Annotated in this window: 54 protein-coding genes, 1 pseudogene and 1 riboswitch (1 of these 56 cut by a window edge); of the genes and pseudogenes, 29 read left to right on the top strand and 26 right to left on the bottom strand. The window is 59.7% G+C overall.

Annotation, left to right across the window (positions count from 1 at the left end):
• Positions 1 to 271: the start of an alpha/beta hydrolase gene (locus ACIOYV_RS31170; RefSeq protein ID WP_163912026.1), read on the bottom strand. The gene continues 359 nt to the left of window position 1, outside the view; the window shows 271 of its 630 coding nt (coding positions 1-271); its start codon is at positions 269 to 271; its stop codon lies off the left edge, out of view.
• A gap of 144 nt (positions 272 to 415) precedes the next feature.
• Here ACIOYV_RS31170 and ACIOYV_RS31165 point away from each other — a divergent pair, with 144 nt between their 5' ends.
• Positions 416 to 850, top strand: a complete 435-nt coding sequence (locus ACIOYV_RS31165; RefSeq protein WP_163912023.1) for a YhcB family protein — start codon at positions 416 to 418, stop codon at positions 848 to 850.
• A 229-nt stretch (positions 851 to 1,079) separates the two neighbouring features.
• Here the strand turns inward: ACIOYV_RS31165 and ACIOYV_RS31160 are convergent, their stop codons facing one another.
• Positions 1,080 to 1,805, bottom strand: coding sequence for an OmpA family protein (locus tag ACIOYV_RS31160; protein ID WP_054613551.1), 726 nt, complete (start codon positions 1,803 to 1,805; stop codon positions 1,080 to 1,082).
• 102 nt (positions 1,806 to 1,907) lie between these two features.
• Positions 1,908 to 2,552, bottom strand: a complete 645-nt coding sequence (locus tag ACIOYV_RS31155) for an MBL fold metallo-hydrolase (protein ID WP_401330007.1) — start codon at positions 2,550 to 2,552, stop codon at positions 1,908 to 1,910.
• Positions 2,553 to 2,763: 211 nt separating this feature from the next.
• Here ACIOYV_RS31155 and ACIOYV_RS31150 point away from each other — a divergent pair, with 211 nt between their 5' ends.
• Positions 2,764 to 6,171: a M10 family metallopeptidase C-terminal domain-containing protein gene (locus ACIOYV_RS31150; protein ID WP_401330004.1), complete on the top strand. Its 3,408-nt coding sequence runs from the start codon at positions 2,764 to 2,766 to the stop codon at positions 6,169 to 6,171.
• 98 nt (positions 6,172 to 6,269) lie between these two features.
• On the opposite strand, the gene ACIOYV_RS31145 is transcribed toward ACIOYV_RS31150, so the two are convergent.
• From ACIOYV_RS31145 to ACIOYV_RS31125, 5 genes are all read right to left on the bottom strand, one after another.
• Entirely contained in the window at positions 6,270 to 9,008 is a 2,739-nt protein-coding gene (locus tag ACIOYV_RS31145; RefSeq protein WP_401330001.1) for a LuxR C-terminal-related transcriptional regulator, read from the bottom strand.
• A gap of 371 nt (positions 9,009 to 9,379) precedes the next feature.
• A complete protein-coding gene (locus ACIOYV_RS31140) occupies positions 9,380 to 10,744 on the bottom strand; it encodes a DUF1329 domain-containing protein (protein WP_163912015.1) in 1,365 nt (454 codons plus the stop codon).
• Between the two features lie 28 nt (positions 10,745 to 10,772).
• Positions 10,773 to 12,662: a DUF1302 domain-containing protein gene (locus ACIOYV_RS31135; RefSeq protein WP_163912012.1), complete on the bottom strand. Its 1,890-nt coding sequence runs from the start codon at positions 12,660 to 12,662 to the stop codon at positions 10,773 to 10,775.
• Between the two features lie 345 nt (positions 12,663 to 13,007).
• Positions 13,008 to 14,690, bottom strand: coding sequence for a fatty acid--CoA ligase (locus tag ACIOYV_RS31130; protein ID WP_054045610.1), 1,683 nt, complete (start codon positions 14,688 to 14,690; stop codon positions 13,008 to 13,010).
• Positions 14,691 to 14,837: 147 nt separating this feature from the next.
• Positions 14,838 to 16,022, bottom strand: a complete 1,185-nt coding sequence (locus ACIOYV_RS31125) for an MFS transporter (protein ID WP_401329997.1) — start codon at positions 16,020 to 16,022, stop codon at positions 14,838 to 14,840.
• An 85-nt stretch (positions 16,023 to 16,107) separates the two neighbouring features.
• Between ACIOYV_RS31125 and ACIOYV_RS31120 the strand changes: the two genes are divergently transcribed.
• On the top strand, positions 16,108 to 16,881 hold the full coding sequence (locus ACIOYV_RS31120; protein WP_401329994.1) for an AraC family transcriptional regulator: 774 nt from the start codon (positions 16,108 to 16,110) through the stop codon (positions 16,879 to 16,881).
• Positions 16,882 to 16,947: 66 nt separating this feature from the next.
• On the opposite strand, the gene ACIOYV_RS31115 is transcribed toward ACIOYV_RS31120, so the two are convergent.
• Positions 16,948 to 17,577 carry a LysE family translocator gene (locus tag ACIOYV_RS31115; protein WP_054045614.1) on the bottom strand — a complete coding sequence of 210 codons (630 nt, stop codon included), beginning with the start codon at positions 17,575 to 17,577 and terminating at the stop codon, positions 16,948 to 16,950.
• Between the two features lie 242 nt (positions 17,578 to 17,819).
• On the opposite strand from ACIOYV_RS31115, the gene ACIOYV_RS31110 reads away from it, so the two are divergent.
• The 3 genes from ACIOYV_RS31110 to ACIOYV_RS31100 all read left to right on the top strand — a co-directional run bounded on the left by ACIOYV_RS31110 (position 17,820) and on the right by ACIOYV_RS31100 (position 20,665).
• Positions 17,820 to 18,785, top strand: a complete 966-nt coding sequence (locus ACIOYV_RS31110) for a 2-hydroxyacid dehydrogenase (RefSeq protein ID WP_401329989.1) — start codon at positions 17,820 to 17,822, stop codon at positions 18,783 to 18,785.
• A gap of 33 nt (positions 18,786 to 18,818) precedes the next feature.
• A complete protein-coding gene (locus ACIOYV_RS31105; RefSeq protein ID WP_401329986.1) occupies positions 18,819 to 19,817 on the top strand; it encodes a methyltransferase in 999 nt (332 codons plus the stop codon).
• Between the two features lie 51 nt (positions 19,818 to 19,868).
• A riboswitch (yybP-ykoY riboswitch) is annotated at positions 19,869 to 19,991 on the top strand.
• An 89-nt stretch (positions 19,992 to 20,080) separates the two neighbouring features.
• Positions 20,081 to 20,665 (top strand): TMEM165/GDT1 family protein, encoded by a 585-nt coding sequence (locus tag ACIOYV_RS31100; protein ID WP_109502507.1) that lies wholly within the window; start codon positions 20,081 to 20,083, stop codon positions 20,663 to 20,665.
• Between the two features lie 125 nt (positions 20,666 to 20,790).
• Here the strand turns inward: ACIOYV_RS31100 and ACIOYV_RS31095 are convergent, their stop codons facing one another.
• A complete protein-coding gene (locus ACIOYV_RS31095; RefSeq protein ID WP_054045622.1) occupies positions 20,791 to 21,609 on the bottom strand; it encodes a M48 family metallopeptidase in 819 nt (272 codons plus the stop codon).
• 134 nt (positions 21,610 to 21,743) lie between these two features.
• On the opposite strand from ACIOYV_RS31095, the pseudogene ACIOYV_RS31090 reads away from it, so the two are divergent.
• Positions 21,744 to 23,153 (top strand): annotated as a pseudogene (locus ACIOYV_RS31090) (HAMP domain-containing protein); the annotation flags it as partial.
• A gap of 15 nt (positions 23,154 to 23,168) precedes the next feature.
• Complete coding sequence (locus tag ACIOYV_RS31085; RefSeq protein ID WP_401330019.1) at positions 23,169 to 24,011, top strand: methyl-accepting chemotaxis protein; 843 nt, start codon at positions 23,169 to 23,171, stop codon at positions 24,009 to 24,011.
• A gap of 98 nt (positions 24,012 to 24,109) precedes the next feature.
• On the opposite strand, the gene ACIOYV_RS31080 is transcribed toward ACIOYV_RS31085, so the two are convergent.
• Genes ACIOYV_RS31080 through ACIOYV_RS31070 form a run of 3 tightly spaced genes read right to left on the bottom strand, consistent with a single transcriptional unit; the run spans position 24,110 to position 25,221 of the window.
• Positions 24,110 to 24,733, bottom strand: a complete 624-nt coding sequence (locus ACIOYV_RS31080) for an SOS response-associated peptidase (RefSeq protein WP_054045626.1) — start codon at positions 24,731 to 24,733, stop codon at positions 24,110 to 24,112.
• A 35-nt stretch (positions 24,734 to 24,768) separates the two neighbouring features.
• Positions 24,769 to 25,029, bottom strand: coding sequence for a putative signal transducing protein (locus ACIOYV_RS31075; RefSeq protein WP_054045627.1), 261 nt, complete (start codon positions 25,027 to 25,029; stop codon positions 24,769 to 24,771).
• A 9-nt stretch (positions 25,030 to 25,038) separates the two neighbouring features.
• The gene (locus tag ACIOYV_RS31070) at positions 25,039 to 25,221 is read right to left on the bottom strand and encodes a CPXCG motif-containing cysteine-rich protein (protein ID WP_054045628.1); all 183 of its coding nucleotides are present in this window, start codon (positions 25,219 to 25,221) and stop codon (positions 25,039 to 25,041) included.
• Positions 25,222 to 25,363: 142 nt separating this feature from the next.
• On the opposite strand from ACIOYV_RS31070, the gene ACIOYV_RS31065 reads away from it, so the two are divergent.
• On the top strand, positions 25,364 to 26,527 hold the full coding sequence (locus tag ACIOYV_RS31065) for a 1-acyl-sn-glycerol-3-phosphate acyltransferase (protein WP_265040896.1): 1,164 nt from the start codon (positions 25,364 to 25,366) through the stop codon (positions 26,525 to 26,527).
• A 149-nt stretch (positions 26,528 to 26,676) separates the two neighbouring features.
• Here the strand turns inward: ACIOYV_RS31065 and ACIOYV_RS31060 are convergent, their stop codons facing one another.
• On the bottom strand, positions 26,677 to 26,961 hold the full coding sequence (locus ACIOYV_RS31060; RefSeq protein WP_163911990.1) for a hypothetical protein: 285 nt from the start codon (positions 26,959 to 26,961) through the stop codon (positions 26,677 to 26,679).
• 193 nt (positions 26,962 to 27,154) lie between these two features.
• Between ACIOYV_RS31060 and ACIOYV_RS31055 the strand changes: the two genes are divergently transcribed.
• A complete protein-coding gene (locus ACIOYV_RS31055) occupies positions 27,155 to 27,361 on the top strand; it encodes a hypothetical protein (RefSeq protein WP_054045634.1) in 207 nt (68 codons plus the stop codon).
• A gap of 181 nt (positions 27,362 to 27,542) precedes the next feature.
• Here the strand turns inward: ACIOYV_RS31055 and ACIOYV_RS31050 are convergent, their stop codons facing one another.
• Positions 27,543 to 28,127, bottom strand: a complete 585-nt coding sequence (locus ACIOYV_RS31050; protein WP_054045636.1) for a YajG family lipoprotein — start codon at positions 28,125 to 28,127, stop codon at positions 27,543 to 27,545.
• 205 nt (positions 28,128 to 28,332) lie between these two features.
• Between ACIOYV_RS31050 and ACIOYV_RS31045 the strand changes: the two genes are divergently transcribed.
• Positions 28,333 to 28,566 (top strand): hypothetical protein, encoded by a 234-nt coding sequence (locus tag ACIOYV_RS31045; protein WP_054045638.1) that lies wholly within the window; start codon positions 28,333 to 28,335, stop codon positions 28,564 to 28,566.
• A 737-nt stretch (positions 28,567 to 29,303) separates the two neighbouring features.
• Positions 29,304 to 30,812, top strand: coding sequence for a malate dehydrogenase (quinone) (gene mqo / locus ACIOYV_RS31040; RefSeq protein ID WP_054045639.1), 1,509 nt, complete (start codon positions 29,304 to 29,306; stop codon positions 30,810 to 30,812).
• Between the two features lie 128 nt (positions 30,813 to 30,940).
• On the opposite strand, the gene ACIOYV_RS31035 is transcribed toward mqo, so the two are convergent.
• The 3 genes from ACIOYV_RS31035 to ACIOYV_RS31025 form a co-directional block, all read right to left on the bottom strand.
• Positions 30,941 to 31,228 carry a PA4642 family protein gene (locus ACIOYV_RS31035; RefSeq protein ID WP_054045641.1) on the bottom strand — a complete coding sequence of 96 codons (288 nt, stop codon included), beginning with the start codon at positions 31,226 to 31,228 and terminating at the stop codon, positions 30,941 to 30,943.
• 63 nt (positions 31,229 to 31,291) lie between these two features.
• Positions 31,292 to 31,777: a hypothetical protein gene (locus ACIOYV_RS31030; protein ID WP_054045642.1), complete on the bottom strand. Its 486-nt coding sequence runs from the start codon at positions 31,775 to 31,777 to the stop codon at positions 31,292 to 31,294.
• A 181-nt stretch (positions 31,778 to 31,958) separates the two neighbouring features.
• On the bottom strand, positions 31,959 to 32,516 hold the full coding sequence (locus ACIOYV_RS31025; protein WP_054045644.1) for a hypoxanthine-guanine phosphoribosyltransferase: 558 nt from the start codon (positions 32,514 to 32,516) through the stop codon (positions 31,959 to 31,961).
• 164 nt (positions 32,517 to 32,680) lie between these two features.
• Between ACIOYV_RS31025 and upp the strand changes: the two genes are divergently transcribed.
• Positions 32,681 to 33,319, top strand: coding sequence for a uracil phosphoribosyltransferase (upp, locus tag ACIOYV_RS31020; protein ID WP_054045646.1), 639 nt, complete (start codon positions 32,681 to 32,683; stop codon positions 33,317 to 33,319).
• A gap of 2 nt (positions 33,320 to 33,321) precedes the next feature.
• Positions 33,322 to 34,596 carry a uracil-xanthine permease family protein gene (locus tag ACIOYV_RS31015; protein ID WP_054613540.1) on the top strand — a complete coding sequence of 425 codons (1,275 nt, stop codon included), beginning with the start codon at positions 33,322 to 33,324 and terminating at the stop codon, positions 34,594 to 34,596.
• Positions 34,597 to 34,716: 120 nt separating this feature from the next.
• Here ACIOYV_RS31015 and hemH read toward each other — a convergent pair whose 3' ends face one another.
• Both hemH and ACIOYV_RS31005 read right to left on the bottom strand, forming a co-directional pair.
• Positions 34,717 to 35,742, bottom strand: coding sequence for a ferrochelatase (hemH, locus tag ACIOYV_RS31010; protein ID WP_401329974.1), 1,026 nt, complete (start codon positions 35,740 to 35,742; stop codon positions 34,717 to 34,719).
• A 13-nt stretch (positions 35,743 to 35,755) separates the two neighbouring features.
• The gene (locus tag ACIOYV_RS31005) at positions 35,756 to 36,658 is read right to left on the bottom strand and encodes a TIGR01777 family oxidoreductase (RefSeq protein WP_401329971.1); all 903 of its coding nucleotides are present in this window, start codon (positions 36,656 to 36,658) and stop codon (positions 35,756 to 35,758) included.
• Positions 36,659 to 36,854: 196 nt separating this feature from the next.
• Here ACIOYV_RS31005 and ACIOYV_RS31000 point away from each other — a divergent pair, with 196 nt between their 5' ends.
• From ACIOYV_RS31000 to ACIOYV_RS30945, 12 genes are all read left to right on the top strand, one after another.
• The gene (locus ACIOYV_RS31000) at positions 36,855 to 37,841 is read left to right on the top strand and encodes an NAD(P)/FAD-dependent oxidoreductase (protein WP_401329969.1); all 987 of its coding nucleotides are present in this window, start codon (positions 36,855 to 36,857) and stop codon (positions 37,839 to 37,841) included.
• Positions 37,838 to 38,053 (top strand): TIGR02450 family Trp-rich protein, encoded by a 216-nt coding sequence (locus tag ACIOYV_RS30995; RefSeq protein WP_401329966.1) that lies wholly within the window; start codon positions 37,838 to 37,840, stop codon positions 38,051 to 38,053. The genes ACIOYV_RS31000 and ACIOYV_RS30995 overlap by 4 nt, the downstream gene beginning before the upstream one ends.
• Before the next feature lie 217 nt (positions 38,054 to 38,270).
• Positions 38,271 to 39,230 carry a 2-thiouracil desulfurase family protein gene (locus tag ACIOYV_RS30990; RefSeq protein ID WP_054045657.1) on the top strand — a complete coding sequence of 320 codons (960 nt, stop codon included), beginning with the start codon at positions 38,271 to 38,273 and terminating at the stop codon, positions 39,228 to 39,230.
• On the top strand, positions 39,231 to 40,172 hold the full coding sequence (locus ACIOYV_RS30985) for a MerR family transcriptional regulator (RefSeq protein WP_054045658.1): 942 nt from the start codon (positions 39,231 to 39,233) through the stop codon (positions 40,170 to 40,172).
• A gap of 20 nt (positions 40,173 to 40,192) precedes the next feature.
• Positions 40,193 to 41,638, top strand: a complete 1,446-nt coding sequence (phrB, locus tag ACIOYV_RS30980; RefSeq protein WP_401329962.1) for a deoxyribodipyrimidine photo-lyase — start codon at positions 40,193 to 40,195, stop codon at positions 41,636 to 41,638.
• Positions 41,631 to 42,053, top strand: coding sequence for a nuclear transport factor 2 family protein (locus tag ACIOYV_RS30975; RefSeq protein WP_401329959.1), 423 nt, complete (start codon positions 41,631 to 41,633; stop codon positions 42,051 to 42,053). Before phrB ends, ACIOYV_RS30975 begins: the two co-directional genes overlap by 8 nt.
• Entirely contained in the window at positions 42,050 to 42,832 is a 783-nt protein-coding gene (locus ACIOYV_RS30970) for an SDR family oxidoreductase (protein WP_163911964.1), read from the top strand. Before ACIOYV_RS30975 ends, ACIOYV_RS30970 begins: the two co-directional genes overlap by 4 nt.
• The gene (locus tag ACIOYV_RS30965; RefSeq protein WP_401329957.1) at positions 42,829 to 44,076 is read left to right on the top strand and encodes an NAD(P)/FAD-dependent oxidoreductase; all 1,248 of its coding nucleotides are present in this window, start codon (positions 42,829 to 42,831) and stop codon (positions 44,074 to 44,076) included. Before ACIOYV_RS30970 ends, ACIOYV_RS30965 begins: the two co-directional genes overlap by 4 nt.
• Positions 44,073 to 44,888, top strand: a complete 816-nt coding sequence (locus ACIOYV_RS30960) for a DUF1365 domain-containing protein (RefSeq protein ID WP_401329954.1) — start codon at positions 44,073 to 44,075, stop codon at positions 44,886 to 44,888. Before ACIOYV_RS30965 ends, ACIOYV_RS30960 begins: the two co-directional genes overlap by 4 nt.
• The gene (locus ACIOYV_RS30955) at positions 44,875 to 46,146 is read left to right on the top strand and encodes a class I SAM-dependent methyltransferase (RefSeq protein WP_401329951.1); all 1,272 of its coding nucleotides are present in this window, start codon (positions 44,875 to 44,877) and stop codon (positions 46,144 to 46,146) included. Before ACIOYV_RS30960 ends, ACIOYV_RS30955 begins: the two co-directional genes overlap by 14 nt.
• The gene (locus ACIOYV_RS30950) at positions 46,139 to 46,642 is read left to right on the top strand and encodes a DUF2878 domain-containing protein (RefSeq protein ID WP_163911956.1); all 504 of its coding nucleotides are present in this window, start codon (positions 46,139 to 46,141) and stop codon (positions 46,640 to 46,642) included. Before ACIOYV_RS30955 ends, ACIOYV_RS30950 begins: the two co-directional genes overlap by 8 nt.
• A gap of 53 nt (positions 46,643 to 46,695) precedes the next feature.
• Complete coding sequence (locus ACIOYV_RS30945; RefSeq protein WP_054045677.1) at positions 46,696 to 47,001, top strand: YkgJ family cysteine cluster protein; 306 nt, start codon at positions 46,696 to 46,698, stop codon at positions 46,999 to 47,001.
• Between the two features lie 129 nt (positions 47,002 to 47,130).
• On the opposite strand, the gene ACIOYV_RS30940 is transcribed toward ACIOYV_RS30945, so the two are convergent.
• The 6 genes from ACIOYV_RS30940 to hemA all read right to left on the bottom strand — a co-directional run bounded on the left by ACIOYV_RS30940 (position 47,131) and on the right by hemA (position 52,512).
• Entirely contained in the window at positions 47,131 to 47,649 is a 519-nt protein-coding gene (locus ACIOYV_RS30940) for an acyloxyacyl hydrolase (protein ID WP_054045679.1), read from the bottom strand.
• Positions 47,650 to 47,782: 133 nt separating this feature from the next.
• Entirely contained in the window at positions 47,783 to 48,574 is a 792-nt protein-coding gene (gene murI / locus ACIOYV_RS30935; protein ID WP_163911953.1) for a glutamate racemase, read from the bottom strand.
• A complete protein-coding gene (locus tag ACIOYV_RS30930) occupies positions 48,567 to 49,322 on the bottom strand; it encodes a molybdopterin-synthase adenylyltransferase MoeB (RefSeq protein ID WP_401329946.1) in 756 nt (251 codons plus the stop codon). The genes murI and ACIOYV_RS30930 overlap by 8 nt, the downstream gene beginning before the upstream one ends.
• Positions 49,316 to 50,146 carry a peptide chain release factor N(5)-glutamine methyltransferase gene (gene prmC, locus ACIOYV_RS30925; RefSeq protein ID WP_054045686.1) on the bottom strand — a complete coding sequence of 277 codons (831 nt, stop codon included), beginning with the start codon at positions 50,144 to 50,146 and terminating at the stop codon, positions 49,316 to 49,318. The genes ACIOYV_RS30930 and prmC overlap by 7 nt, the downstream gene beginning before the upstream one ends.
• Positions 50,147 to 51,229, bottom strand: coding sequence for a peptide chain release factor 1 (prfA, locus tag ACIOYV_RS30920; RefSeq protein WP_054045688.1), 1,083 nt, complete (start codon positions 51,227 to 51,229; stop codon positions 50,147 to 50,149).
• Positions 51,226 to 52,512, bottom strand: coding sequence for a glutamyl-tRNA reductase (gene hemA, locus ACIOYV_RS30915; protein ID WP_054045691.1), 1,287 nt, complete (start codon positions 52,510 to 52,512; stop codon positions 51,226 to 51,228). The genes prfA and hemA overlap by 4 nt, the downstream gene beginning before the upstream one ends.
• A 182-nt stretch (positions 52,513 to 52,694) precedes the next feature.
• Between hemA and ACIOYV_RS30910 the strand changes: the two genes are divergently transcribed.
• The 3 genes from ACIOYV_RS30910 to ispE form a co-directional block, all read left to right on the top strand.
• Positions 52,695 to 54,419: a tetratricopeptide repeat protein gene (locus ACIOYV_RS30910; protein WP_401329942.1), complete on the top strand. Its 1,725-nt coding sequence runs from the start codon at positions 52,695 to 52,697 to the stop codon at positions 54,417 to 54,419.
• A gap of 4 nt (positions 54,420 to 54,423) precedes the next feature.
• Positions 54,424 to 55,041 carry a lipoprotein insertase outer membrane protein LolB gene (lolB, locus tag ACIOYV_RS30905; protein ID WP_054045695.1) on the top strand — a complete coding sequence of 206 codons (618 nt, stop codon included), beginning with the start codon at positions 54,424 to 54,426 and terminating at the stop codon, positions 55,039 to 55,041.
• Positions 55,042 to 55,043: 2 nt separating this feature from the next.
• Positions 55,044 to 55,651: 4-(cytidine 5'-diphospho)-2-C-methyl-D-erythritol kinase (gene ispE, locus ACIOYV_RS30900; protein ID WP_401330016.1), on the top strand; the 608-nt coding region annotated here is incomplete at its 3' end.

Here is a 55,651-nt window from a genome sequence, read left to right as displayed (position 1 = left end):
CGGCGGCCGCCTGGGCATCGTCGACTTCACCGGTGCCCATGTCGTGGCTGCCTGCGCTGGTGCCAACGCCACGGTAATTGAAACGCAAGGTCACCAAACCGGCGTCGCGAGCGGTGCGCTGCAAGGTCGACACGACTTTATTGAGCATGGTGCCGCCCTGCACCGGGTTCGGATGGCAGATCAGCGCAATGCCGCGCGGCTGCTCGTTATCCAGGTACAAACTTTCCAGTTGACCGACGGGGCCATCAATCACTACAGGGGTTTCGCGCATAAGCAAGGAAGGAACTCCGTGACCTCGAATCGGGTCGACTCGTCTAGCAAATTGTCTGTGCCAATCTATTGCGAGTGAATCGCGGTATACAGCGCAGGTTCGAGCCGTTAACGTAAAGCAAAGCCGTTTATAGAGGAAGGACTCGTGGAACACTCGCTCTTAGTTTGGTTGTTGCCGACTCTTGCCCTGGTTGTGGGTGTCGCCGTTGGATTCCTGATCGCTCGCCTGGTGCCAAATGCCGCTCCTAGCAGCACACAACGTCAGCTGGATGATATTCAGGAACGTTTCGACAGTTATCAGAACGAGGTGGTTACTCACTTCAACAGCACTGCCTCGCTGGTCAAGAAACTGACTGCGAGCTATCAGGAAGTGCAGGATCATCTCGCCGAGGGTGCCAATCGTCTGGCCCTGGACGAGCAGACTCGCCAACGCTTGCTGGCCGCCCTGCACGCCGACGCCACCGTGGCGCCACGGGAACGCCTGACGCCACCGCGCAATCAGGAGCCGCCTCGCGACTACGCGCCAAAAGCCCCGAACGCGCCGGGCATGCTCGATGAGCATTACGGCCTGAAGAAGTAATCAGGTTTCGCGCTACGCAAAAAGCCCTCGGATGAGTGATTGTCCGGGGGCTTTTTTGTGGCTGATGATTTCTTCGCCTGCACTGGCCTCTTCGCGAGCAGGCTCGCTCCCACATTTGAAACGCGTTTCCCCTGTGGGAGCGAGCCTGCTCGCGAAGGGGTCCGAACAGACGACACAAAAAAACCGCCCGATCTGCTGAAGATCGGGCGGTTTTTTTAACACTCGAAGCTTACTGGTACTGCTGAACAGGCTGCCCCTGCTGCTGATACTGCTGACCCGGAATCGCCTTCAGGTTGACCTCGACCCGACGGTTCTGCGCCCGGCCATTGACGTCGCCGTTGCTGGCAATCGGGTTATCCGGTCCGGCGCCACGGGCCGACAGGTTGGCACCGCTGACACCTTGGGACGTCAGGTACGTCGCCACGCTCTGGGCACGACGCTGGGACAGGTCCATGTTGTGCTGACGGGCGCCGGTGCTGTCGGTGTAGCCGACGATCTCGATCTGGTTCTGGCTGAACTCCTTGAGCGAGCCTGCCAGGTTGTTCAGCGGCTGATAGAAGCTGGACGCGATGTTCGCCGAATCGGTGGCAAACGTGATGTTGCCCGGCATGATCAGCTTGATCTGATCGCCCTGGCGCTGCACTTCAACCCCGGTGTTGGCCATGCTGGCCCGCAGCTTTTTCTCTTGCTGGTCGGCGTAGTAGCCGTAACCGGCAGCGGAAGCCCCCACCACCGCAGCGCCAATCAGCGCGCCTTTGCCACGATTATCGTGACCGATCGCGGCACCCGCCAAAGCACCCGCCAGGGCGCCGAGGCCACCGTACTTGGCGGTCTTGCTCATGCCTTGGGAACCGCCATCGGCCTGTCCCTGATTGTCATAAGGATTAGGTGAAGCGCAGCCAGACAACAAGGCCACAGCAGTTGCGACAATAATCAAACGCTGCTTGGTGAACATGAAGAGCTCCTACTTTTTGCATTCTGAGGTGCAACGGACCAAGGCATCGGCCTATGCGGGCGTTGGATCATTTGCGCGAGTAAAAATTCCGCTGGTTACAATTCAGGCCCGCACAAACGGGTTCTCGCGCATTTCATCACCCAGACGAGTATCCGGACCATGGCCAGTGACCACGGTGGCTTCCTCGTCGAGGGTATACAGCCGCTGCTTGATCGACCGCACGATGGTCGCCTGATCGCCACCCCACAAATCCGTGCGCCCTACCCCACGCTTGAACAACGTGTCACCGGCAATCAGCAGCTTAGCCTCTGAAAACCAAAAGCTCATGGAACCTGGCGTATGCCCCGGCGTATGAATCGCCACGCCACAGCCACAGGCCAACTCTTCATCATCAGCCAACCAGCGATCCGGCGATGGCACCGGCGTGTACGGCACGCCGAACATCTGGCATTGCATCTCCAGGTTGTCCCACAGGAACTGATCTTCTTTGTGCAGATGAAGAGTGGCGCCGGTTTTTTCTTTCAACTGACCGGAGGCCAGGAAGTGATCGAGGTGCGCGTGGGTGTGGATGATGGTTACCACCTTCAGGCCCAGAGCGTCGAGGCGAGCGAGGATCAGTTCGTGGTTTCCACCGGGGTCGACGACGATGGCTTTTTTAGTGATCGGATCGCCGATGATGGTGCAGTTGCACTGGAGCGGGCCGACGGGGAAGGTTTCGCGAATAAGTGCGGAACTGGGAATGGTCATGGACTTTGATGGCCTGTGCTGAACGGAAGGCAGTGAAGATGGCTTCAGGATTCTACGCCACTCGCCGATACAGATCGCCAGGCCAGTTATTTGACGCCATTAATCAGAAAAGTAGTGGCCATATGATGCCAAGCGCACCGTTTTTGGTGCAAAATCGGACTTTTGTAGCGGTCACATCCAGGAAGGGCCGCAGCGCACTCAGGAAACTTGCATGCCTACGCCACTCACTTACTCCTTCAGCTTTCCGTCGACACTCACTGGCAACACGGCAGTCGACAGCCTGCTATCGGGCAATTACTGGTTAGGTGCCAACTGGGGCACGAATCAGTCTTCGACCAATCTCAGCTACAGTTTCATTTCGGAAAGCACCTCGTATTTCGGCACTAACTACAGTGCCAACAACGAGTATACCGACGCTTATGAGTTGACGAAGGCACAGCAAAGCGCAGTCATCAGCGCCTTGAGTACCTGGAGCGCGGTCGCCAACATCAAGTTCACACTGACCAGCGATAACGCGACAAATGTCGGCGACTTGCGCTTCGGTGGTTATGCGCAGATGGATAGCGATGCGGCGGCCTGGGCGTATCTTCCCGATAACTCGCCCAAAGCGGGTGACGTATGGATCGGCCCGGCCACGGACGAAGTGAACCCGAGCAAAGGCTCTTACGACTACCTGACATTTGTGCATGAAATCGGCCATGCAATCGGCCTCAAACATCCATTTTCAGCGTCGGCGAGCAACCCGACGATCCTCGACGCATCACTGGACGATGTGCGATTCACGGTCATGAGTTACAACGACTCGTATGCGTATCAGCCTACGACCCCCATGTTGCTGGATATTCTCGCGATCCAGAGCTTGTACGGTGCCAATATGCTTTGGCAGACCGGTAACAACGTCTACAAGTGGGCGCCCGACCAATCGGTGTACGAAACTATCTGGGACGCGGGAGGTAACGACGGCATTGATGCCAGCAACCAACTGGCGGCTGTCACCATCGATCTCAACGAAGGCCATTTCAGCCAGATAGGTAAAGCTTTTCTCGACCTTACGACCCTGACTAACTTCAATCAGGGATTGGCGATTGCCTACGGCACAAAAATTGAAAACGCCTACGGTTCCTCCTTTGACGACGTGCTGATCGGCAACGACCTGGACAATACTCTGGTCGGAATGGCTGGTGCCGACACCATGACCGGTGGCGCAGGGAACGACACTTATTACGTCGACAACGCGGGCGATACAGTCATCGAGACAGGTACTTCGCTGACAGAGATCGATACAGTCTTCTCTGAAGTCGGCTATGTACTGGGCGCCAACGTTGAAAACCTTACGCTGTTGGGCAGCAGCAATCTGTACGGTATCGGCAACACACTGAACAACACGATCATCGGTAACGCTGGAAGCAACTTTCTGGATGGCGGCGCCGGCGCCGACACGCTGATCGGTGGTAACGGTGATGACATCTACCTGGTCGAGAACGCTCAGGATGTGATCATCGAAACCAACGCCGCGGGCAGCGGGATCGATACCGTGCGAGCGTCGTTGAACTGGGCCCTGGGCGCCAACCTGGAAAACCTCGAGCTGTTGGGTAACGCGAACCTCAATGGCAATGGCAACGAACTGAACAACGTCCTGACCGGCAACGATGGCAACAACATCCTCGACGGCCTGGGCGGCGTAGATACGATGATTGGTGGCGCCGGCAACGATGTCTACGTCCTCGACCAGTTCGCCGAACTTGGCCTGGTCCAGGAGCTCGCCAACCAGGGCCGCGATGGCCTGTACATCACCTACGGGGTGAGCGCCCAGACCAATGTTGTCAACCTGAACCTGAGCAACCTGCAGAACATCGAAAACGTCACCCTCGCCGGTGACGGAACCTTCACCGTGGTAGGCAATAGCCTGAACAACAGTCTGCTGGGCAACGTCGGGATCAACGCGTTGTACGGCGGCGCGGGTAGCGACTACCTCGACGGCGGGGCTGGCGCCGACTTCCTGTATGGCGGCACTGGCGACGACGTTTATGTGGTGGATAACACAGACGACAAAGTCATCGAAGCGGCCGGCGAGGGATACGATAAAGTCCTCAGCTACGCCAATTTCGTGATGTCCGACAACATTGAAGATGGCCAGTTACTCGGCAGCGCAAATATCAGCCTGACCGGTAATGCATTGAACAACACATTGACCGGCAACGCGGGAGGCAACGTCCTCGATGGCGGTGCTGGTGCCGATACCCTGGATGGCGGTGCAGGCAACGACACTTATTATGTCGACAACATCGCAGACATCATTATCGAGCGCGGTACCTCGCTCACGGAAATCGACACTGTTTACTCGCTGCTGAGCTGGACCCTGGGTGCCAACCTGGAAAATCTCACGCTACGTGGCAATGAATATCTGTATGCCATCGGCAACACGTTGAACAACACGATCATCGGTAACTCGGGGAATAATTTCATCGATGGCGGCGCCGGCGCCGACACGCTGATCGGTGGTAACGGTGATGATATCTACCTGGTCGAGAACGCTCAGGATGTGATCATCGAAACCAACGCCGCGGGCAGCGGGATCGATACCGTACGAGCGTCGTTGAACTGGGCCCTGGGCGCCAACCTGGAAAACCTCGAGCTGTTGGGTAACGCGAACCTCAATGGTAATGGCAACGAACTGAACAACGTCCTGACCGGCAACGATGGCAACAACATCCTCGACGGCCTGGGCGGCGTAGATACGATGATTGGTGGCGCCGGCAACGATGTCTACGTCCTCGACCAGTTCGCCGAACTTGGCCTGGTCCAGGAGCTCGCCAACCAGGGCCGCGATGGTCTGTACATCACCTACGGGGTGAGCGCCCAGACCAACGTTGTCAACCTGAACCTGAGCAACCTGCAGAACATCGAAAACGTCACCCTCGCCGGTGACGGAACCTTCACCGTGGTAGGCAATAGCCTGAACAACAGTTTGCTGGGCAACGTCGGGATCAACGCGTTGTACGGCGGCGCGGGTAGCGACTACCTCGACGGCGGGGCTGGCGCCGACTTCCTGTATGGCGGCACTGGCGACGACGTTTATGTGGTGGATAACACAGACGACAAAGTCATCGAAGCGGCCGGCGAGGGATACGACAAAGTCCTCAGCTATGCCTCATTCACCCTGTCGGACAATGTCGAAGAGGGTCAACTGCTCGGTACCAGCAGTGTGAGACTTTATGGCAACTCGCTGAATAACGTGCTCACCGGCAACTCGGGCAACAACAGTCTGGATGGCGGCATGGGCACTGATATCCTCACTGGCGGTGCGGGAGCGGACAAATTCATCTTCAGTGCTGTCAACGAGATCGGCCTTGGCGCCAACCGCGACGTCATCACTGATTTCAACAGCTCGCAAGGAGACAAAATCGACCTTTCCTGGTTCGATTCCAATCTTCTGGTCCCAGGCAACAGCACCTTCAGCTTCATCGGTGCGAATGAGTTCTCGGGTGCAGGACAATTGCGCTTCGTTGATCACATTCTCTCAGGCAACGTCAGCGGTAACGCCGGCCCGGATTTCGAAATCCAGCTGGTGGGGGTAGACAGCTTCAGCGCCAACAACCTGGCTACCTGGTCGGTTTGACCGTAACGAAATAGCCGGCTTGCGGACCAGGCCGGTATACAAACAAAACGCCCCGACAGATTCGGGGCGTTTTTGTTGGTGATTACACAACGCTTCGGTTAGCCCAGCACACCCAGCTCCTTCGCCCGCGCCACGGCTTGTGTGCGCCGCTCCACCCCAAGCTTGCTGTTGATATGGCTGGCGTGGGTTTTCACCGTGTGCAGGGAAATAAACAGCTGATCACTGATTTCCTGGTTCGAACAACCTTGGGCGATCAACCGCAAGACGGCCAGCTCACGGGTGCTGAGGGTTTCCGCGCCTGGGGATAACTCCAGAGCCGGACGGGGGATAGCGGCAGGCAGTTTTTCTATAAGGTTTTGCGAAACAGCTGTCTGGGCACAGAGTTGCAGTTGCCCACGCAGCCAGTCCGGGTGTTCGGCCAGTAAGCCGTCGAACGGTTGCAGGACGCCACCGGCTGCGGCTTCCAAGGCCTGGGTCAACGCTTTACGCGCCTCTGGCTCACGTCCGCCCGCAAGCAACAATGTGATTTTCTGCGTCAGCGCCATCACACTGAGCATCTGTCGTCCCGTTTGCTGGCCATGTTCCAGTAGCGCATTCAATCGCCCTTCCGCCAGCATCGGCTGGCCTTGGATCACATCAAGCAGCGCTTGCTGCAATTCGATGTGCAATGGCAATTGTGGGTGGAATTCCGGTGGTGCGGCGGCGCGTTCGCCGTTGTAAGTCTGGCCCAATCGTGCGAGCCACGCTTCTGCCAGGTCGGTGCGGCCCTGGGCCAGCCAGAGTTCGCATTTGACCAGGGTGATCATCGCCAGGTAGTAGATCGGCGGGACGTCCCAGATGTGCATCAGCCGTTCGGCCTCGGCCAGTTCAGCGAAGGCTTTGGCGAACTCGCCGCTGCTGCCGTCGAGCCTGGCGATTACGCAGTGGCCGATCAAAACGCTGATATCGCGACAGGCCCGGGCTTCACTCAAACCGGCCTGCAAACGTAAGCGTGCGGCCTGTGGCTGCAAGCGCAGGGCCAGCAAGAAACCTTCGTACAAGATCAGTCGGGCCCGCACCGCGTAGAGCCGTTGTGGCGACAAGCCGTGCAGACGCTGCAGGCCCTGGCGGACTTCATCCAGCGAACGCAGGATTTCCCCTCGGGCCTGCAACACGCGGGCGCGGTCGTAATGGGCCAACGCTTCGAACAAGGGATTGCCGACGCGCTGCGCCAACTCCAGAGACTCACGATTCAGCCCCCGCGCCCGCCACAAGTCGCCATCGGCAATGGCCAGGTTGGACAAGGTCGAGAGACACATCAGGCGCTGGCCGTAGCGTTTGGCCGGCAGGCTCTCCAGCGCTTCGCTGCAATAGAGCAACGTCAATTCACGATTGCCGCGACCCCGGGCGATGATGCCGCTGAGGGCCAGCCATTGCGCCAGCATGGACTTCTGCGCCGTGGCCGATGGCGCCGGCAGGAAGCGGCTCAAGTGATTGGCCAGCTCTTCGGCAGCATCCAGCTGACAGGCCAGCCCCAGCGCCCAGCTGTAGAGCACGATCAGCCGTGGCGTGCTGATCAGCAGGCTGTCGGGCAAGTCCATTTTCCAGCGCAGCAGCATGCCGACGTTCTGCTCCGCCAGCAGTTGTTCTTCAGACAGGTTTTGCACCAGATTCGCCGCGACATCCAGATGCCCGGCGCGCAATGCTTGCTCCACTGCTTCATCGAGCAAGCCTTGGGCATTGAACCAACGGCAGGCGCGCAAATGCAGGCTGGCGGCCGGCACCAGGGCCTGGGTCTTGGGTCGCGTACGCAACAAGTCGGAAAACAGATGGTGATAACGGTACCAGTGACCGTGCTCGTCCAGCGGCACCAGGAAAACCTGATGCGCCAGCAGGAAGCTGAGGATTTCCGCGCTGTCATGGGCTTCGCGCACGGCGTCGCACAGCTCGCTGCAAAAACGCTCCTGAGGCGCGGTGTCGTACAGGAATGCCTGTACTTCGGCCGGCAAACAATCGATGACTTCTTCCAGCAGGTAATCGCGGATCAGCCCTTCCCCGCCATGCAGCGACTGCGGCAACGCACCCTCGCTGCCGGCTTCGGAGGCCGCCAACAGCCAGAAGCGCAGGCCGGCCACCCAGCCTTCACTGCGCTGGATCAGGTTTTCCAGGGCCTCGCCGCGTAATGAACTGCTGTGGCGATCCAGCAGGGTCAGGGCTTCGTCGTGGGTCAGGCGCAGGTCTTGCTCATGCAGTTCGAGCAATTGCCGCGACAGACGCAGCCGCGCCAGGTGCCAGTCGGGACGTTGCCGACTGGTGACCATGACCAGCAGTCCATCGGGCAAATGATTGAGGAAGAATTGCAGGCAGCGATCAAGCACCGGCCCTTGGGCCAAATGGTAGTCATCCAGCACCAGCAACAGGGGCGTACTCGGCGATAAATGCACGGCCAGTTCATCCAGCAGACCGTCCAGCCACTCCTCGAAAGCAAACGGTTGATGGCGTTGACGCATTTTCAACAGCCCGAGCGCCTTGCTGCCCAGTTGCGGAAAATAGTCCTGAAGGCCTTCGAGCAGACGCTCGAGGAAACGTCCCGGATCATTGTCACGCGGACTCAGCCCCAGCCACAGGCTTTGCCAGTGCGCCGGCAGTCCCTGACAGAACTCCACGGCCAGCGAACTCTTGCCGAACCCCGCCGGTGCGCTGACCAGCAGCAACCGCCCACTCAGCCCCGCGCTCAGGCGTTCGCACAAGCGAGGTCGCAGCACATGGCCGTCAGGCAGCGGGGGCCGGAAGAAACGCCCGTCCAGTGCCGCGACGGCAACGCTTGCAGGACCCGGAAGTGGGGACAGATCAGTCATGGCCGGCTCTTGTTTGAAATGCTGTTGGCGGCGTTGCAGATGTCCGCAGACTAGCGGTAAACGAAGAGGTATTGAAGGTTGTTGCTACAAATGGCTACAAAAAGACTACAACCCGATAACCGCACCGAATCTGAATCCCTTGTAGCAGCTGCCGAGCAGCGCGAGGCTGCGTTCGGCTGTGAAGCAGTCCTGAGACCAGGCGACGCGGTGCATCAGGAAGACCGTGCACTCAGGTTTTACGACTGCTTCGCAGCCGAACGCAGCCTCGCGCTGCTCGGCAGCTGCTACGACAGGCCGTTATGGACTTCCAATAAAAACGCCCCGAACCAGTCGGGGCGTTTTTCGAGGATGCGGCCTCTGTCTACAGCGTGTTAGCGAACACCATCCTGACGCAGTGCAGCCGGGGTGAAGTCGCTGGTGGTGGCGGTGAAGCCGAAGTCATACGCCGATTTTTCTTCGTTCTTCATGCCCAGTGCCAGGTAGCGACCCGATTGCAGGTCATACAGAGTTTCCAGGGCGTACCACGGCACTTGCTTGTCGTAGTAGTTCTCGGCGTGGGCTTCTGCAACGCGCCACAGCTGATTACGGCCGTCGTAGTGATCGATCACCGCAGCCTGCCAGGTGTCTTCGTCGATGTAGAAGTCACGCTTGGCATAGATGTGGCGCTGACCTTCCTTCAGGGTTGCAACCACATGCCAGACCCGGCGCAGTTCGTAACGAGCCAGATCCTGGTTGATGTGGCCGGCCTTGATGATGTCGGCGTATTTCAGCTTCGGATCGTCGAGCTTGTAACTGTCGGAGGCGATGTACATCTCTTTCTTGCCTTCGAGTTTCCAGTCGTAGCGATCCGGCGCACCGTTGTACATGTCCAGGTTATCGGAGGTACGCAGGCCATCAGCGGCAGTACCCGGCCCGTCATAGGACACTTGCGGAGCACGACGCACACGACGCTGACCGGCGTTGTAGACCCACGCCGAACGCGGTTCCTTCACTTGGTCGAGGGTTTCGTGCACCAGCAGCACACCACCGGCCAGACGTGCCGGCGCGGTCACTTTCTGCTTGAAGTAGAACAGGATGTTGCCCGGGTTTTTCGGGTCGTAGTCCTTCATCTTGTCGCGGAACACGAACTGATCCTGGAAGTACACCAGGCTGAACGAGCCGTTCGGCTGTGGCGTGGCCTGGGTTACCAGACGCGTCACGCTGCCGCCGCGATAGCGGGTGATGTGGTTCCAGATGACTTCGACGCCGCTTTTCGGAATCGGGAACGGTACGGCGGTTTCAAAGTTTTCCAGGCCGTTGCCGCCGGACACCAGGTTAGTGTTGGTGGCGTTTTTCTTGATGGAGGCGAACACGTCATCCGGCACGGTGGCACCGCGATGGGACGGGTAGACCGGCATCTTGAAGGTTTCCGGGTAGCGCTTGAACATCGCGTACTGGCCCGGAGCAAGCTTCTCTTTGTACTGGTCAACGTTCTGCGCGGTGATGGTGAACAGCGGTTTTTCACTGGCATACGGGTCGGACAGGAAGCCCTTGCTGTCGACAGTGCCGGCATTCTTCGCCAGAGGTTTCCAGGCCGGAATCGAACCGTCGGCATTGCCCGCCATTTCGGCGCCCATCGGCGTCAGGCTTTTGCCCAGCTTGTCCGCTTCAGCGGCAGGCACCGCGGCCATGACGCTTGTCGCCAGCAGCGACAGCCCCAGAACACCGGCGTGGAACAGACTCTTTGTTATTTTCATATGTGTGTTCGTCCTGAAAAAGCAGTGCTTAGAAGTTCACGCCGAAGCTGAGCGCAACGAAGTCGCGGTCGTCGACGGTGGTGTACTTGCCATCAAAGAAGTTGGTGTAGGCCAGGCTCGCGGTGTAGGTGTTCTGGTATTCGGCATCGACACCCAGGCTCACCGCTTTGCGACCTTCCTCGAAGTTGCCGCCAGGGCCAGGCGAGTAACCGCTGACGTCATGCGACCAGGCCACGTTCGGCTTGAGGTTTACACCGGCAAACACGTCGTTGTATTCCCAGATGGCCCGACCGCGATAACCCCACGAGGTCGCCGTGGTGAAGCCTTCGTTGGTGCAGTTACGGCTGCGGTTGTTCTGTGGCGAACCAGGACCGGCGCCATTGATGGTGCTGGCGTTGAGGATGTTGGCGCAGGTATTGGCGGTGCCGGTAGCCGGCAATTCACCCGGACCGTAGACCGGATCACGGCCATAACGGACATCGGAAGTGCTTTCCAGGCCGCCGACGTGGGTCACGCCCACTTCACCGACCAGGGTCAGACGGCTGGCGCCCATGACTTGGTCAAAGAAGTGCGTCAGGGTGGTCTGGAACTGGGTGATTTCCTTGCGACGATAACCGTGCAGGTCCTGGCCCGGCACACCGGTCAGCAAGGACGCATTGGACAAGGCACCACCGATAGGACGCACACCGGCGAACAGGATGTCGGTGGAGTTCAGTTGCACCGGTGCGTTCGGACGGTAGCTGATCTCACCGCTCCACGCCGTACCGGTAGGCAGGGTGGTGGAGAAGCTCAAGCCGTACAGACGGATGTCTTCCGGGTATTCAACGAAGTATTCCGAGTTGCCTGCCACCAGCAACGGGGCGAGTGCCGCAAACGGTCCTGGCAGCGCTCGTGCAGTGTTGTAGACCGATTGTGGAGCACCGGTGGCGCTGAAGATCGGCGCGCGGCTGTGGTAGTTCATGAAGTAGGCGCCGAACTCGGTGTCCAGCGGGTCGAACATGTACTTCAGGGACGCGCCCCACTGGCCGCTGTCACGCGCATCGCGATCGCCACCGCGACGGACCAGCACGCCTTCTTCGTTGACGTCGACGCCATTGGCGGCCAACGGGCCCAAGGCAATGGCCGGAATCTGCGAACGCTTGTTCAGCACGCGCAGGTTGCTGTCGCATCCGTCGGCAATGATGTCTGGCTGGGAGAAGAACGTGCCGCAGTTATCGACGACAGTCTGGTCCCACTCGAGCTGGTAGAAGGCCTCGGCCGACAGGCTTTCGGTCAGGCTCTGGGACACGTAGAACATGTTGACCGGAATCAGGCCTTCCTTGATCTCGGCACCCGGACGACGGAACGCGGACACGTCGATCGGGTTGATCGAGTTGATGCCGCCGCCGATGAAGGTACTTTCACCCCAGCTCACTACCTGCTTGCCCAGACGCACGGAACCCGGCTGATCGGCAATGGAGTAGTTGTGGTAGACGAAGGCGTCGAGGATCTGCCCACCGGCGGACTTGGCGCCTTCCTTGCGGTTGTTGTCACTGATGTCCTTGAACTCGCGACTTTCGTCCTTGAGTTCAAAGTCGTACCAGTATTTACCGCGGACGAAGACCCCGGTGTCGCCGTATTTCAATTCAAGGTCGTGGATGCCCTTGAAGATTTTCGAGAAGGTTTCCCCGCTCTTGAAGTTTGCGTGACCGTCATCGGACGTCTGTGACAGGCCGTGGCCGCCGTTGTTGACGCCGATAAGGTTCTTGTTGGGACTCTGAGTAGACCAACTGGCACCGATCGACAGGGATGAGTCGAACTGACCTTCGATTTCACCGACGTTGAAACTGACGCCGAATGCAGGCCCGGCGAGCGAAGAGGCGAGACTGACCGCCAGGGGCAATTTCGCCCGGCGCCAGAACTGGTTTACTGATGTCATCGACGCTACTCCATGTGCATTATTGTTATGGCAGTGAGTACTTTTAAAAACGTTGTGGAAGACCGGAAGCCAAGGCGTCCCGAATTCATTCCCAAGGTGCATCGCCCCGTTTGTGCGTTTGCTCCGTTCTTAAAAATCCTTGAGCGGACTATAGCCAGCAGGTAGTACTGCTTGATCCCTCTAAAGTGTGATTTGCAGCTGCCGGCCACTCTGGAACAGTCCTTTCGCCAGTCCGACACATGTCGGCACGGCAAGGATGGCTGAAAATTCGGATTTCACAAGCCAAGCGCTTGCTTGGTGGGGCTGACGTGCCTTTTCGGGCACGCCAGCGGGGTCAGAAAACGCTTAAAGCGTCGAGAGGAAGGTGCTGTTGTTGGCCTGCCATTCAGTGATGTCGAGGCGGATACGCTTCTTGTCGAGCTTGCCGACACTGGTCTTGGGAATTTCAGTAACAAGGGCGATCTGACTCGGGATCGCCCACTTGCTCAGGTGCCCCAGCTCAACGAACGGCTTGAGGTGTTCCTTGAGTTCACGAGCCCCGATCTCATGCCCTTCGCGGATCACCAGCAAGGCAAACGGCCGCTCGCCCCACTGCGGATCGGCGATTCCCACCACTGCTACTTCGCGTACCGCTACGTGACGACTGATCAGGTCTTCGAGGTCCAGGGAGGAGATCCACTCGCCGCCGGTCTTGATCACGTCCTTGATCCGGTCACGAATGTCGATCACACCCATGCTGTCCAGGGTCGCCACATCGCCGGTGTGCAGCCAGCCGCCGGCCCAGAGCTCGGCGCCCTTCTGCGGCTCGTTGAAATAACCTTCGGTGAGCCACGGCGCACGCAGCACCAGTTCGCCCTGGGTCTCGCCGTCGGCAGGCAGGAAGTTGCCGTCGGTATCGACAATCGCTGCCTCCACCAATGGCCCAGGCACGCCGGCCTTGATCCGGTAAGTGGTGCGTTCGTCTTCGGTGCCAGCCATCAACTCGTCATTGAGGTGAGCACACGAAACCAGCGGCCCGGTCTCTGACATGCCATAGGCGGCGGTCAGTTGAATGCCCTTGGACTTGGCGTTTTCGTACAACGTACGGTTCAGTGCACTGCCGCCGATGACGATTTTCCAGCCGCCGAAATCGGTGCCTTGCGCGGCCTTGGCATTGAGGACCATTTGCAAAATGGTCGGCACGCAGTGAGAAAAGGAGACCTTCTCCTTGCGCCACAGCTCCACCAGGTATTCCGGGTCGTAGCGACCGGGGTAAACCTGCTTGAGCCCGAGCATCGTCGCCACGTATGGCAAGCCCCACGCGTGCACATGGAACATCGGCGTGATCGGCATGTAGACATCGTTGGTGCCCAGCAGCCGCACGCTGTCGATGGAGCCCATGATGGTCGACACGCCCATGGTGTGCAGCACCAGTTGCCGATGGGTGAAGTACACGCCTTTCGGATTGCCGGTGGTGCCGGTGGTGTAGAAGGTGGTCGCGACGGAGTTTTCGTCGAAATCCTGGAAGTCGTACTGCGTGCTCGCAGCGGCCAGCAGTTGTTCGTACTCGCCGATAAGGTTCGGCAAGTCGGCGGTTTTCTCTGGCAGGTCGGTCAGCAACAGGGTTTTCTCGACCGTCGTCAGATGCCCGGCGATCGCCTGGTACAGGCCTACGAACTCACTGTTGACCAGCACGAAGCGGTCCTCGGCGTGGTTCATGGTGTAGAGGATCTGTTCCGGCGACAGACGCACGTTGATGGTGTGGATCACCGCGCCGATCATAGGGATGGCGAACATGCATTCCAGGTAACGATGGCTGTCCCAGTCCATCACCGCCACGGTATCGCCGGCCTTGACCCCGGCCGCCGTCAGTACGTTGGCCAGCCGAGCAACCCGTTCGATCAGGGTCGGATAGCTGTAGCGCAACTGGTCGCGGTACACGATCTCGCGGGTTTTCTCGTAACGAGCGCCGGACATCAGCAGTCGTTTAATCAACAACGGATACTGGTAGGCGCCTTCGGCTGGCGGGATAACGCGAGTCTGCAACATAAGAATCCCTTTTCTGACTGCACGGTCTTGGCTTTGGAGAGAAGCACTTTAGAGCCGTTATACGCCAACCAAATCAGCCAAAGGTATGATTTGCAGAACCGTACAAATGCTAGCTTTGCGCCAGCATTTGCAGGATTTCTTCACCGCTTACGCCGTTTGTCCTACGGCAGCCTCAGAAGGTGTGCGTGGGAAAACCAGCGCAGCCACGAAGGTCAGCGCCGCGAAACCCGCCAATATCAAATAAAGCCCTACGAATCCCTGGCGCGGTTCGACGAACGAAATCAGCGGAATCGCCGTCGCACTGGCACCGAACGATAAACAGTAACGCAGGGCAAAGACCCGGGATTGCCATTGCGGTGCGACGAAGTTGGCAACCATCGCGTCATTCACCGTGACCTGACCAAACACCACGAACATGAACGCCGCCCCCAGCGCAATCACGGCCCAGCCGTCGACATAGGCCAACCCGAACAACAGCGGCGCCTGGCACAGCGTCAACACGATGAACGGCCATTTCAGGCTGAACCGATGCAAGATCCGGCCGATGCTCAATTGCGCCACGGCACCGAAGGCATACGCCAGGCTGACCACGATGCCCAAGGTTTGCGGCGATGCAAACAGATCATGCAGGCGCTCTTGGAACAGTTTTGGATAAGTCATGGTCGTCGCGTTGAACACCACGCCGCCGGTGGCCGTGGCCAAGGCGAGTACGCCGAACACCATGACCATGGAAATCCGCTGGCCGGCCGCACCTTTGAGCGGTGAGTGGGGACGCTTGGGGATTGGCTCTTCTCGCACCTGCAAGGCAAACCCGATGCCCAGGGCAATCGCCACCACGCCCGGCAGAATGAATGCCGAGCGCCAGCCGAACTGCGCCACTAACAACCCGGTGATCAACGCCGAAAACGCCACGCCGAGGTTGCCCCACATGCCGTTGATGCCGATTTCCCGGCCACGGTTCTGCGCGTAGGCCACCAGCATCGCGGTACCGACCGGGTGGTAGATCGCGGCGAATATCCCGATCAGCGTCAGGCCGAGCACCAGCATCGGTGCGCTGCTGCTCAACCCGGTAAAGATCGCCGAAGCGCCGATGCCGAAGAAAAACACCAGCATCATTTGCCGCCGACTCCAGTGATCCCCCAGCCAACCGGCCGGTAGCGAACAGGCGCCAAACGCAATGAAGCCGCCGAGTGACAGGCCGATCAGCGCGGCGTAATCCAGCGCGAAGGCCTGGGTCATGCCAAGGATGGCGGCGGGAAAAATCAGCATGAACATGTGGTCGATCACATGGGCTGCGTTGATGTAGCGGATGACATTTCTGGACTGGTTCATCGCGGCACGCTTTACGTTGTAGTGAGCGGCTTATGCTAAGTTGGCGAAAAAGCGTATTCCTGACAACAAAGTCATCGGATCTGACATGTTAATCAGCCATTTCCTGCACGGCCCGGTCAGCGCCTATCCACGGGATTATGTGGACGGTGCGCATCAGGAATTGCATCAACACCGCGAAGCGCAATTGCTCTACGCCGTTTGCGGGACCATGCGAGTGGTCACGGCGCAGGGTGCGTGGGTGATTCCGCCGACCCGGGCGGTGTGGATTCCACCGTTGGTGGAGCATGAGATTTTTATGTCCGGCGAGGTGCGCATGCGTTCGCTGTTCATTGCCGCCGAACTGTCGCCGCCGGGCCTGCAGCAGTGTTGTGTGCTGGCGGTCACGCCGTTGCTGCGCGAACTGATCCTGCGCGCGGTGCAAGGTCCGCAACACGCGGAAAATCCGTTGATCCAGAGTCTGATGCTCGAAGAAATTGCCGGACTGGAAAACCTTCCTTTGCACATTCCGATGCCCGAGGACCGGCGCCTGCAAGGCATCTGCCTGGCGCTGCTGCGCGCACCTGATCATCCCAACACCCTGGAAGATTGGGCACAGCAGGTCGGCGCCAGTTCACGCACCCTGGCGCGCCTGTTCCAGCAACAACTGAAGATGAATTTCAATGCCTGGCGCCAGCAACTGCGCCTGATGGAAGCCCTGCCCCGCCTGCTCGCCGGGGAAAGCGTGCAGAGCGTGGCGCAGGATCTGGGTTACGGCAGCGCGCGGGCGTTCAGCGCGATGTTTCGCCGTTTGCTGGGGGAGAATCCCAGGGAATATCTGAACGCACTCAACAAATTGAGCGAACTCAACCCGCTTCTGTAGGAGCACGGCTTGCCGGCAAAGGCGATTTTGGCGACGCCATCACCGGCAAGCCGTTCGCCTATCGGATCAATGCATCTCGGTGAACGCGAGTTTCACGCCGATAGCGATCAGCACCGCGCCCATGGTCCGGTCGAACCAGTGGCCCATGCGGGCGAAACCGGCGCGTACCCGTTGCTGGCTGAACAACCTGGCCACCAGGCAAAACCACAGCGCCGTCGCGAAGGCGAGGTAAATCCCGTAGCCGGCCTGAACGGCGAGCGGCGTGTGCGGGTTGATCACCACGGTGAACAACGACAGGAAAAACAGCGTGGCTTTCGGGTTCAGGCCATTGGTCACGAAACCCGAGGTGAAGGCGCCACGGGCGGTGCGCTCACCGACTTCCTTGTGCAAGTCGTCTGTCACCGGTTTGGCCGGTTGCGCGCGCAGGGCTTTGAAGCCGATGTACAGCAGGTACGCGGCGGCGGCCCATTTCAACGCGTTGAACAGCACGATCGACTGGGACACGATCAGGCCGATGCCGAGCAGCGAATAACCCACGTGCAGGAAAATCGCCGTGCCCACACCCAGCGCAGTCCAGGTCCCGGCACGCCGACCGTGGGTCACGCTTTCGCGCACCACCACGGCAAAGTCCGGGCCGGGGCTGGCGACGGCCAGCAGGTGAATCAGGGCAACGGTCAAGAATTCTGTCCAGTACATGGGGGGCTCCTCTGGGGCAGATCGGTCGAAATGAAATTCACAGGTTTGCAATTATCCCTGTGAGAGCGGGCTTGCTCGCGAAGGCGGTGTATCAGTCACATTTGCATCGACTGACACGGCCTCTTCGCGAGCAAGCCCGCTCCCACAGGGTTCAGCATCCGGCCAGGTAGGCGTAACCATTTGTTTCATCTGGTAGGCTCGGCAGATTACGCCTTCAGTTCATTGCACAAAAGGTACAGTTGATGACGAACTCTCGCCGCGCCGTTTTTCTCGACCACCCGTCCCTGGACCTGGGCGACCTCGACCTGACGCCTTTGCGCGATTGCTTCAGCGACTTGCAATTGTTCGCCCAGACCACGCCGGACCAAGTGGTCGAACGCCTCAAGGGCGCCACCGTCGCCATCAGCAACAAGATCCTGATCGATGCCGCCACCATCGCCGCCAGCCCTGATTTGAAATTGATTTTGATCACCGCGACCGGCACCAACAACGTCGATCTGGCCGCCGCTCGCGCCCACGGGATTACCGTGTGCAACTGCCAGGGCTACGGCACGCCGTCGGTGGCCCAGCACACCATCATGTTGCTGCTGAACCTGGCGACACGCCTGGCGGATTACCAGAAAGCCGTCGGCGAAGGCCGCTGGCAGCAGGCCAAACAGTTTTGCCTGCTGGATTACCCGATCGTCGAACTCGAAGGCAAAACCCTTGGTTTGCTCGGCCACGGCGAGCTCGGTGGCGCCGTGGCACGACTGGCCGAAGCCTTCGGCATGCGCGTGTTGCTCGGGCAAATCCCCGGCCGCCCTGCCCGCCCGGATCGCTTGCCGTTGAATGAACTGCTGCCGCAAATCGACGCCCTGACCCTGCATTGCCCGCTCAACGAACACACCCGCCACTTTATCGGTGCCCGTGAACTGGCCTCGATGAAACCCGGTGCGTTCGTGGTCAACACCGCTCGCGGTGGCTTGATCGACGAACAGGCGTTGGCCGACGCCTTGCGCAACGGTCACCTCGGCGGCGCGGCCACCGATGTGTTGAGCGTCGAACCGCCAGTTAACGGCAATCCACTGCTGGCCAATGACATCCCCCGATTGATTGTCACCCCGCACAACGCCTGGGGCAGTCGCGAAGCGCGTCAGCGGATCGTTGGCCAATTGACTGAAAACGCCCAGGCGTTCTTCAGCGGTACAGCGCTGCGGGTCGTCAGTTGATAAACTGCCGCACTTTTTTTCAAGGAGCAGAGTATGGATCCGCGCAGTGAAGTACTGCTTCGTCAGGCCGAGTTATTCCAGGGTTCGGTGTTGTTGGCCGGTTTGCCCGCCGACGATTTGCTCGGTCGCCTGCCCGACGCCCACGGCTGGTGCTGGCATGCCGGCGATCAAGCGGCGCTCGACGCACGCTTTGCCGAGCGCAGCCAGTTTGGTGTGAATGCGCCCGAACGCGAGTTCGAAACCGCCGTGGTGTTCCTGCCCAAGTCCAAGGACCTGACCGACTACATCCTCAACGCCCTCGCCTCACGGCTGGCCGGTCGTGAGTTGTATTTGGTGGGTGAAAAACGCAGCGGCATCGAAGGCGCAGCCAAGCAACTGAACCCGTTCGGTAAACCGCGCAAGCTCGACAGCGCACGGCATTGCCAGTTGTGGCTAGTCACCGTGGCCAACGCGCCAGAAGCCAAGTCGCTGGAAAGCCTGGCCCAGGAATACGAATTGCCATTGGCCGAAGGGCCGCTGAAAGTCATCAGCCTGCCGGGCGTGTTCAGCCACGGTCGGCTGGATCGCGGCAGCGCCCTGTTGCTGGAACATCTGGACAAGTTGCCGAGCGGCCACTTGCTGGACTTCGGTTGCGGCGCCGGTGTGTTGGGTGCGGCGGTCAAGCGTCGTTACCCGCACAATCAGGTGACGTTGCTCGACGTCGATGCGTTTGCTGCCGCCAGCAGTCGCCTGACATTGGCCGCCAACGGTCTGGAAGCCGAGGTGATTACCGGTGATGGTATCGATGCGGCACCGATGGGTTTGAGTGCGATTTTGAGCAACCCGCCGTTCCATGTCGGCGTGCACACCGATTATTTCGCCACCGAGAACTTGCTGCGAAAAGCGGCCAAACATCTGAAAAATGGTGGCGAACTTCGCTTGGTCGCTAACAGTTTCCTGAAGTATCAGCCGCTGATCGAGGAGCACCTTGGGGTATGCGCGATCAAGGCTGAAGGACAGGGTTTCAGAATCTATCGGGCCAAACGCGGCTAGCACTTCTTTTAAAAAAGAGGCTTGCCCAATCGGTTTTGCCTAGGCAGAATCCGCTCCGTCCTAGGGGAGTAGTCTCCCACGAGCGCCATGCTCGTCCGGCATACGTCAACATACTTGGTCAACAGACCATGGCGTATGCGACCTAAGCGTCCGCACAGACGGATCGCCAGGGTTTGACAAGACCTATGACACGAACACCTTACCCGGGGCGGGAAGGCTGTACGTGTCATAGCCGTGTCGACCCGCCCCTTAGGAAAACCCTGATGCTGGATTCACTTCTCGTTCCCACCGCAATCGTTGCCTTGGCCGAAATCGGCGACAAGACGCAACTGCTCGCGCTCATTCTTGCGGCTCGCTTTCGCAAACCCTGGCCGATCATCGCCGGTATCGTCGCCGCGACCCTGGCCAACCATGCGGCAGCCGGTGCGGTAGGTGCCTGGTTCGGCAGTTTCTTCTCGAATGCAACGTTGCACTGGATCCTCGCCGCGAGCTTCACCGCGACCGCGCTGTGGACCCTGGTGCCGGACAAGATGGATGACGACGAAGCCAGCACCGCGCGCAAATTCGGCCCGTTCCTGACCACGCTGATCGCGTTCTTCCTCGCGGAAATGGGCGACAAGACTCAAGTCGCCACCGTGATGCTCGCCGCGCAATACCCGGACCTGTGGCTGGTGATCATCGGCACCACCGCCGGGATGTTGATTGCCAACGTACCGGTGGTACTGGCCGGTAACTTTGCGGCGGACAAACTGCCACTCACATTGATCCGTCGACTGGCGGCGTCGGCGTTCCTGGTATTGGCGATTGTCGCGGTGTACAAGGCGATGCAGAGCAGTGGGTGGGTTTGACGGCGTAGGCCGGTAGACCGCGTTATCGTTCTTCGCGGGCAAGCCTCGCTCCTACAGAGATACGCATTCCCCCTGTAGGAGCGAGGCTTGCCCGCGAAGGCGCCATCAGCCCCAATACACCACCATCAGGATTTCGAAGCTTTCTCGTACAACGGCATCACCTTAGGAATCGCTGCCTCCAACGAGGAAACACGACTGGCCGACGCCGGGTGCGTGCTCATGAATTCCGGCGACGAACCTTCCGAGGCCTTGCTCATCTTGTTCCACAAGGTGATCGCGGCATTCGGGTTGTAGCCGGCGCGAGCCGCCAGTTCCAGGCCGATCAGGTCAGCCTCGTTTTCGTTGGCACGGCTGTTCGGCAAGGTCATGCCGTAGTTGGCGACGGTGTCGGCCAAAGCCAGGCTGTCCTGACCCAGACCGAACAAGGCGCCAGCGCCCTGCTTGGCCATCTCGATGCCATAGGCCTTGGACATCGCTTCACGACCGTGCTCGCGCAAGGCGTGGGCGATTTCATGGCCCATGACCGCGGCGATTTCATCGTCGGTGAGTTTCAGGCTGTCGATCAGCCCGGTGTAGAAAATGATCTTGCCGCCAGGACCGCAGTTGGCGTTGAGTTCATCGCTCTTGATCAGGTTGACTTCCCACTTCCACTGGGCCGAGTCCGGACGGAAGTTCGGCGCCTGGGCAATCAGCCGGTTGGCAATGGCCTGAATGCGCTTGGCATCGGTACTGGTCTTGTCCAGCACGCCTTTGGTCGTCGCCTCGCCTACTGTCTTCTGATAGGACTGCGCGTACATCTGGTTGACCTCGTCCGAGGACAACATGCTGAACATGTACTGCTTGCGCTCAACGCCGACGGCTCCGCCGCTGGTGGTGTTGACCGACTGACAACCGGCCAGCAGCAAGGCTGCGCTCAGTGCACTTACAACCAATATCTTGTTCATCGAAAAGCTCCCTGAAAACATGCGCGTATCCTAGGCGGTGAATTGTATCGGCGCCAGATACAACAGACGTGTAGCACTGACTTTCGGAAAAACCGCTGCTGTCCGCAGGAAAAAGTTCATATCCCCCGTGGGCCATGCGCGGCCTGCTTCATTTACGACATCCAGCGCTCCAAAACGGTCATTTCGCCAATACCCGCTCATGGACTCCGATTGCCTGGCCGATACAACAGCGCAGACGTCCTCTTGCGTGCGGAGCACCCATGAAATTCAAGTCGATCCAGTTTTCCGTAGCGGCCCTCGCTGGCGCCATCGTCCTCAGTGTCGTGGCGGCGCTGGTGCTGTATGCGCTGTTTTCCGGTGCGCGGACGCAAGACATGGTCCAGGAACGGACCCAGGCACAGTTCGAGCAAGTCATCGAGCAACGCCTGACTTCCCTGGCGCAAACCCAGGTCAGCCAGATTCAGCGCGAACTCGAAGCGCCGCTGCTGATTGCCGGCGGACTGGTGCGGGTCAACGAGCTGATCGGCACACCGGGAGCAGATGGTCAGCCGCAAGTCAATATCAGCCGTGAGCAGTTGATCAGCCTGATCAAGGAAAACGTCACCAAGAACCCGAAAATTCTCGGCACCTACATCGGCTGGGAAAAAAACGCACTGGACCACAACGATGCGGCCTACGTTGACACCAAGGTGGTCGGCATCGACGCGGCCAACGGGCGCTTCCTGCCATGGTGGTTCCGCAACGAAGACGGCAGCCTCGGCCTGGACAAACTGGTCGACGTCGACGACCAGAAAACCCTGTCCACCGGCGTGCGCGCCAGCGAGTACTACCTGTGCTCCAAAGAAACCAAGAAATCCTGCGTGATCGATCCGGCGCCCTACAAGGTCGGCGACAAAATCGTCATGCTCGCCTCCTTTATTGAACCGATCATGCTCAACGGCGCCTTCCAGGGCATCGTCGGCGCCGACCTGTCGGTGAACTTCATCCAGGAAATGCTCCTGGGCGCCAACCAGAAACTGTATGGCGGCTCGGGCGTCATGGCGCTGATCGGCGGCAATGGCCGGATCGTTGCCTACACCAAGGACCCAAGCAAATTTGGCGAAAAGGTCAGCGACATCCTCGACAGCCAGCAGATTGCCAATATGTCCAATCTCAAGCGCGGCGAAGTGACCTACACCGTCGACAAGGCCAATGGCCGGATCGAGTTGTACCTGCCGTTCGGCATCGGCCAGACCGACGCGCGCTGGACCCTGATGCTGCAACTGCCGCTGAACGCGGTGATGGCAGACCTGCAAACACTTCAGGGCGACCTGGATAAACAGCGCAAATCCGACACCTTCGGCATGGCCATGGTTGGCCTGTTGATCGCCGGTATCGGCTTGCTGGTGATTTGGCTGGTGGGCCACGGGATTGCCCGTCCGCTTAAGCAAATGGTGGCCATGCTCGACGACATCGCCCAGGGCGAAGGCGACCTCACGCGCCGCCTGACCAGCGACCGCGCCGACGAATTGGGTTCGATCGCCAAAGGCTTCAATACTTTCCTCGCCAAGTTGCAGGTGATGATCACGCAAGTGGTGACATCGGTGCAGAGCGTCAGCGATTCGTCGGAACACACCGCCGACATCGCCATCCGCACCAACATTGGTGTGCATAAACAGATGGCCGAGATCGATCAAGTGGCCACGGCGGTGCATGAAATGACCGCGACCGCCCAGGACGTGGCACGCAATGCGACGTCGGCGGCGCAGGCTGCCAGCCATGCGGATAAAGCAGCGGCGCAAGGCATGCAGATCGTACGCGACACGTCGAATTCGATTGGCGTGCTGGCCGTGGAAATCGGCAAGGCGGTCAGCGTGGTGCAAACCCTGGCCAAGGACAGCGAGAACATCAACGCGATCCTCACCGCGATTCGCGGGATCGCCGAGCAAACCAACTTGCTGGCCTTGAACGCGGCGATTGAAGCGGCGCGTGCTGGTGAACAGGGCCGTGGGTTTGCCGTAGTGGCCGACGAAGTGCGCAACCTGGCGCAGAAGACCCAGAAGGCCACTGAAGAAATCCAGAGCATGATCCAGCAATTGCAACAAGGCACTCGCGATGTGGTGCGGGTCATGGAAGACAGCCAGAACCGCACCGACGAAAGTGTGCAGCACGCGGCGAAAGCCGCCGAGGCGCTGGAGACGATTACTCAGGCAGTGTCGGTGATCAACGACATGAACACGCAGATTGCCAGTGCGGCCGAGGAGCAGAGCGCGGTGGCGGATGACATCAACCGCAACGTGATCAACATCGGGCAAGTGGCCAATGAAGTGGCGGGTGGCGCGGATGAGTCGAGCGCGGCCAGTGCGGACCTGACCAAATTGGCGGAACAGCAGCGGCGGTTGATCAATCAGTTCAAGGTTTGATTTGAGGGCCTCTTCGCGGGCAAGCCTCGCTCCTACAGGAGATCACCGCCCCTGTAGGAGCGAGGCTTGCCCGCGAAGGCGTCAGCCCAGGCACCGAATCAACCCGGGGTCAAACACTCCGGCCCATTCAGCTTCGGATCATTCACCAGATTCGCCAACACCCGCTCGCGCAACGCGGCAGGCTCACCGGCCAGCAACCCCTGTAACACATGCAAAGGCGTCTCGGGATCGAGCCACGCCGCCTGCCCCGCCTCATCCAGAATCAACGGCCGACGCTGACTCGCCGCCGGTTGCGTGATCACTGCGGTGCTCAGCCACACCTGTTCCTGCACTGGATACGCTTCCCAGATCGCTGCGAAAAACAGCGCCGAGCCCTCCCCCGGGGTCAGCCAATACGGACGCTTGCGCGTGGTGCCGCGCCATTCGTAGAAACCATTCGCCGGCAGCAGGCAACGGCGCTCGCGCAGGGCCTGGCGAAACATCGGCTGTTCGGCCACGGTTTCGGCGCGGGCATGCGCCGGGGTGCGCGACAGGTCGGTCAGCCATGGCGGCGTCAGGCCCCAGCGGGCACGGGCCAACTCACGCTGACCGTCCGTGCCGGCACGCAGCATCAATACCGAATCGTTGGGGGAAATATTCCACTGGGCCTGCTGATCGGCAGGAAAGCCAGGCAGGGCCGCGAAGGCGGGGTTCCAGCGAAACAGGGCATAACGTCCACACATGGGGCAACACGACTCTTAATAAAACGAACGTCAGCCTAACAGACCAGGGTGCCGGGAAAACTTTCCGGTTCATCGCCGGGCATCGGCAGCGCCGCATTGTAAGCGGTGATCAGCTCTCGGGCGTATTCGGCCTGGTCGTTATCCACCGACAAACCGAGCAAGCCGAAGATCGGCAGTTCGCCGGTGCCTCCGAGCAAATCCCGGCCCACCAGATGCGCCTCGATGCCCTCGCTGGCCAGCATTCCTTGCAGCAACTCACCTTCCATCAAGTTTTCCGGTTCGTAGATTCGCTGCATACGCACCCCTCACTCGTTTTCGCTGAAGACTTCGAGATGCCATTCGTCTTCGTGAACCTGCAGCACAAATGTTATAGGTCGACAACACACCTGACAGTCTTCGATGTAGGTCTGATCGCCAGCCGACAGGTCCACAGAGGTCTCAACCTCTTCACCACAATACGGACATTCATACAGTGCGGCTTCCAGCATCGCGGTCTCCCAGGTGACTTGTGCGTATAATCGCCGGTCTATTTGCAGGGCTATTTTTGTCTGGCTACCTTTTCAGACCGTGCCCCGTTGGTTTTCGATCAAAACCTTTACTTACCCTAGCCGTTTCTAACAAGAGAGCATGATGGGCGAATTCGATGCCATCCGACCTTACGACGACAGCGAAGTCCCTGCAGTGCTGGACCGGCTGCTCGGCGACAAGGCATTTTTAGACATCCTCATTCACTTCCGCTTCCCGCGTTATGCCGGTGCATTCGGCTGGATGCTCAAACCTCTTATAGCTCATCGGCTGCGCCGTGAGTTCGCCGGCGTCAACTCGGTGGCCACGTTGCAGGACAAAGTCGAGGTTTACGTCGACCACACCATCGAGCGTGCCACCGACGGCGTGACCTACACCGGTGTCGAGCAATTCAAGTCCGGCAGCGCTTACCTGTTCATCGCCAACCACCGCGACATCGTGATGGACCCGGCCTTCGTCAACTACGCCGTGTACCACGCCGGCCTGCCGACCCCGCGCATCGCGATTGGCGACAACCTGCTGCAAAAACCGTTTGTCAGCGATTTGATGCGTTTGAACAAAAGCTTCATCGTGCACCGTTCGATCACCGGTCGCCGCGAGAAGATGGCGGCTTATCAACTGCTGTCGGCTTACATCAACCACTCGATCCGCAACGATTGCGCCTCGATCTGGATCGCGCAGGCAGAAGGCCGGGCCAAGGACGGCGACGACCGCACCGAGTCGGCGATCCTCAAGATGTTCCACATGTGCCGCAAGGACGAGCCGTTCGGCGAGGTGATTCAATCGCTGAACGTGACCCCGGTGTCGATCAGCTACGAATACGATCCGTGTGACCAGGCCAAGGCTCGCGAGCTGTTCATCCGCGCCACCACCGGCAGCTACACCAAAGTGCCGGGCGAAGACGACGTGAGCATCGCCAAGGGCATCACCGGCTACAAGGGCCGGGTCCACGTGAACTTCGCCAAGCCGATCACCGAACTGTTCGACGACACCAAGCAATTGGCGATCGAAATGGACAAGCAGATTCTCGGCGGTTACCGGTTATTCCCGGTGCACTACCTGGCGTATGCGCAGTGGAAGGACGCGGATCCGCAATTGCAGGTGCCGAAAGCCGCGGAGGTGTTTGCGGCGGATGAACTGGCCAAGGCTCAGGAAGAATGGCAGCGCCGGCTGGAGGCTTGCCCTGAGGAACATCGTCCGTTCATGGTGCTGCAATATGCGACGCCGGTACGCAATCAGTATCGGGTGAAGGCTGGGTTGCCGTTGTAAGGCAAATACTGGAGATGATTTGTGGCGAGGGGGCTTGCCCCCGTTCGGCTGCGCAGCAGTCGCAAGCTTTTGGGGTCGCTTCGCGACCCAACGGGGGCAAGCCCCCTCGCCACAAACAAGCCCCCTCGCCACAGGGTCATGCGTAAGGCTCAGAACTGAGTGCTGATCCACGAAACGATCAGCGCCACGCCCAGGCAGGCAAAGCCGAATCGATAGAAAAACCGGTTCATGCGTTGGGTCGCGCCATCCAGCATCAACGTCGCGTCATCGATACGACGGTTCTGGGCGGCAGCCTCAAGAATGGCCAGCGCGCGCTGTTCGCGACGACGCGTGGCATGCAACAGCCAACTGCCCGGGAACGCCAGCAGCAAGGCCAGCAGGTTGATCAGCTTGGCGGGATGGTTGGTAAACAACGAAATCAAATGCAACGACATCACGGACCTCGGCAAAACTAAGGTGGCAGGCGCCGAACCGACGACTGCGGCGCGGATTCTACCGAAAGCCTACCCACCTGCCCTCCCCTTTACGATAAATAACGAACCACTTGGTCGATTCCTGTCCGGCGTCACGGCATCGTCATCTGAATGCGCCAGTCTGTCGCCCCTCGAAACCGACACAGAGCACACCATGCTGCACGCCGAAAACCAGGACCGCCTCTACCTCATCGCCCAAAGCGACGAACAGCAGAACCTCGTCGGAAGTCTCGCCTTCAACGTGCAGGACCGCCACTGGCTGGTGTATTGCGCGCTGGGCGGGCATCAACATGCGGATTTGCCGGAGACGGACTTGCTGACGGGCGTGAGCGTGCTGGATTTCTACTCCGAAGCCGCCTGACCCACCGCCCCCTGTAGGAGCGAGGCTTGCCCGCGAAGGCGGTGTGTCGCTACATGATTGTTGACTGACATACCGCCTTCGCGGGCAAGCCTCGCTCCTACAGGTGGCGGTGCTAAACCGGGGGGCATGAAAAAGCCCGGAGCCATCACTGGCGCCGGGCTTTTTTGCATCTGGCGAAAACTTATTCGCCGAGGATCTGACCCACGGTCGGGTCCTTGAACAGACGCGTCAGGGCGTCGCTCAATACATCGCTGACCAGTTTGGTGTTGGTTTCCTGGTTCGGCGCCATGCCAAAACGCTGGTCCAGGGACGCACCGTAACGGCCGCTGTAGCGACGGTTGGCATTCTGCACGTCGGAGCGGAAGGTCGCGCCGATGGTGGCTTCAGTCACGTACATGCCTTCTTTAGGCGACTGATACTTCAGTTCAGCCAGGGTCACGGTCAACTGCGGCGCGTTCATGCCGTTGGACACCGGGGTGAACCCCAGCAAACGCACGGCGGCTTCGGCCTGGGCCTGCAGTTTCGGCAGGATCTGCGCGCCCTGCACGGTGATCGCGCTGGTCTCAGGGTACAGACCGCCACGGGTTCCCAGGGTTGGCGACGGACGACCGTCCACCACACGCACCACTACTTGCTGGCCGTGGCCAACCGGTGCCAACTGAGTGGTCAGCTTCGGCTCAGGGTTCAGTTGTTGCGGGCTATGGGCGCAGCCGGCCAGGGTCAAACCGGTCACAGTGATCAAACCGAACAACAGGCGTTGCAACATGCTCTTCTCTCCAGAATCAGGCACAAACAGGCCCGCAGTATAGCGGTGGGCCATCGTCTCGAACTAGCGTCTCACTACGATTGCTGAAATCTCTGACAAACCACTCAGACTGCGGTTCCTGTCACAGATCTGTCATCGCCCATACACTTTGACGTCACGGCCTGCTGGCAACCTTCACAGCAGTCACCCCACAAGGTACTTCGCCATGCGTTATCTGATCTCGTTGTTCGCGCCACGCCCACTGCATCGCAGTTTTGCCCTGCTCGATCGCAACGGCCATTGCCAGGCATTCAAGCAGTGCAGCCTGCAGCCGATGGGCGATGGCTGGGTCGAAATCGAAGAAATCCGCCTCAACTGGCTGCACCATCCGCTGCCCCCTAGCGCCCGTGTGCGGCAGCATCAGCCTCGTTCACGGGTACAGGCGCTGTTGTCCATCTGACCAGACGCCTAATAAAAGTCATTATTCACGACCATTTCCCTGCGTTTCTTAGATACAATCTCCCCCCGATTATAAGGACGTCTCCTGATCGGGCCTCGCAGCATCGTCAATGCCTCGGTATTGGCACCCCGCACCGCCCACAGAGAGCCGCCCACACAGATCGAGTGAAGCTGGCGCGCTTGCTGTTCCTTGAGCAAAAACCCCACTTTTCGCGAATCTGCAGAGCTGTCATTACGCTCGGTTACTGAGCTGTTTGCCCGTTTTGCCTGTCATGTACCCCATGGCGGCAATCCATCCGGGCACAGTGCCAGGCTGGGACAGCCCTTTTTTGAGGTTCACGTCTTCAAAAGAGCGTGAAAAAAACGGGTTTTCACAACTTCACAAGAGTGTGGCGAGCAAATGAATAGTTTTGCGTCTGAACATGCACCATTAGCGTCTGAAACAGCCCAACGACACAGGACCGAGTACGCCTCGAATACCGGAGCCTGAAGCCTGTCCGCTACGGATTTGGTTGCACAAACGGATGTCTCGACCATAAGTCGAATTGCCAGTTGCGCGTTGAAGTGAGTTCATAGGGCTCATTAACCCAGCCGGTAGCGTCCGTCGAAGTTGCGAAAAATTGCGAAGATTCGGACATGGCGATACTGCCATGGGTACGTGGGGCATCACTGACACGCCCCGGAACGCCTGGCAGCCATGCCGACAATTTGGTGCTGCAGATTTTGGAGACGCGTTAAATGGCGCATAACGAAGCAGTCGACGTAGTACTCGTTGGGGCCGGCATCATGAGTGCCACCCTCGCTGTACTGCTCAAAGAGCTCGACCCCGCGATCAAGCTGGAAGTCGTCGAGCTGATGGATTCCGGTGCCGCGGAGAGTTCCAACCCGTGGAACAACGCCGGTACCGGTCACGCCGGGCTGTGTGAGCTCAACTACACGCCTCAGGCCGCCGACGGCACCGTCGACATCAAGAAAGCCGTGCACATCAACACCCAGTTCGAGGTGTCGAAGCAGTTCTGGTCGTACCTGACCAAGAAAGGCACCTTCGGCTCGTGCAAATCCTTCATCAGCCCGGTGCCGCACCTGAGCTTCGTGCAGGGCGACAGCGGCGTGTCCTTCCTCAAGTCACGCTTCAACGTGCTGAGCAAGCACCACGCCTTCTCCGATATGGAATACACCGAAGACAAGGCCAAAATGGCCGAGTGGATGCCGCTGATGATGCCGGGCCGCTCGCCCGACGAAGTCCTCGCCGCCACTCGCGTGATGAACGGCACTGACGTCAACTTCGGCGCCCTGACCAATCAACTGCTCAAGCACCTGACCAGCGCACCCGATGCCCAGGTCAAGTACTGCAAGCGCGTCACCGGCCTGAAGCGTAACGGCAGCGGCTGGACCGTCAGCATCAAGGACGTCAACAGCGGCAACACCCGTGAAGTCGACGCCAAGTTCGTCTTCCTCGGCGCGGGCGGCGCGGCATTGCCGCTGTTGCAGGCGTCGGGCATCGAAGAAAGCAAAGGCTTCGGCGGCTTCCCGATCAGTGGCCAGTGGCTGCGTTGCGACAACCCGGAAGTGGTCAAACACCACCAGGCCAAGGTCTACAGCCAGGCTGCCGTGGGTTCGCCACCGATGTCGGTGCCGCACCTGGACACCCGCGTGGTCGATGGCAACAAGTCGCTGCTGTTCGGGCCGTATGCCGGTTTCACCACCAAGTTCCTCAAGCACGGCTCCTTCATGGACCTGCCGCTGTCGGTTCGCGCCGGCAACATTGGCCCGATGCTGGCTGTAGCCAAAAACAACATGGACCTGACCAAGTACCTGGTCAGCGAAGTGATGCAGTCGATGGAGCAGCGCCTGGAATCCCTGCGTCGTTTCTACCCGCAGGCAAAAGCCGAAGACTGGCGCCTGGAAGTGGCCGGCCAACGGGTGCAGATCATCAAGAAAGACCCGAAAAAGGGTGGCGTCCTGCAGTTCGGTACCGAACTGGTCGCGGCCAAGGACGGTTCGCTTGCCGCACTGCTCGGCGCTTCGCCAGGTGCTTCGGTGACCGTTTCGATCATGCTGGAACTGATCGAAAAATGTTTCCCGAACAAAGCCTCCGGTGAGTGGGCTGCCAAACTGGCGGAAATCTTCCCGGCTCGGGAAAAGGTCCTGGAAACCGACGCTGCGCTGTATCGCAAGATCAATGCGCACAACAACGTCGCGCTGGAACTGGTTGAAGCCAGTAACGAGACCGAAAGCTACGCTTGATTCGGCTCCACAAAAAACGCCCCGTTCTCAGTGAGAGCGGGGCGTTTTTTTATGCCGCTGAAAAGATTGCAGCCTCGTTTCACTCTGTAGGAGCTGTCGAGTGAAACGAGGCTGCGATCTCTTGACCTTTAACCGCGCGCCTTGGCGATCAACTCGATGTACTCGGCCGCATTGCGCTGATCCTTGATCACCGCGACGAAGTCATCGCCATGCTCATCCTTGCCATCCAGGTCATACCCGGCCTCGACGAAAAACGTCAGGAAGCGTTCGAAGTCGTCGATGCGCAGACCGCGATAGGCCTTGATCAGTTTGTGCAGGGACGGCGAAGTGGCGTCGACCGGTTCAAAATCGAGAAACAGTTTGATCTGCTCATCGCCGATCTCGTCACCAATCACTTGCTTCTTATCTTTACGCATTGCCGACTCCAGCTCGCAGACATTTCACGGGGCGGGCAGTTTACCCCCCTCTGGCCGCCAGGCTCAACGCGCGCGAACGCTGCCGGTGTGCAGATCGGCCCAGACATGGCCGTTGGCGTAGCTGAGGAACTGGCAATACACCGTGTCATTGCGTAACAAATCGATCACCACCCGGTACTGCGCCAACGGGTAGTAGAGCGTCAGGGTTTTGCTTTTTTCATCGTAGATCGGCTTTTTCAGGCTTTTGCTTTCGCCATCGAAGTTGACCAGCACCTGGTTGATGGTCGCGCCCTTGTTCAAGGATTTGCCCTTGAGGCGGATCAGCAAAGGCGACGTCACCGGGATCGGTTGTTGAGTGGACTGGCGCTGGCTGCCCACCACCACCGAATAGTCGGTGACCTGCAACAGTTGCTGCTGCTCCGGTTCGGCGTCACGCAGGGTCAGGTCATCCGGCGGCAGGAACTGCGCGTGCATCGGCGCTGGCGCGGCGGCCAGGGGCAAGCTGAGGGTCAGCAACAGGGCGGCGCAGCTACGGATCAAAAGGCTCATGACAGGCTCCGGAGGGCGGGGCCGAGCAATGTAGCATGCGTACACAAATTGAATTTGAGAACACAAAACCCAATGTGGGAGCGGGCTTGCTCGCGAAGGCGTCGTGTCAGCCAACATTAATGCAACTGACACACCGCTATCGCGAGCAAGCTCGCTCCCACAAGGGATATGTGGCCGGGGTTTACATGCCTTTAACGGCAAAGATCCCGTTGGCGTTGCGCCAGTAGCCTTTGTAGTCCATGCCGTAACCGAAGATGTAGCGGTCGATGCACGGCAGGCCGACGAAATCGGCTTTCAGGTCCGGACGAGCCTTGCGGTCGTGGTCCTTGTCGATCAATACGGCGGTGTGCACGGCGCGGGCACCGGCATGTTTGCAGTAGTCGATGATCGCGCCCAGGGTGTGACCTTCATCGAGGATGTCGTCGATGATCAGCACGTCACGGTCGAGGAACGAGACTTCCGGCTTGGCTTTCCAGAACAGGTCGCCGCCGCTGGTTTCGTTGCGATAACGGGTGGCGTGCAGGTAGGACGCTTCCAGCGGGAAGTGCAGATGGGTCAGCAGCTTGCCGGCGAAAATCAGGCCGCCGTTCATCACACAGAACACCACCGGGTTGGTGTCCGCCAGTTGCTCGTTGATGTGTGCACCGACACGGGCGATGGCCGCCTCGACTTCAGCTTCGGTGTACAGGCAGTCAGCCTCTCGCATGATTTGACGGATATGCTCGAGATCAGCAGACATGGCGCTCTCCAGGAGGGACGGATTCGGGAAAAGCGGGCAAAGGTACGCATCCCGCACGTCCAGATCAAGCCTTTGTGGACTAACGTACCTTATGTCTATAGGACAACACCCTCGGATAGATTAATCTAGGCCGGTTTTTTTGCCCGCCGCCGGAGCCTTTCCCCATGCCCATCCAAGAGATCCGCCATCCGCTGATCCGTCATAAACTTGGCCTTATGCGCCGCGCAGACATCAGCACCAAGAATTTCCGTGAGCTCGCTCAGGAAGTCGGTGCCCTGCTGACCTATGAAGCGACCAAAGACCTGCCGCTGGAAACCTACGATATCGAAGGTTGGGCCGGCACTGTGTCGGTAGAGAAAATCGCCGGCAAGAAGATTACCGTGGTGCCGATCCTGCGCGCCGGTATCGGCATGCTTGAAGGCGTGCTGAGCCTGATCCCGGGCGCCAAAGTCAGCGCCGTGGGCGTGGCCCGCAACGAACAAACGCTGCAGGCCCACACCTACCTGGAAAAACTGGTGCCGGAAATCAACGAGCGCCTGGCGATGATCATCGACCCGATGCTCGCCACCGGCAGCTCCATGGTTGCGACCATCGACCTGTTGAAAAAGGCTGGTTGCCGGGACATCCGCGCCATGGTGCTGGTCGCTGCCCCCGAAGGCATCGCCGCCGTCGAGAAAGCGCACCCGGATGTGATGATCTACACCGCGTCCATCGACGAAAAACTCAACGAACACGGTTACATCATCCCAGGCCTGGGCGATGCCGGTGACAAGATCTTCGGCACCAAGCAGAAGGACGCTTGAGCATGCAGGATGAGTTCAACGATCCGCTCTGGCGCACAGTGCTGTCGGGTGCACAGATGCTGTTCGTGGCGTTCGGCGCCCTGGTGTTGATGCCGCTGATTACCGGCCTCGACCCCAACGTGGCGCTGTTCACCGCAGGTCTGGGGACGATTCTGTTCCAGATCGTCACCGGGCGTCAGGTGCCGGTGTTCCTGGCTTCGAGCTTTGCCTTCATCACCCCGATCATTCTCGCCAAGGGCCAGTTCGGCCTCGCGGCGACCATGGGCGGCGTGATGGCAGCCGGTTTCGTCTACACCTTCCTCGGCCTGGCCGTGAAGATCAAAGGCACCGGGTTCATCGACCGTTTGCTGCCACCGGTGGTGATCGGCCCAGTGATCATCTCCATCGGTCTGGCCATGGCGCCAATCGCCGCCAACATGGCGATGGGCAAGGCCGGCGACGGTTCCGAGCTGATTCATTACCAGACCGCGATGCTGATCTCGATGCCGGCACTGCTGACCACCCTGATCGTCGCGGTGTTCGGCAAAGGCATTTTCCGTCTGGTGCCGATCATCTCCGGCGTGCTCGTCGGTTTTGCGATGGCGTTCTATTTCGGCGTGGTCGATACCGCGAAGATTGCTGCCGCACCGTGGTTTGCGATTCCGCACTTCACGGCGCCGGAGTTCAACTGGCAGGCGATTCTGTTCATCGTTCCGGTGGCGCTGGCCCCGGCCATCGAGCACATCGGCGGCGTGATTGCCGTGGGTAGCGTGACCGGTCGCGATTACCTGAAGAAACCCGGCCTGCACCGCACCTTGCTCGGCGATGGCATTGCCACCACCGCGGCTGGTCTGTTCGGCGGCCCACCCAACACCACCTACGCCGAAGTCACGGGCGCGGTGATGCTGACCAAGAACTACAACCCGAAGATCATGACCTGGGCGGCGATCTTTGCCATCAGCCTGGCGTTCGTCGGCAAGTTCGGCGCGCTGCTGCAAAGCATTCCGGTGCCGGTGATGGGCGGGATTCTGTGCCTGTTGTTCGGTTCGATTGCGGCGGTGGGCATGAACACGCTGATTCGCCACAAGATCGACCTGGGCGAGGCGCGCAATCTGGTGATTGTGTCGGTGACCTTGGTGTTCGGGATTGGCGGTGTGCTGGTCGGCACCGGCACTGGTCCGGACGACTTCGGCCTCAAAGGCATCGCGCTGTGCGCGGTGGTGGCGATTGCGCTGAACCTGTTGCTGCCGGGCAATGACAGCTGGAAACACAAGAAGGCGGATGAGCCTTTGCTCTAAACAGGTGGAATCTTTATCGCCTGACAGATGGTCTTCGCGGGCAAGCCTCGCTCCTACAGGATTTCGTCGTTTTCATGATCGACACTGACCCTGTAGGAGCGAGGCTTGCCCGCGAAGCTTTTAAAGCGCCAACGGCGCTCGCTCGCACAACGCACTCAACGCCTTCGCCCACTGCGGATCGTCGTTGAGGCACGGCACCAGCACCAATTCCTCCCCTCCCGCTTCGCGGAATTGCTCCAGCCCGCGATCACCGATTTCTTCCAGGGTCTCGATGCAATCGGCGACGAACGCCGGGCACATCACCAGGATCTTCTTCGCGCCACTTTTGCCCAGCTCATCGAGACGTGCTTCGGTGTAGGGTTCGATCCACTTCGCCCGGCCCAGGCGCGACTGGAACGACACCGACCACTTGCCCTCCTCCAGGCCCATGCGCTTGGCAAACTCGGAAGCCGTGCGCAGGCACTGGGCGCGGTAGCACGTCGCCAATACGGCCGGCGAGGCGTTCTTGCAGCAGTCTTCATTCGTGAAGCAATGCTGACCGGTCGGATCAAGCTTGGTCAGGTGCCGTTCCGGCAAACCATGGAAGCTCAACAACAGGTGATCGTGATCCTGCTCAAGGTACGGCTTGGCACTCGCCACCAAGGCATCGAGGTATTCCGGCTGATCGTAGAACGGCTGGAGAATCGATAACTGCACATTGAGTTTCTTCTCGCGAATCACGCGCCGGGCTTCTTCAACCACCGTGGTCACGGTGCTGTCGGCGAACTGCGGATAAAGCGGCGCAAGCGTGATTTTCTTGTGACCCTGGGCCACCAATTGCAGCAGTTTCGTTTCAATCGACGGCTCGCCATAACGCATCGCCAGCTCCACAGGGCCGTGGCTCCACTGGGCGGTCATGGCCTGTTGCAGGCGCTGGCTGAGCACCACCAACGGCGAGCCCTCCTCCCACCAGATCGAGGCGTAGGCGTGGGCCGACTGCTCCGGACGCTTGATCAGGATCAGCGATACCAGCAAACGTCGCACCGGCCATGGCAGGTCGATCACATACGGGTCCATCAGAAATTGATTGAGGTAGCTGCGCACATCCGCCACCGAAGTGGAGGCCGGTGAGCCCAGGTTGACCAGAAGCAACGCGTGATCGGTCATGCAACGTCCTATTTCAGAGGCGGCTGGACACGTCGTCCAACGCCGCACGTAAATCAGTGAACTGGAAAGTGAAACCCGCCGCCAGCAAACGCGCCGGTACGGCTTTCTGGCCGCCCAGCAACAGCAGCGACATTTCGCCCAGGCCTACCTTCAGCGCCAGGGCCGGCATGGGCATGAACGCCGGGCGGTGCAACACGCTGCCCAGCGTCTTGGCAAATTCGCGATTGCGCACCGGTTTGGGCGCGCAGGCATTATATGGACCGCTGGCTTCATTGCGATGCAGAAGAAAATCAATCAGGGCGATTTGATCCTTGATATGAATCCACGGCATCCACTGCCGACCGTTGCCGATCGGCCCGCCCAGCCCAAGTTTGAACGGCAGCAACAGCCGCGACAAAAAGCCGCCCTCGGCGGACACGACCAAACCGGTGCGCAGCAGAATCACGCGAATGCCCAAGGCTTCGGCACGCTGGGCGGTTTCCTCCCAGGCTATGCACAACTGGCTGGCGAAATCATCGATCACCGGCGGCGACTCTTCGGTCAACTCGCGCTCGCCACCGTCGCCGTACCAACCGACCGCCGAACCGGAGATCAGCAATTGCGGTTTTTGCTCACGGGTTTCGAGCCAGGCCAGCAGGGTTTCGGTCAGGCCGATGCGGCTGCTCCACAACAACGTCTTGCGCTTGTGCGTCCACCAACTATCACCAATCGGCGCGCCGGCCAGATTGATAATTGCATCGAGCGGTTCCTGGCCAAGGTCTTCGAGACGGGCAATGCCATGCACCTGAGCGCCGCAGATTTTCGCGACTTTTGCAGGCGAACGACTCCATACCGTGAGGCGATGTCCCTGACTCAACCAGTGATGACAGAGTTGACGTCCTATCAAACCAGTACCGCCGGTCAGCAATATGTGCATGACTACTTCCTCGCGTGGCGTTTTACCGTGATCACTAGTCTATTTTTATAAGCAGGGATCTTTGGTATCGGGCAGGGTCTGTGTTTAACAATAGGCCAAGCTGTCAGAACGAGAACGCTAAAAGTTATACCAAAAAACAATATTGTACAGGTTTAATCCACGGCGTAGTCTGTACAGAAAGGTAAACGAGGCCCCTATGACTGTACCTATCGCAATCATCGGCACCGGCATCGCCGGACTCTCCGCCGCCCAGGCCCTGACGGAGGCCGGGCATGTCGTTCAACTTTTCGATAAAAGCCGTGGCAGCGGCGGACGCATGTCGAGCAAGCGCAGTGACGCCGGAGCTCTGGACATGGGTGCGCAGTATTTCACGGCACGCGACCGGCGCTTCGTTACCGAAGTGCAGCGCTGGCAAGCCAATGGCTGGGTCGCCGAATGGACGCCGCAGCTCTACACGTTCCAGGGTGGCCAGCTCAACCTGTCGCCGGATGAGCAAACCCGTTGGGTCGGCACGCCGCGCATGAGCGCCATCACCCGCGCGTTGCTCGGGGACCTGGAAGTGCAATTCGCCTGCCGGATCACCGAGGTCTATCGCGGTGAAGAACACTGGCATCTACAGGACGCCGAAGGTTTCACTCATGGGCCGTTCAGCCACGTGATCATTGCGACGCCCGCACCTCAGGCGACCGCGCTGCTGGCCTCCGCACCGAAACTCGCGGGTGCCGCTGCCGGGGTCAAAATGGACCCGACCTGGGCCATCGCCCTGGCCTTTGACACGCCGCTGGATACGCCCATGGAAGGTTGCTTCGTACAGGACAGCCCGCTCGACTGGCTGGCGCGCAACCGCAGCAAACCCGGGCGCGACAACACGCTGGACACATGGGTATTGCACGCCACCAGCACTTGGAGCCGGCAACATATCGACCTGTCCAAGGAAGCCGTGATCGAGCAACTCCACGGTGCTTTCGCCGAACTGCTGCACAGCGCGATGCCCGCACCGACCTTCAGCCTCGCCCACCGCTGGCTCTATGCCCGCCCTGCCAGCAGTCATGAATGGGGCGTGTTGGCGGATGCCGACCTGGGCCTGTATGTGTGTGGCGACTGGTGCCTGTCCGGTCGTGTCGAAGGTGCCTGGCTCAGCGGCCAGGAAGCCGCCCGCCGCTTGCATGCACACCTGCAGTGAATCGCCTCAATCCGGGTAAATTGCTGCTGTCGAAATGGACAGCAGCCCAGCCGAAAAACCGCGAAAAACATTTTCTGGTGACCGAGCTGTTCCGCGATGAGGACGGCACGGTGCTGGCGGTCGAGTTGCAGGCGGTGTTGACGCAGCGCAGTGAGCGGCTGGATTGGCAGGTCTTGCAGAACGACAGCACTTGGTTGATGGGCTGGAAATAACCCCTGTGGGAGCGAGCTTGCTCGCGATAGCGGTTCCACATTCAACATCTGCATGTCAGTCAGATTGCAATCGCGAGCAAGCTCGCTCCCACAGGGATCTCTAGCGCCTCAACAAAAACCTATACAAATAATTTGACTTGTACAGCTTCGAATCTATGATGAAGATTATGTTGTACAGATCCAACGATCTGTACAGGTTTAGATTCGAGGTGCTTCGATGCCCGTCACTCCCGCCAAACCGAAAATCGCTATCAGCGCCTGCCTGATGGGTGCAGAGGTGCGCTTCAATGGCGGGCACAAGGAATCGCGGCTGTGCAGTCGCACCCTCACTGACTATTTCGATTTCGTCCCGGTGTGCCCGGAAGTCGCGATTGGTCTTGGCATTCCTCGCGAACCGATTCGCCTGGTGGGCGATGCCGAACATCCCGAAGCCGTCGGCACGGTGAACCGCGAAATCAACGTCACCCAACCGCTCGCCGAGTACGGCCAGAAAATGGCCGCTGAACTGAGTGATATCTGCGGCTACATCTTCATGCAGAAATCACCGTCCTGCGGGCTGTTGCGGGTCAAGGTCTACCACGCCAACGGTGCACCGGTGGACGGCGGTGGGCGCGGCATCTATGCCCAGGCGTTCTGCGAACGACACCCGGACCTGCCGGTTGAAGAAGACGGCCGCCTGAATGACCCGGTGCTGCGAGAAAACTTCCTGACCCGTGTGTTCGCCTACAGCGCCTGGCAGCAATTGCTTCAGGAAGGCCTGAGCCGGCGTGGCCTCATCGATTTTCACTCGCGCTACAAATACCTGCTGATGGCGCACAACCCGGTGCAATACAAAACCCTGGGCAACCTGCTGGGCAACATGGGCCAGACTGACCCGAAAGAACTCGGCCCGCGTTATTTCAGCGAGCTGATGGAAGCGCTGAAAAAATGCGCCACCCGCCGCACCCACACCAATGTCCTGCAACACATCAGTGGTTACCTCAAGCAGGCCATCACTGCTGAAGACAAACAGGAAATGCAACGCGTGATCGGCCAATACCGCCACGGCATCGTGCCGCTGGTGGTGCCGTTGACGCTGCTCAAGCATTACTTCCGCCAACACCCGGATCCGTACATTGCGCAACAGGTTTACCTGCAACCGCACCCGGAAAACCTCAGCCTGCGAAATGCGATCTAAATGAACAACACACCCGACACCAGTGCCCGGGAAGACCTCGGCGCCGACTTCAAGAAAGCTCTGGACGAAGGCTGGCTGCCGATTCGTGAAGTGGCGCGCCAGACCGGAGTCAACGCGATCACCCTGCGTGCCTGGGAACGGCGTTACGGCCTGATCGTGCCGCAACGCACGCCCAAGGGGCATCGGTTGTTTTCGGCTGAACACGTGCAGCGAATCCTGACGATTCTCACCTGGCTCAATCGTGGCGTTGCCGTCAGCCAGGTCAAGCAACTGCTCGACACGCCCCAAGCCTTTACCGATCCCGTCGAAAACGACTGGCAACTGTTGCGTAACACACTGCTGCAAGCGGTCACTCAACTGGCCGAGCGCACCCTCGATGACACGGTAAACCAGGCCATGGCGTTGTACCCGCCGCGGACCTTGTGCGAACAACTGCTGATGCCGTTGTTGACCGAACTGGAACAACGCTGGCAAGGCCAGTTCGGCGCGCAGATGGAGCGCGTGTTCTTTTATTCCTGGTTGCGCAGCAAATTCGGCGCGCGCATCTACCATAACAACCGGCAACTGCGTTCAGCGCCGCTGCTGTTGATCAACCACTCTGATTTGCCCCTGGAACCTCACCTGTGGCTCACTGCCTGGCTGATCAGCAGCGCCGATTGCCCGGTGGAAGTTTTCGATTGGCCATTGCCGGCCGGGGAACTTGCGCTGGCAGTCGAACACCTGCAAGCCCGCGGCGTACTGCTGTATTCCAGCAAAGCCATGAACCTGGCGCAGTTGCCAAAAACACTGAATGGCGTCAGTTGCCCCAAGATGATTGTCGGACCAACGGTATGCATCCACCACGCCGAGTTGTCCGTAAGAACCACTGAGATCCCTGATTTATCCTTGGCCGAAGATGCCTTGTCGGCCCATCAGGACCTCATTCGGCGTGGGCTTATCTAATGTTGAGTACGGGAACCACCATGCAATTGATCTGGCTGCGCGGCGACTTGCGCCTGCATGACAACACCGCCCTCTCGGCCGCCGCTGCTCGCGGCCCGAGCGTGGCGGTGTATCTGTTGAGCCAGGAGCAATGGCTGGAGCATGACGATGCACCGTGCAAAGTGGATTTCTGGCTGCGCAACCTGGGCGAATTGAGCCTGGCGCTGGGCAAGCTCAACATTCCCTTGCTGATCCGCACAGCGTCTCGCTGGGATGCGGCGCCGAAGGTTCTGCTCGACCTGTGCCGGGAGTTGAAGATCGACGCGGTACACGTCAACGAGGAATACGGCATTCATGAAAGCCGTCGTGACGAAGCCGTGGCCCAAGCGTTGAAGGCCGAGGGCATCGACTTTTATAGCTACCTCGATCAACTGTTGTTCTCGCCGGGCACCGTGCTGACCAAGACTGGCACCTACTTCCAGGTGTTCAGTCAGTTCCGCAAAGTCTGCTACGACCGGTTGCGCCGCTCACTGCCTGAACTCGTGAGCGCCCCCGGCATCCAGGCGCCGTTGAAAATCAGCAGCGATGAAATCCCGGCCCGCGTCGAAGGTTTCGAGACGCCGAAAGACAGTTTGATCGCCCTCTGGCCCGCCGGTGAAGCCGAAGCCCGGCGCCGCCTCGACACGTTTGCCGATGCGCAAATCGATTACTACCAGAGCGAGCGCGACTTCCCTGCCAAGCCTGGCACCAGTCAACTCTCGGCCTATCTTGCGGCCGGGGTGATTTCACCGCGCCAGTGTTTGCACACTGCGCTGCAAAGCAATCAGGGCGAGTTCGAAAGCGGCAAGGTTGGCGCGGTCACCTGGATCAACGAACTGCTGTGGCGCGAGTTCTACAAACACATTCTGGTGGGCTACCCACGGGTTTCCCGTCATCGCGCCTTCCGTCCGGAAACCGAAGCGCTGGCCTGGCGCGATGCGCCGGATGAACTCGCCGCGTGGCAAGAAGCCCGCACCGGCCTGCCGATCATCGACGCGGCCATGCGCCAACTGCTGGAAACCGGCTGGATGCACAACCGCCTGCGCATGGTGGTGGCGATGTTCCTGACCAAGAACCTGCTGATCGACTGGCGTGAAGGCGAGCGTTTTTTCATGCGTCACCTGATCGACGGCGATCTGGCGGCCAACAACGGCGGTTGGCAGTGGAGTTCGTCTACCGGCACCGACTCGGCGCCCTACTTCCGCATCTTCAACCCGCTGAGCCAGTCGGAAAAATTCGATGCCGAAGGCGTGTTCATCAAGCACTGGCTGCCGGAACTGGCCGGGTTGAATAAAAAAGAAGTGCACAACCCGGCGAACGTGGGCGGTTTGTTCGGCGTGGCGGATTACCCCTCGCCGATCGTCAATCTCAGTACCTCTCGCCAGCGCGCACTGGCCGCGTTCAAGAATCTGCCATCGCGACAAGCGGCCGGAGGCGGCTATGAGTGAATTCCTGCGCAACTTTGCCCGGCAGTTTGCAGACCTGAACAAGGACAACCTGCAACGCCTCAATCAGCTCTACACCCACGACGTGCATTTCACCGACCCGCTGCACGAGGTAAAGGGTCTAGTGCAGATGCGCGGCTACTTCACCGAGCTCTACGCCAACGTCAGCGATCTGCAGTTCGATTTTCACGGCTTCGACCAGATTGCAGAAGGTGAAGGTTATCTACGCTGGGTCATGAGCTACCGTCATCCGCGCCTGGCCAGCGGCCAGTTGATTCGGGTCGACGGCTGCTCGCACCTGCTTTGGCGCGACAAGGTTTATCGCCACCGGGATTATTTCGATGCCGGGGCACTGCTTTATGAACATTTACCCGTATTGGGCCGGGCGATCGCCTGGCTGAAAAGGAGAATGGGATGAGCCTCACACCGCCACGACGGTATTGGCTGACAGGAGCGAGCAGCGGCATTGGCGCCGCGCTGGCCGAAGAAATATTGAAAACCGGCGCGCATCTGGCGGTCAGTGCACGTTCGGTGGTGCCACTCAAGATCCTCTCCCAACGTTATCCGGGGAAAGTGATGGTGGTCGCAGGAGACCTGACCAACAGCCAGGTCGTGCGTGAAATCGGCGAACGGATTACTGAAGACTGGGGCTACCTCGACTCAGTGATCCTCAACGCCGGCACCTGCGAATACGTTGACTCCAAGCAATTCGACGCGTCGATTGTCGAGCACGTGGTGCGCACCAATCTGCTTGCCAGCAGCTATTGCATCGAAGCAGCCCTGCCATTGCTGCGCAAAGGTACCGCGCCGCACCTGGTGGGTGTCGCCAGTTCGGTGACTTACCTGCCGCTGCCCCGCGCCGAAGCCTACGGTGCCTCGAAGGCCGGGCTGCGCTATTTGTTCGAATCGTTGCGCATCGACCTCGCGCCTGAAGGCATTGAAGTCACTGTGGTCAGCCCCGGATTTGTCGATACGCCGCTGACGCAGAAAAACGATTTCCCGATGCCGCTCAGTTGGCCTGCGGATAAAGCCGCGCGGCACATCTTCGCCAAACTCAAGAACCGGCCGCTGGAAATCGCCTTCCCGGCGCTCTTCATGGCGGCGCTCTGGCCGCTGTCGAAAATGCCCAACCGGGTGAAACTGGCGATTGGCAAACGCATGGTGCGCAGCCAGCCGCCGATCAAGGATCAGCCGTGAACATCGCCATTATCGGCAGCGGTATCTCGGGGCTGACCAGCGCCTATCTGCTTAATCGCAGCCACGAGATCACCCTGTTCGAGGCCGGTGACTGGGTCGGTGGTCACACCCATACGCTGGATGTGACGGTCGATGGTCAGCACTACTCGGTGGACACCGGCTTCATTGTGTTCAACGACTGGACCTACCCGAATTTCATTCGCCTGCTGGGTCAACTCGGCGTGGGGTTCAAACCGACGGAGATGAGTTTCTCGGTCACCGACCCGGACTCGGGCCTTGAATACAACGGCAACAACCTCAACAGCCTGTTCGCCCAGCGGCGTAACCTGCTGTCGCCGGGGTTCTGGGGCATGTTGCGCGACATCCAGCGCTTCAATAAAGCAGCCCTGCGCGATCTTGAGGAACAACGGATCGGCGCGGACACCACCCTCGATCAGTACCTGAAGGCTGGCGGCTACGGCGAGCGCTTTATCCTGCATTACATCGTGCCGATGGGCGCGGCGATCTGGTCGATGTCCATGGCCGAGATGCTCGGTTTCCCGATGCAGTTCTTCCTGCGGTTTTTCAAGAACCACGGTTTGCTGTCCATCAGTAATCGCCCGCAATGGTGCGTGATCGAAGGTGGATCGAGCGCTTACGTCGCGCCACTGACTGCCTCGTTTAAACAGAAGATTCGTCTCAACTGCCCGGTCAGCCGCGTCGAACGCGATGCCGATGGCGTAGTTATCCACAGCCCCGCCGGCAGTGAGCGCTTCGACAAAGTGGTGTTCGCCTGCCACAGCGATCAGGCCCTGAAACTGCTGGCCAAGCCGAGCGATGCCGAACAGTCGATCCTCGGCGCTCTGCCCTACGCCGACAACGAAGTGGTTTTGCACACCGATACCCGGCTGCTGCCGGAGCGAAAACTCGCCTGGGCGAGTTGGAATTTTCGCCTCGGTGGCACCGGGCACACGCGGGCCGCCGTCACCTACGACATGAATATTCTGCAAGGCATCCAGAGCGATACCACGTTCTGCGTCAGCCTCAACCAGAGTGCCGGCATCAGTCCGCACAAGGTGCTCGCCAAATACACTTACGCCCATCCGCAATACAGCTTGAAAGCAGTGGCGGCGCAGGCGCGCTGGGACGAATTGGACGGCGCGCAGCACACCTATTATTGCGGCGCCTATTGGGCCAACGGCTTTCACGAAGACGGGGTGGTCAGTGCCTTGCGCGTAGCCCGCTCGTTCGGTGAAGTGTTGTGAACAGCGCCCTCTACAGCGGCTGGATCGCCCATCGGCGGTTCGCGCCCAAGCGCCATGAATTCCGTTACCGCATCGGTTTGCTGTACCTCGATCTCGATGAACAGGATGCCGTACTGGGTTTGTCGCCGCTGTCGGGCCGTAGCCGTTTTGCCGCGTTCTCGTTTCGCGAGAGCGACTACCTGAAAACCTTTACCGGCGCGGGCATGCGCTTGATCGATGCTGTGCGGCAACAGGTCGGCCAAGCCATCGGCCACGAGCCCCAGGGTTCGATTTGCCTGCTGACCCAGGCCCGCAGTTGGGGTCTGTCGTTCAACCCGGTGAGCTTTTTCTATTGTCACGAGGCTGACGGGCAACTGGCGGCGATTCTCTGCGAAGTCACCAACACGCCGTGGCGCGAGCGTTATCACTATGTGTTGCCGGCCAAGGCGCCGGAACACTTGCGCGATTTCCACCAGCATTTCGCCGTGGCCAAGGCGTTTCATGTCTCGCCGTTTCTGCCACCGGATCTCGAATACCGCATGAGCTTCAGCCCTGCCGCGCAAAAGCTTGGCGTGCACATGGCGGACTGGCAGGGCGAACTGAAACTGTTCGACGCCACGCTCAACCTGCAACGCGAATCGCTGGATCGCCACAGCCTGCACCGCTACTTGCGGCGCTTCCCGTGGATGACGGCGAAAACCTGCCTCGCAATCTATTGGCAGGCCGTGCGCCTGCTGTTCAAGCGTGTACCGATCTTTGCTCACCGGGCTGCCGATGGCAGCTTTCAAACCGCCATCGTTGCCCCACAGGATCGCCGCCATGAAATCCCCTAGCGTTTCGGCCAAAGCCAATCTGCTCAGTACCAACGGCTTGTCCGGCTCGCTGCTGCGCCGGGGTGTTCTGCGCCAACTGGCGCACCTCAAGCACGGGCAACTGGTGGTGATCGAAGACGGCGAACGCCACGTCTTCGGCACCGCCGGCGATCATCTGCTGGGGGAGATCCATGTCCTGGATGCGGCGGTCTGGGGATTGGTGGCGAGCAACGGCTCGATCGGCGCCGGCGAAGCGTTCATCCACGGCTATTGGACCTCGCCCGACCTGACCGCCGTAGTCCGCGTGTTCGTCAGCAACCTTGAGGTGCTGGATGCGCTGGAGGGTGGCCTGGCCAAACTCGGCCGGCCATTCGTGCAAGGGCTGCACTGGCTCAATCGCAATACGCGCAAGGGCTCGCAGAAAAACATCGCCGCGCATTACGACCTCGGCAACGATCTGTTCGAACAGTTTCTCGACCCGACGATGATGTATTCGGCGGCGCAGTTCCTCAGCCCCGATGACACCCTGGAACAGGCTCAACTGAACAAACTGGAACGGATCTGCCAGAAGCTCGACCTGAAGCCCAGCGATCATCTGCTGGAAATCGGCACCGGTTGGGGCAGCATGGCGATCTACGCCGCCCAGAATTATGGGTGCAAAGTCACCACCACTACGCTGTCGAAAGAGCAGTACGCCTTCACCGCCCAGCGCATCGAAACCCTGGGTCTTCAAGACCAGGTCACCTTGCTGCTGTCGGACTACCGTGACCTCACCGGGCAGTACGACAAACTGGTGTCGATCGAGATGATCGAAGCGGTCGGCCATCGCTTCCTGCCGACCTACTTCAAGCAATGCGCGCACCTGCTCAAGGGCAACGGCTTGATGCTGTTGCAGGCGATCACCATCCGCGAGCAGCGCTACGAGCAAGCCAAGACCAGTGTCGATTTCATCCAGCGCTACATCTTCCCCGGCGGCGCCCTGCCCTGCGTGCAGAAGATGCTGGAGATTGTCAGCCGCGACACCGACATGAACCTGTTGCACATGGAAGATTTCGGCCTGCACTACGCCCGCACGCTGCGCCTGTGGCACGAGAATTTTCGCCGTGCCCACGTTCGCCTGAGCGAATTGGGCTACGACGAGTATTTCCTGCGGTTGTGGGAGTTTTATCTGTGCTACTGCGAAGGTGGCTTCCTGGAGCGCACCATCGGCACCGCGCAATTGCTGCTGGCCAAACCGGCGGCGATGCCGGCGCCCCTGCTCGGCCGTTTCGATGCTTGAACGCCTGGCCAACGCCGCTCTGTTTCAACTCGGCTGGTTCGCCTGTGTCGTGGGCGGCAATAGCTTGTGGTTGTTGGTGGCATTGGCGGCGCTGGTGATTCATCTGCTGTGGATAAGTCGTTGGGGCGATGAGGGCCGACTGATCCTCAGCGTGGTGTTGCTGGGCACCACCGTCGACAGTTCATTGCGTTGGCTGGGGGTGTTTGATTTTGCCGACGTCGCGCCATTGATTCCGCTGTGGCTGATGTTGCTTTGGGCGTTGCTCGCGACCACGTTGCGTCACTGCCTGATCTGGAGCGCCAATCCTTGGTGGCTGGCCAGCCTGTTGGGCGCCGTCGGTGGGCCGCTGTCTTATTACGCGGGCAGCCAACTGGCGGGGGTGCAATTTCCCTACGGCCAACTGCCGACGCTGATCGGCATCGGACTACTCTGGGCGCTGCTGTTTCCTACACTGCACTTCATGGCGCAGCGGCTGGCGTCGGATAACCGCGACTGAGCGTCCGTCAGGCCTTTCACACAGCAACGGCCCACTGCCTTACACTGCGCCCCATGAAAACCATCCCCCACACGCAAATCGCCGAGCCGGCGGTCACTTGCTCGACTTGCTCAGCCTGCTGCTGTCAGCTCGAAGTCATGCTGATCACCGAAACCGGCGTGCCCGAGCGCTTTATCGATACCGATGACTGGGGCGGGGAAGTGATGTTGCGGCTGGATGACGGTTGGTGTGCAGCGCTGGATCGCAACACGATGATGTGCACCATCTACGAAAAACGCCCGCTGATCTGCCGGGAGTTCGAGACCGGTTCGCCGGAATGCCTGGAGGAACGGCAGGGGATTGTTTCGGTGTATCGCTGAAGCGGAATGGTGTCGGCAGGCAGGACGCCTTCGCGGGCAAGCCTCGCTCCTACAGGTTATGTGTTGTGACCCAATCGGTGTCACACCGCAATCCCGTAGGAGCGAGGCTTGCCCGCGAAGCTTTTGACCTTACAACGGCATCGTGTAATGCAGCGCGTAACTTTCTACACCATCGTTGTTACTGCTGATCCCGGCATTGGAATAGTGCGTCGCACGAATGCCGACTTCATGCCCACCGGCAAAACGCAGTCCGAACCCGAAGCGGTCTTCGAACTGAAAAGCCTGGCCGATGTTGTTGTCTTCCAGTTGGGTATTGGAGAACAACGCAACACCGATCCCCGCTTCTACATACGGTTTGACGTTTTGCCCGGCAAACTCGTAAACAAACACTGGGGAGAACGACAGGCTACTAGTGCCGGAAGTCTTGTCGCCTTCCCAATAGGTGTAGGCGCCACTCCAGTAACCGGTCAAACGACCGACGTCGCTTTGCAGCCAGCTCTTGTCCCAATCGAATTGCATGCCTAACCGGTAGGTCATGGTCGAGTCACTGGTGGCCCCTACCCCGAACTCTACGCCGGCCGCCTGTGCAGTAAGACTTTGCCCCATTAGTGCGGCCGCAATCGCGGCCAAACAGAATAGTCGCTTCATTAGAAACATCCTTTTCCGGAACGATTTCATGTGGATTTTTTTTTGTAGCTTAAAGACAAAGCTATAGAAGTCGGCGCTTAATCAGAAGTTCAGCCTTTTTAAGCGCATTTCACATTTTTTTTACATCTCGCCTCTACATGTCGAAGCTTTGCACAACGCCTGTGTTATTCCAGAGTATGGGCAAGATATTTCGAAAATGTTCCGGATCTGCACTGGTCCAGAATTGCGCGGCACGCACCGGCCCCTCGGCGAGTAACTCACGCTCAGCCAACAGACGTTGCAGTTGCCGCGCCACGGCGGCGCCGGTGTCAATCAAACTGATGTCTTCTGGGATCATCTGCCTAAGCAACGGCTTTAGAAAGGGGTAATGCGTGCAGCCGAGAATTATCGTGTCGCAGCCTGCGGCCAGCAGTGGCTCGACATAACCGCGAAGCAACTGACGCAGGTTCTGACTGTGCAGATCGCCGCTTTCAATCAGCTCCACCAACCCCGGGCAAGGCTGGGTGATCACCCGCACATCCGTGGCGAAGCGGTCGAGCAGCGCGGCGAACTTGGCGCTCTGCAAGGTGCCGGTAGTGGCGAGGACACCGACCACGCCACTGCGCGTAGCAGCCGCGGCCGGCTTGACCGCCGGTTCCATGCCGACGATGGGCCATTCGGGATAATCGCGGCGCAGATTGGCGACGCCAGCGACGGTGGCCGTGTTGCAGGCCAGCACCAATGCCTTGGCGCCTTGCTGCTGAAAAAATTCGGCGATAGCACTGCAGCGTTGCTGGATGAATTCAGGGGTTTTCTCGCCGTAGGGAATATTCCCGCAATCGGCGACATACAACAGGGACTCGTTGGGCAGCAAACGCTGGATCTCGGCCAGCACCGATAGCCCACCGACGCCGGAGTCGAACACGCCAATCGGCGCCTCACGCATGGGCAGTACCACAGACGCTGCAACCCGGATCACGCTTGACCCGCAGTTCACGGAAGCGCGTGCCCAAGGCATCGATCAACAGCAAACGACCCACCAGCGGTTCGCCAAAACCGGCCAGCAACTTCAGCGCTTCGAGGGCTTGCAGGCTGCCGACCAGGCCCACCAGCGGGCCGATCACTCCGGCTTCGCTGCAGGTCAGTTCGGCTTCGCTGCCGTGCCCATATAAACAGTGGTAGCACGGACTTTCAGGGCGACGCGGGTCGAACACTGACAACTGCCCTTCCAGGCGAATCGCCGCGCCGCTGACCAGAGGTTTGAGCGCTGCCACACACGCGGCGTTGACCGCCTCGCGGGTGGAAAAATTGTCGGAACAGTCGAGCACCAGATCCACCGCCGCGACCGCCGCAGCGAGGGAGTCTTCATCCAGCGCCGCGCGATGGGCGATCAGTTGGATTTCGGGGTTGATTGCGCCCAAGCGGCGGATCGCCGAATCGACTTTGCTCACGCCGACGCTATCGGTGTCGTGAATGATCTGGCGTTGCAGGTTGGTCAGGTCGACCGTGTCGAAGTCGGCCAGATGCAATTCACCGACCCCGGCTGCCGCCAGGTACAGCGCCACCGGTGAACCCAGACCGCCGAGGCCGATGATCAGCACGCGGCTCTCTTTCAGCCGCAATTGACCGTCGATGTCGACGTGTTGCAACAGAATCTGTCGGCTGTAGCGCAACAATTCCTGATCATTCAGCACGGCAGGCGCCCCAGGCTGATGCGTTCGTGGCCGCCCAGATCGGTACGGCTGTGGACTTCTTCAAAACCGCGGGTCAGCAGCAGATCGCGTACCGCGTCGGCTTGATCATAGCCGTGTTCGAGCATCAACCAGCCGCCGGCCTCGAGGTAATCCGGGGCCTGGGCGACGATCAAGCGCAGATCGTCGAGCCCGTCGACACCGGCGACCAGGGCACTGGCCGGTTCGAAACGCACGTCGCCTTCCACCAGGTGCGGATCGGCGGAGGCGATGTAAGGCGGGTTGCTGATGATCAGTTGAAAACGTTGACCTTCCAGGGCGCTGAACCAATGGCTGCTCAACACCGTGGCGTTTTTCAGGTGCAGGCGCTGGCGATTGCGTTCGGCCAATGCCACGGCTTCGATCACGCGATCGACGGCGGTGACTGTCCAGGCCGGGCGTTCGCTGGCCAGGGCCAGGGCAATCGCGCCGCTGCCGGTGCCGAGGTCGAGGACCGTGGCCGGTGTCGCGGGCAACAATTCCAGCGCGGTTTCCACCAGCAATTCAGTGTCCGGGCGCGGGATCAATGTGTGTGGTGCAACTTCCAGATCGAGCTTCCAGAAACCTTGCTGGCCGAGAATATAGGCCACCGGCTCACCGCCGCGACGACGCTGCAAGTAACTGGCGAAGGTCAGCGCCGCTTCGCTCGGCACGATGCGCTCGGGCCAGGTGTGCAGGAAGCTGCGGGACTTGCCCAAGGCAGCGGCCAGCAACAGTTCGGCATCGAGGCGCGCCGTCGGCGAGTCGGGGAGATCGGCAGCGCGTAATAAACTGGCAATGATCGTCATTTACTCACCTATCGCCGCCAATTGGTCGGCCTGGAACTCGGCCAACAACGGCTCGATCACCGCTTCGACGCCACCGGCGAGGATTTCGTCGAGGGAGTACAGCGTCAGGTTGACCCGGTGGTCGGTGACCCGGCCCTGGGCAAAGTTGTAGGTGCGGATCCGCTCGGAGCGATCACCCGAACCCACCAGCAGTTTACGCTCGCTGGCGATGGCATTCGCGGCGGCGCTGGTCTGCTGGTCGTTGAGCTTGGCCGACAGCCAGGACATCGCCCGGGCGCGGTTTTTGTGCTGGGAACGTTCTTCCTGGCACTCGACGACAATACCCGATGGCAAGTGCGTGATGCGGATTGCCGAGTCGGTCTTGTTGACGTGCTGGCCGCCAGCGCCCGAGGACTTGTAGGTGTCGATGCGCAAGTCGGACGGGTTGATCTCGATCGCTTCCTGCTCGTCCGGCTCGGGCAACACGGCCACGGTGCACGCCGAAGTGTGGATGCGGCCTTGGGATTCAGTCGCCGGCACACGCTGCACGCGATGTGCGCCGGATTCGAATTTCAGTTTGCCGTAGACATTCTCGCCTTCGACCCGGGCGATGACTTCTTTATAGCCGCCGTGTTCGCCGATGTTCTCCGAGAGAATCTCCACGCGCCAGCCACGCCGCTCGGCGTATCGCGAATACATGCGGAACAGGTCGCCGGAGAAAATCGCCGCCTCGTCACCGCCGGTGCCGGCACGGATTTCGAGGAACACGTTGCGCCCGTCGTTCGGGTCCTTGGGCAGCAGCATGCGTTGCAGCCGGGCTTCGATTTCGATCAGTTGCTCTTTGGCTTCGCGCACTTCTTCCACGGCCATTTCGCGCATGTCCGGGTCGCTGTCCTTGAGCAGTGCCTGGGCGCCTTCGAGGTCGCCTTGCACTTTGAGCAGCTGTTTATAGGTGTCGACAATCGGCTCGACTTCCGCGTATTCCTTGGAATAGGCGCGGAATTTGGCCTGATCGGAAATGACCTCGCCATCGCCAAGCAGAGCGGTCAATTCCTCGAAACGGTCCTGGAGGATGTCCAGCTTATTGAGCAGTGACGCTTTCATTGCGGTTTTTTATCCGAGCTATCCGACGAGCCCTCATGGAGGGCAAACAGTTCCTGGGCCATGGCCAGCGCATCGAGGCGGCCTTCGGCAGTCAACTTTTTCAACTGTACGCTAGGGGCGTGCAACAGTTTGTTGGTCAAGCCACGGGCCAGTTGCACCAGCACATCTTCGGCGCTGCTGCCGTTGGCCAGCATGCGCTGGGCCTTTTGCAATTCTTCGTCACGCATGCGCTCGCTTTGCTGGCGGTAGGCCTTGAGCACATCCACCGCCGCCAGTTCGCGCAGGCGCACCATGAAGTCGTCGGCGCCGATCGAGACCATTTCTTCCGCGGCCTGGGCTGCGCCCTGGCGGCTCTTGAGGTTTTCGGCGACCACTTCGTGGAGATCGTCGACGCTGTACAGGTAAACGTCGTCGAGTTCGCCGACTTCGGGCTCGATATCCCGTGGGACGGCGATATCGACCATGAAGATCGGCTTGTGCTTGCGCAGCTTCAAGGCACTTTCCACCGCGCCTTTACCCAGGATCGGCAACTGGCTGGCGGTGGAGCTGATCACGATATCGCTACGCACCAGTTCCGCCGGGATGTCCGACAGCAGCACGGCGTGGGCGCCGAACTGTTCGGCTAGGATGCTCGCGCGTTCGAGGGTGCGGTTGGCGACGACGATGCGCTTGACCCCCAGCTCGTGCAGATGACGGGCGACCAGCGTGATGGTCTCGCCGGCGCCGATCAGCAAGGCCTGGCTGCGTTGCAAGTCGCTGAAAATCTGCTTGGCCAGGCTGACCGCGGCAAACGCCACGGACACCGGGTTTTCACCGATGGCAGTGTCGGTGCGCACCTGCTTGGCGGCGTTGAAAGTCGCCTGGAACAGCCTGCCCAGCAGCGGACCGATGGTGCCGGCCTCTCGCGCCACGGCGTAGGCAGATTTCATCTGGCCGAGAATCTGCGGTTCGCCCAACACCAGCGAATCGAGCCCGGAGGCGACCCGCATCATGTGACGAACTGCCGCATCATCTTCGTGCACATAACTGCTCGCACGCAGCTCATCGAGGCTCAAATGATGATAATCGGCCAGCCAGCGCAGGATGATGTCCGCCGAAAGGTGATCCTGCTCTATATAAAGCTCACTGCGATTGCAGGTGGAAAGGATCGCAGCTTCGCGGCTGTCGGTCAGTCGGCAGAGCTGCTGCAACGCCTCCACCAGCTGCTCAGGGGTAAAGGCCACGCGCTCGCGGACGTCTACTGAAGCAGTCTTGTGGTTAATACCGAGTGCAAGGAAGGCCATTCAAGGTCGCTGATGGTGACGTGAAGCCGGCAATTGTCCTACTTCGACACAGACAGAACAACTACCGCTGACTATTGTCCCAATCACTTGCCTCTATAAAGGCATCAATTGAGACTCGGTTATGTTTGGCCGAAGGCTTGTGTCATGATGATCCGACCGCAGGTTAGTCGTCCTTCTCCTATATGAATAGATCTTCCGCGTTGCTCCTCGCTTTTGTCTTCCTCAGCGGCTGCCAGGCCATGGCCCCCGTTTCGCCGGACGGTACGTCTCCGGTCGAAGACAGCACTCCAGCCCCTGAAAAGCCCAAGGTCTACAGCTCATTCAGCGAAGAAACCGTCTTCAGCCTGTTGAGCGCCGAACTGGCTGGCCAACGCAATCGTTTCGACATTGCGCTGGACAACTACGTGACCCAGGCGATCAACACCCAGGATCCGGGCGTCTCCGAGCGGGCATTCCGCATCGCCGAGTACCTGGGCGCCGATCAGGCTGCCCTGGATACCGCGCTGATCTGGGCGAAAAACGCCCCGGACGACCTCGAAGCGCAGCGGGCAGCCGCCGTGCAACTGGCGCGCGCCGGGCGTTATGACGACTCCATGGTCTATATGGAGAAAGTCCTGCTGGGCAAGGGCGACACGCATTTCGACTTTCTCGCCCTGTCTGCGGCTGACACCGACCAGGACACCCGCAACGGTTTGATGAAAAGTTTTGACCGTTTGTTGCAGCGTCATCCGAACAACAGCCAGCTGATTTTCGGTAAGGCCTTGTTGATGCAACAGGACGGCGACGCCAAAGGCGCATTGAGCCTGCTGGAAGACAATCCGCCGGATGAAGGCGAAATCGCTCCGATCCTGTTGCGGGCGCGCCTGCTGCAAACCCTCAACCGTGGCGGTGAAGCCCTGCCGTTGCTGCAAAAAAGCATCAAGAAATACCCGGACGACAAACGCCTGCGCCTGACTTACGCGCGCATGCTGGTTGAACAGGACCGCATGGACGACGCCAAAGTCGAGTTCTCCAGCCTGGTCCAGCAGTATCCGGAAGATGACGAATTGCGTTATTCCCTGGCGCTGGTATGCCTGGAAGCCAAGGCCTGGGACGAGGCCAAGGGTTACCTGGAAGACCTGATTGCCCGGGAAAGCCATGTGGATTCGGCGCACCTGAACCTCGGCCGTATCGCTGAGGAGCGCAACGACCCGCAAGGTGCATTGATCGAATACGCCCAGGTCGGCCCCGGCAACGATTACCTGCCAGCGCAATTGCGCCAGGCCGATATCCTGATGAACAACGGCAAGACCGCCGAGGCCCAAAGCAAATTGGCGGCCGAGCGCGACGCACAACCGGATTACGCGATCCAGTTGTACCTGATCGAAGCCGAAACCCTGTCCGCCAACAAACAGGGCGACAAGGCCTGGGGCGTGCTGCACAAAGCCTTGCAGCAATACCCGGACGATCTGAACCTGCTCTACACCCGCGCCATGCTTGCGGAAAAACGCAATGACCTGGCGCAGATGGAGAAAGACCTGCGCCTGATCATCAAGCGCGACCCGGACAATGCGATGGCGTTGAACGCCCTCGGCTACACCCTGTCCGACCGCACGACCCGCTACGAAGAAGCCAAGGCCCTGATCGAACACGCGCACAAGCTCAATCCGGAAGACCCGGCGGTACTCGACAGCCTCGGCTGGGTGAATTTCCGTCTGGGTAATCTCGATGAAGCCGAGCGCTACCTGCGTCAGGCGCTGGAGCGATTCCCCGATCAGGAAGTCGCCGCTCACCTGGGCGAAGTCCTGTGGGCCAACGGCAAACAGCGCGAAGCCAAGCAAATCTGGGGCAAGTTCCTCAAGGATCAACCCGACAGCCCTACCCTGCGCGGCACCATCAAGCGCCTGACCGGATCAGAGACTCTTTAAGATTATGTTTTTGCGCCACGTTATCGTTTTCAGCTTCATTGCCCTGCTCGCCGGTTGCGCGGGCTTCGGCGCCCGCGAATCGGTCCAGGGTCAAGGCAACCCGGCCCAATGGAACACATATAAACAGCAGATGACCAGCCTCGACGGCTGGCAGATCAACGGCAAGATCGGCATCCGCGCACCCAAGGATTCGGGCAGCGGCACGTTGTTCTGGCTGCAACGACAGGACTACTACGACATCCGTCTCTCCGGCCCGTTGGGTCGCGGTGCCGCTCGCCTGACCGGACGTCCCGGCAAGGTGTCGCTGGAAGTGGCCAACCAGGGTCGCTTCGAGGCGCCGACGCCGGAAGCCCTTCTCGAAGAACAGCTGGGCTGGAAATTGCCTGTGTCTAACCTGGCTTGGTGGGTTCGCGGCCTTCCGGCTCCCGACAGCAAGAGTCGCCTGACCCTGGACGCCGACAGTCGCCTGGCCAACCTCGAACAGGATGGCTGGCAGGTCGAATACCTGAGCTACGCCGAACAAAACGGCTATTGGCTGCCCGAGCGGATCAAACTGCACGGCACCGACCTTGATGTCACGCTGGTGATCAAGGAATGGCAACCACGCAAACTGGGGCAGTGAACATGACTGCTCCGCGCTTGACGCTGCCCTCGCCGGCCAAACTCAATCTGATGCTGCACATTCTCGGGCGCCGTGAAGACGGCTACCACGAGCTGCAGACGATTTTTCAGTTTCTCGATTACGGTGATGAAATCACCTTCGCTGTGCGCGATGACGGAGTGATTCGTTTGCACACTGAATTCGAAGGCGTTCCTCATGACAGCAATCTGATTGTTCGAGCCGCAAAGAAACTTCAGGAGCAATCCGGTTGTGCACTCGGCATCGATATCTGGATCGATAAAGTCCTGCCCATGGGCGGTGGAATCGGCGGCGGCAGTTCAAATGCCGCGACGACTTTGCTCGGCCTCAACCACCTCTGGCAACTGGGCTGGGACGAGGATCGACTGGCCGTACTGGGCCTGACGCTGGGCGCCGACGTCCCGGTTTTCGTCCGTGGTCACGCCGCTTTTGCCGAGGGCGTCGGGGAGAAACTCACCCCTGTAGCCCCCGAAGAACCGTGGTATCTCGTGCTGGTGCCGCAAGTATCTGTAAGTACAGCAGAAATTTTTTCCGATCCGTTGTTGACACGTAACTCTTCTCCCATTAAAGTGCGCCCCGTTCCCAAGGGAAA

Source organism: Pseudomonas sp. NPDC087342, from assembly GCF_044744265.1.
Taxonomy (GTDB): Bacteria; Pseudomonadota; Gammaproteobacteria; order Pseudomonadales; family Pseudomonadaceae; genus Aquipseudomonas; species Aquipseudomonas nunensis.
The sequence above is the reverse complement of the archived record's forward strand: the minus strand, read 5'-3'. Positions and strand labels throughout refer to the sequence as shown.

What these genes read in the sequence shown, in the direction of transcription:
- ACIOYV_RS31160 (WP_054613551.1), bottom strand. Translation starts at nt 1,805, where the DNA reads ATGTTCACCAAGCAGCGTTTGATTATTGTCGCAACTGCTGTGGCCTTG.
- ACIOYV_RS31155 (WP_401330007.1), bottom strand. Translation starts at nt 2,552, where the DNA reads ATGACCATTCCCAGTTCCGCACTTATTCGCGAAACCTTCCCCGTCGGC.
- ACIOYV_RS31150 (WP_401330004.1), top strand. Translation starts at nt 2,764, where the DNA reads ATGCCTACGCCACTCACTTACTCCTTCAGCTTTCCGTCGACACTCACT.
- ACIOYV_RS31145 (WP_401330001.1), bottom strand. Translation starts at nt 9,008, where the DNA reads ATGACTGATCTGTCCCCACTTCCGGGTCCTGCAAGCGTTGCCGTCGCG.
- ACIOYV_RS31140 (WP_163912015.1), bottom strand. Translation starts at nt 10,744, where the DNA reads ATGAAAATAACAAAGAGTCTGTTCCACGCCGGTGTTCTGGGGCTGTCG.
- ACIOYV_RS31135 (WP_163912012.1), bottom strand. Translation starts at nt 12,662, where the DNA reads ATGACATCAGTAAACCAGTTCTGGCGCCGGGCGAAATTGCCCCTGGCG.
- ACIOYV_RS31130 (WP_054045610.1), bottom strand. Translation starts at nt 14,690, where the DNA reads ATGTTGCAGACTCGCGTTATCCCGCCAGCCGAAGGCGCCTACCAGTAT.
- ACIOYV_RS31125 (WP_401329997.1), bottom strand. Translation starts at nt 16,022, where the DNA reads ATGAACCAGTCCAGAAATGTCATCCGCTACATCAACGCAGCCCATGTG.
- ACIOYV_RS31120 (WP_401329994.1), top strand. Translation starts at nt 16,108, where the DNA reads ATGTTAATCAGCCATTTCCTGCACGGCCCGGTCAGCGCCTATCCACGG.
- ACIOYV_RS31115 (WP_054045614.1), bottom strand. Translation starts at nt 17,577, where the DNA reads ATGTACTGGACAGAATTCTTGACCGTTGCCCTGATTCACCTGCTGGCC.
- ACIOYV_RS31110 (WP_401329989.1), top strand. Translation starts at nt 17,820, where the DNA reads ATGACGAACTCTCGCCGCGCCGTTTTTCTCGACCACCCGTCCCTGGAC.
- ACIOYV_RS31105 (WP_401329986.1), top strand. Translation starts at nt 18,819, where the DNA reads ATGGATCCGCGCAGTGAAGTACTGCTTCGTCAGGCCGAGTTATTCCAG.
- ACIOYV_RS31100 (WP_109502507.1), top strand. Translation starts at nt 20,081, where the DNA reads ATGCTGGATTCACTTCTCGTTCCCACCGCAATCGTTGCCTTGGCCGAA.
- ACIOYV_RS31095 (WP_054045622.1), bottom strand. Translation starts at nt 21,609, where the DNA reads ATGAACAAGATATTGGTTGTAAGTGCACTGAGCGCAGCCTTGCTGCTG.
- ACIOYV_RS31085 (WP_401330019.1), top strand. Translation starts at nt 23,169, where the DNA reads ATGATCACGCAAGTGGTGACATCGGTGCAGAGCGTCAGCGATTCGTCG.
- ACIOYV_RS31080 (WP_054045626.1), bottom strand. Translation starts at nt 24,733, where the DNA reads ATGTGTGGACGTTATGCCCTGTTTCGCTGGAACCCCGCCTTCGCGGCC.
- ACIOYV_RS31075 (WP_054045627.1), bottom strand. Translation starts at nt 25,029, where the DNA reads ATGCAGCGAATCTACGAACCGGAAAACTTGATGGAAGGTGAGTTGCTG.
- ACIOYV_RS31070 (WP_054045628.1), bottom strand. Translation starts at nt 25,221, where the DNA reads ATGCTGGAAGCCGCACTGTATGAATGTCCGTATTGTGGTGAAGAGGTT.
- ACIOYV_RS31065 (WP_265040896.1), top strand. Translation starts at nt 25,364, where the DNA reads ATGGGCGAATTCGATGCCATCCGACCTTACGACGACAGCGAAGTCCCT.
- ACIOYV_RS31060 (WP_163911990.1), bottom strand. Translation starts at nt 26,961, where the DNA reads ATGTCGTTGCATTTGATTTCGTTGTTTACCAACCATCCCGCCAAGCTG.
- ACIOYV_RS31055 (WP_054045634.1), top strand. Translation starts at nt 27,155, where the DNA reads ATGCTGCACGCCGAAAACCAGGACCGCCTCTACCTCATCGCCCAAAGC.
- ACIOYV_RS31050 (WP_054045636.1), bottom strand. Translation starts at nt 28,127, where the DNA reads ATGTTGCAACGCCTGTTGTTCGGTTTGATCACTGTGACCGGTTTGACC.
- ACIOYV_RS31045 (WP_054045638.1), top strand. Translation starts at nt 28,333, where the DNA reads ATGCGTTATCTGATCTCGTTGTTCGCGCCACGCCCACTGCATCGCAGT.
- mqo (WP_054045639.1), top strand. Translation starts at nt 29,304, where the DNA reads ATGGCGCATAACGAAGCAGTCGACGTAGTACTCGTTGGGGCCGGCATC.
- ACIOYV_RS31035 (WP_054045641.1), bottom strand. Translation starts at nt 31,228, where the DNA reads ATGCGTAAAGATAAGAAGCAAGTGATTGGTGACGAGATCGGCGATGAG.
- ACIOYV_RS31030 (WP_054045642.1), bottom strand. Translation starts at nt 31,777, where the DNA reads ATGAGCCTTTTGATCCGTAGCTGCGCCGCCCTGTTGCTGACCCTCAGC.
- ACIOYV_RS31025 (WP_054045644.1), bottom strand. Translation starts at nt 32,516, where the DNA reads ATGTCTGCTGATCTCGAGCATATCCGTCAAATCATGCGAGAGGCTGAC.
- upp (WP_054045646.1), top strand. Translation starts at nt 32,681, where the DNA reads ATGCCCATCCAAGAGATCCGCCATCCGCTGATCCGTCATAAACTTGGC.
- ACIOYV_RS31015 (WP_054613540.1), top strand. Translation starts at nt 33,322, where the DNA reads ATGCAGGATGAGTTCAACGATCCGCTCTGGCGCACAGTGCTGTCGGGT.
- hemH (WP_401329974.1), bottom strand. Translation starts at nt 35,742, where the DNA reads ATGACCGATCACGCGTTGCTTCTGGTCAACCTGGGCTCACCGGCCTCC.
- ACIOYV_RS31005 (WP_401329971.1), bottom strand. Translation starts at nt 36,658, where the DNA reads ATGCACATATTGCTGACCGGCGGTACTGGTTTGATAGGACGTCAACTC.
- ACIOYV_RS31000 (WP_401329969.1), top strand. Translation starts at nt 36,855, where the DNA reads ATGACTGTACCTATCGCAATCATCGGCACCGGCATCGCCGGACTCTCC.
- ACIOYV_RS30990 (WP_054045657.1), top strand. Translation starts at nt 38,271, where the DNA reads ATGCCCGTCACTCCCGCCAAACCGAAAATCGCTATCAGCGCCTGCCTG.
- ACIOYV_RS30985 (WP_054045658.1), top strand. Translation starts at nt 39,231, where the DNA reads ATGAACAACACACCCGACACCAGTGCCCGGGAAGACCTCGGCGCCGAC.
- phrB (WP_401329962.1), top strand. Translation starts at nt 40,193, where the DNA reads ATGCAATTGATCTGGCTGCGCGGCGACTTGCGCCTGCATGACAACACC.
- ACIOYV_RS30975 (WP_401329959.1), top strand. Translation starts at nt 41,631, where the DNA reads ATGAGTGAATTCCTGCGCAACTTTGCCCGGCAGTTTGCAGACCTGAAC.
- ACIOYV_RS30970 (WP_163911964.1), top strand. Translation starts at nt 42,050, where the DNA reads ATGAGCCTCACACCGCCACGACGGTATTGGCTGACAGGAGCGAGCAGC.
- ACIOYV_RS30955 (WP_401329951.1), top strand. Translation starts at nt 44,875, where the DNA reads ATGAAATCCCCTAGCGTTTCGGCCAAAGCCAATCTGCTCAGTACCAAC.
- ACIOYV_RS30950 (WP_163911956.1), top strand. Translation starts at nt 46,139, where the DNA reads ATGCTTGAACGCCTGGCCAACGCCGCTCTGTTTCAACTCGGCTGGTTC.
- ACIOYV_RS30945 (WP_054045677.1), top strand. Translation starts at nt 46,696, where the DNA reads ATGAAAACCATCCCCCACACGCAAATCGCCGAGCCGGCGGTCACTTGC.
- ACIOYV_RS30940 (WP_054045679.1), bottom strand. Translation starts at nt 47,649, where the DNA reads ATGAAGCGACTATTCTGTTTGGCCGCGATTGCGGCCGCACTAATGGGG.
- murI (WP_163911953.1), bottom strand. Translation starts at nt 48,574, where the DNA reads ATGCGTGAGGCGCCGATTGGCGTGTTCGACTCCGGCGTCGGTGGGCTA.
- prmC (WP_054045686.1), bottom strand. Translation starts at nt 50,146, where the DNA reads ATGACGATCATTGCCAGTTTATTACGCGCTGCCGATCTCCCCGACTCG.
- prfA (WP_054045688.1), bottom strand. Translation starts at nt 51,229, where the DNA reads ATGAAAGCGTCACTGCTCAATAAGCTGGACATCCTCCAGGACCGTTTC.
- hemA (WP_054045691.1), bottom strand. Translation starts at nt 52,512, where the DNA reads ATGGCCTTCCTTGCACTCGGTATTAACCACAAGACTGCTTCAGTAGAC.
- ACIOYV_RS30910 (WP_401329942.1), top strand. Translation starts at nt 52,695, where the DNA reads ATGAATAGATCTTCCGCGTTGCTCCTCGCTTTTGTCTTCCTCAGCGGC.
- lolB (WP_054045695.1), top strand. Translation starts at nt 54,424, where the DNA reads ATGTTTTTGCGCCACGTTATCGTTTTCAGCTTCATTGCCCTGCTCGCC.